Genomic DNA, 57671 nt, shown 5'->3' on the forward strand with positions numbered 1-57671 from the left:
CGCCAGGGAAAAGCAACTTCTGCTTTTGTAACTGAATGATCTGGCCTTCATAGTTCAGGAAGAACGAATGCCAGCGTTGGGCCAGCAAGCAGTAATAAAGACCTTTGCGATGCAACGAATCAATTATCCCGTCGTCAGCGCTAAATTTTATGGGCGGTGCGTACCAGGCTGAACCGGCGACATTATTCCAATCCGCATATTTGCCTCCGCTCTTGACCTCTTTGATGTTCCTGGCCCAGTTCAGGCACAGGAGTTCGACGTGACTGTTCGTTCCCACTGAACAAAGCCTGGTTCGGTAGGCCGCGTAGTCGGTGTGTGCCGGCTTTGGGTTGAGTTGGATATGAATGAGCAGGCAGTTGGTATGTATTTCGTCGATGTGCTCAGTGAAGTCAAAGGCGTCCGAGCAAATAATCGAGACGAGACTCATCGAGTTGATGCCACGATTGAAGGCGTATACCGTCTTGCCGAGGCACAATGAGGTTTGCTCTACATCCCGGTAGTCCCTGCATGCCACTGTCTTGAGTTGCGCGAGAAGGCACAGTACAGGCTGTCCGTCCTGGTTTTGGGCCCAGAAAATGTAGAGGAGCGGGTCGAGGTAACGCCGTTGCGCGGCCTGCCGCGCGTCAAGTGGTTCATGGTGAAATACGCATTCCCCTGCCGCGTTGTACTGTTGAGCCAACGACTGGAAATCAACCGGAGAGATGCTTTCACATCCAAGCACCCAGATGGCACCTTGTGGCGGTCGATAGTCTCCTGCCACGATTTCTTCTACGACTGACCAAGGGACGCAATATTCAGGTGCTACCGCCAGGTCAGAATGGCTTTTTGCCGCGGCGGAAAGAAATCCTCTGCATAAGGCGTGTCCAACGGCGGCGTCTGCGTGGCCGACCCGGACATCATTGGCTTCGACCATACCCGATGGTTGAAGCAAGATTGCCCTGTAGGGTTCTCGTGCTGGATTCAGGGCTTCCAGACTCATAAGCGTCAGAGGATGCGGCTGCTGACGTAGCACCTCTTCGACGTCTACGATGTTTATCGCCACACTGGCTCCTTTCCATGCTGAATGACCTACAACGCTCTCTTAGCGGTCCTGTGAAATACGCGCTTCAAGTCGTGATTATTTTTGCGAATCTAGTGTAACAAGTTGCGGCCTTGCATCGAATTGATGCAGAAGCCGAATATACGTGCGCAGTATGCACGGCTGCCGACGCAGCGGGCCAGTGAGATCGGGCAACCGCTACCGCATCAGTGGATGCCGGCCTGACTTAAGCAAGGTGAGTTGGGCGGACGCTTACCCAGCTCCAGCGCATCGGCGAAGACATCAGCGAAAAGTTGGATTACACGCCGGGCGTATTCCCCGTACGCTCACGCTGCAAGGATGAAGGTTCTGGAGAATAACTATGAGTCAGGAAAACGGCTATTCCAATTGGGAGTCGAGGATCCAGCAGGGTCTTGCTTTGTGCGATCAGATGCTGGCAAATGGAGAGGTAGGGTCAGCCCTCGCGCATCTCCGCGGTCTGGAGCTTGGAGGCGAGGTGGATACCAAGGTTGTAGCCATTCAAATGCTTCATCGTGCTGGTTTGGCCGAACAAGCGTATAGAGAGGTCAAGCGCCTGGTACTTCCGGCTGATCCCGAACCAGAGGCACTGCTACGGTTGGCCCATGTGTGTGCGGACGCTGGAGCTGACGCTGACGCTAAAAACTTCCTGGACAGAGTCGTCGATGATGCATTCCCATTGGACTCTCTCTACATTGCTTCCCGCGTCGCCGAACGAATTGGCGATGCGAATCTTCAGGGACATTTCGAGAAACGCATGATCGATGAACACCCCTCCTATAGCGGTGTCCGGAACTTGGTCTTGCAGCGGGCATTAGCCGACGGACGATTCGCCGAGGCAGCAACTGTGCTTCACCCCGATTTCATGAGTTCGCGCGAGCATCTTTACCATCTGCAGCTGCTTGCAGATTCTGATTCGCTTGATACTGAAGCAATGGTGATACTGGCTGAACGATCATCTGACAAGTTGGTGCCTTTGGCTATTCTTCGATACCTGCTTGCAAGACATGAGGTGGTGGCCGCGATCAATGTCGCTATCTTGCTCATGGGATCGAAGAAAGAAGAAGAAGTCAGAGAACTGTTGGCCGTTCTCGACGCATTTCTGCTGAGAAGGGGCTCAATTGACTTCTCCTTGGTTGAGAGCAAGGTTGCGGACATCATCAAGGAGATCGTTGGCTACTTGGCTGTCCGCCCGGAGCGGGGCTACGTTCGTCAGCGCCTGATAGAGCTGCTGTCGGTTGAGCGTAGTGGCGACATCGGTGTTCCACTCATCTTGACGGTTATCTCCGATCTTATTGATGAAGGAGGGCTCATCCTCGGACCAGACATGTATCCGGCGTCTAGTTCGCAGAAGGCGCTAATAGAGAGCAAAATCCCAGAAATCTGCCTTCAATGGTTCGTGGATCGCCAGCCATGCATCCCTGGCAAGACCAAGCTTCCACGTGAGTTGATCTCGATCAATCCAGACGTCTGTATGGCAACCATCTGTACGGTGATGAGTTCGGGGGCGATTGCAATTGAGTCACGCGAGGACGTAGACACCTTGAAGAACTGGCTTCTTCTTGGATGCGGTGTTGCGCCCCATACGTCTGCGCCTGATTTCTCTACTGTCTTGTTCCGAGTAGCGATGACGCGGCTAGGTAACGCCGGGTACGCGCAGCAGGCCAGAGACCTCTGCGAGGAGCAGCTTTCTCAATGTGGTGATTCACGATCCCGGGCCCAAGCCGCATGGTTCAGCATGGCCGATGTCTACAGCCGTCTTCAGGACCGTCGAACCAGCCTGGTTGCCTTTGCGTGTGCTATTGCGGGCCCCAATATTGGGCAGACACCGTTGACCAGCTTCAATGAAATCAACCTTTGGGTACGGCTGCTTAGGGAGTCTGGACGGCTTGACCATGCCTTGGACGCACTGGAAATATCTAATAAGGCCTTGCATGCCCGCGGAACCTTTGACAGGGATCGACACCAGCAGCTTCATATCAGATTGACTATCGAGCTTGAAAGACTTGTTCGCGATCTTCCGGGCCGAGCTGACGAGATCCCAAATCTGCTCCGTCGTGCCGCCGAAGCTGGTCAGGATGCACTTGATAGAGGTGAGGACGGCGTCCAAGCGATGTCGCTGCTTGGTCAGCTCATCAAGCTTTCCAAGACCTTCAACGTTGAGATCCCGGATAGCGCAACTCAAACGATGAAGGTACTCGCTGGCAATGCCTTCTCATCTAAGCCGTTCGTCCAATCGCTGATGGATAGCGAGGATCCTGTTGGCGCGCTTTGGACGCAGTACACATCTATAGAACCCGCAAAGTTCGCCAACGATGCAGCATATGACTCAATGCTGCTGACGGTCGCTGCCAGGATGGTGCTGACCCTTGAACGCAATAGCGTAGAGCCTGATGAGCTGTTTCTGCCGTTTGAGCTTCTGGCCGACAGAGGCGTCGCAGCTCCGGGATGGACGCGACACCCAAGGCCCCCGCACGCATTCGGGTCCCCTTCGGAGATTGTGGAGGTAGCCGAACATCTGCGTGGACATGGGATAGCCTTGGTGCTGGCCGCGTTCGACAACCTCGGTCAGCTAGTTTCCCTCAGGTATGAGGAAGGCCAGTTCACTCTTGTGGAAGAGCAGGAGTTCATCTACGAAAGCTTCAAGAGATGGTCTAGGTTGTACCCATATGACTACTGCAAGGATGTGGGAACGCAGAGTTGGGAAAAGGAGCACGTCATGCAACAATCCCTAGCCGAGTGCAAATGGCAGACACTCCCGTCGAGCGCAACCCTGGTCGTGATGGAGTCAGAGCTGCGTTCGATGCCGAGCAATCTGCTATGGACCAACAATGGCTTCTTCGGAGCCTCTCAACCTGTTGGTGCTGCACCGTCTATGGCTTGGCTCGCAGAGTCGTTCAGGCGCCGTCCTGCTGCCGTGCCGCGACTGTACGCCTGGATATCCAATGCAGGCGATCAGACACAGACCCTCAACGTGCTACTCGGTTATCTGCAAGGGGAGTTCGAGGAATACGGGGTGGTACTGGATACCAGCAACCAGCCGCCCGCAACACTTGCAGGCTCGGACTTGGTGTTTATAGCTGCCCATGGACAGGTCTCCCCTGAGGGCAACTACTTCCATACCTTGAATGATGAGGGGTCGCTGAAGGTCCCTGCTGATGTGGTCGCAACAGCTGTTCGCGACTCGCGTGTGGCGGTGCTGTTTGTCTGCAGCGGTGGCCGTTCGGACAAGGTGCCGGACGCTAACACCACGAGTGGCTTGGCTAAGGAGCTTCTTTCTAATGGGTGTTCGACGGTCATTGCCTCGCCTTGGCCGGTCGAAGCAATGGTCGCAGCCAGCTGGGCGCCAAAGTTCCTAAAGCACTGGAAGTCAGGCAAGACCGCCATTCAGGCCTGCCATGATGCCAACAAGGAAATTAGTGGTGATCCTTCTCGAACTTTGGCGATGAATCTTTACGGAGATCCCTGTCAGACCTGGTCGTAGCCCAGTGGCGCTAACGCTTTTTGGATTGTGCAGGCGAACGTTTGTAAGCGTACGGCGGACACCTACCCGATCCCAAGCATAAGGGTGATGGTGTCCACCTAAAAATACGTGGATACCATCACCCTTATGCTTGGGATCGGAGGGTGAGTTCGCCGGACGCTTACTATGGGTCTACCCGTGGCAGTTCTAGATGGCAAATAACAAAAGCCAATGCTGAGGGTCAGAGAGAGCGAAGCATTAATTTTTCCGGAAGGAGCGGAGCATTTGTAGGTTCTCAAATGGTAACAAGTCCCTTTCTCGCTCCCTACTCATTCCGAGATTCGCTCGCCTAGCCGCTTACGCGCGTACTCCCGCAGCGCAACCGAGCCTAAATCGTCGAGGACCGAGAACGGCAGCAGCTCTGATGTATCGAGTATCCGGCGCGCGGGGTGGCCGGGTTCAAGGAGGTCTAGAATTTGATCGGCGATTTTACGATCACGTGTTGCCATTGCGCTTGCGCCGACAAGGAGTAGGACTTGGCGACGGTTGACGCTAGCAACGCTGGTGAAAAGTTTCAGGGCGACGTCGGAGGTAGCGTGCGCGCCGACTAAATGGGCTGCGTGAGCGGCCAATATCGGCGGTAAATCAGTCAGAAAGGTTGGGGCTAGATGCTCGGTGACGCTCGGATCGAGGATTGCCGCATCAGCGAGCGCTACGAGAGCATCGAGGCGGATCCATCGTGACTCTCTGAGACTGACGAGGTTCGAGATCTTCTGCTGGATCTTGGAGCTGCACTTATTCGCTGCGACTATCAGAGCGATTTGGCTGAGGGCTCTGTCGCTGGTAGTACTGGCAAGATCAAGGAGCATTTCGCCGACGGGATCCACCAAAGATGCATAGTTTGCGAGAGCAATCACCGCCTCTTGGGCAATGGTGTAAGTATCCCGGACAGAAGTATGGTAATCGGCACTTGACCATTGGTCGTGCGTCAATCCTAGAAGTGTCTTCTGGTGATCGGGGTGCGGCCTCTCGCGGATGACCGAAACAACTGCACGCCGTACTCTTGCGCTGGGGTCGGATGACAAAGCCAAAAGAGATGCGGGCAGCGGATCTGACAAGGATGATGCAAGGTGGAGGAGCGCGGCGTGCCGGGCATCCGCCCGATTGTGCCGCAGCGAGCGCTCGACCAGCGCGATGTCGCCGATCTCAATCGCCACTTTAGTCGCCGCGAGAGCATCATCCTTACTCTTCGCGATTGCGAGCCAGAACTCGACGCCCGGCGCAGCATTGCCACCATTCGCAACGATCACTGGCACGACTAGGCCGAGCGTTTCCGAATCTAGTCCCAGGACGTTCTCGGTTAGAATCTTGAGCGCGTTAGGCCCCACACTTCCAGGGCCACTGTGGTCCGACGGGAAAGCACTGATGATTTCGACTAGCTCGACTGGAAGGTGGTCGGTGATCTGTTCCCGCGCTGCCGCTCGATCCTTGACATTGATCTGGTAGCTGGCGCGGTCGATATCGGCGAGCAACATAAGCTGCTTGCTAGGCTTAGCGGAAAGGCTGTTGATCTCGTTGACCAGAAGACCTGGCACTCTAGCTAATGCAGTCTGAGTGAGCGCCTTGCGTAGGTCGACTGCCATCACACCATCCGCAATCCTTCTCGCTAGCCTATGAACGACTTCAGGCAGCCAATTTTGCCCGAGAGCCTCCCAGACCTCGGGTTCGGCATCAAGCTCCTTCGCACACGTGACGATAGCGTCGAATTCGGCAGGCGAGGCATGAGTGTTGTTCAAGCGCAGATCTCGCGCCCAGGGGAAAACCAACTCAGCCATGCGGGGGTGCTCAGCAATAGCCTTCCAGGCTCCAATGGAGCGCAGATGCCGAATATAAACTTCGATGAATACGCCCGAGGTGTAGCCATCTTCCTCGTGGCTCCATTGCATCGCCTCTTCGACAGCAGCGTCGCGCTCACCATCCTCAATTGCACGCCACTCTTCCGCGTAGGATAGGTCATAGCCGCGCTTAATCGCGGCGAGGTGGTCGAGCGCGGAATCAACGATAATTTCGTAGCCGACCAGATCTCGGATCGCGCCCGTAGCGACCGCTTTTGCGTTCGTCTCGTAGCCGTTGCCGACCATATGTCGAGCCGCATCCAGATAGGCTGGGGTGAGATTGGGTGCGATACGGTCGAGGCGTGCGGCAAACTGATCCCCATAACTCCCTCGCTCGAACCCCAACTTTTCTCGGATGAAACGAGCGGCGACCACGGCGGAGCGCGGGTCTGCCGAAACCCCGGCGTACCAGTCGTCGTCAAACACTGGTGGTCTCCAGCTGTCGATGAAGAACGATGCGCCACGCTGAGTTCCTTTGAGCAGCCAATAGGCTACGCGGCTCGGTATCGACGCCGTAGAGCCGACTTCTGAAGCGAGCTCGAGTAGGTTGGGGAAATCCGAGGCTGGGTCGATCAGGCCTTCGTCGAGCCAGGCATCTATGGCGGCCTGGCTGGATTCGTCAATCTGGAAAGGGGCATCGATTTTACGTTGCGCGACGAAGTTGCGTGTCGCCTCAAAGACGCGAGCAGCGGTTTCCATGCCCCAGACGCGATTTTCAATGGGCAGACGTGTCAATGCCAAGATCAAGGTCTGGATCGCACCCTCGCTGCGCAGCCAGTGACAAGTTAGAAAGAGTTCGACCCCCTGTCGCACGCTCGGATGGGTGAAGGAAATCGTACGCAACGGCTGGCGCAGGTGTCGTGCCGCGACCATACGATCAATCAACTTGTCTAAGCCCTCGCCTAGATCGCGATCTAGCGGGCGCAAAGATCGTTGCAGAGGACTGAGTTGGCTCCTGTCGAACTGATTCCGGGCCGCTAGCAAAGCCCAAACGATAGCTGCGATTCCCGATGAGTCGCTGGCCTCCAGGGCTCTTACTACAACGCCGCCCACCGCGTCTCGATGAGCTTGCTCAAGTAATCGCCGGGAGAATGCGTGATCGCTCTCCTCAAGTTCTGGCCCCTGCGCCATCTGCTGAAAGTAAAGATCAATCTCGAAAGGGGTCTCGAGTTCGGCCAGTACAGCCTTGCGAAATGCGTAGGCCTTTGGCTGCAAAGCCGGCGGGAGCTGGTCCGTGCGACTGTCATATATTTCGCGAAGCTGGCCGCTGCGATATTGCGCGGCATCTAGTTCGACAGACCACTGACTCAGCACTTCCTGAGCTTTGCCCATGATGTCGCTACGCGATGTGATCACAAATTGATGGTTGGACGAGGCCTTGGCTAGCAAGCGAGGTAGCTGCTCGGTCCAGCTATCCGCGCCTTCTCGCAGTCGATACTGGCCCCACGGGTCCTCAATGTAAAAAAGCGTCGGTCCGCGATCAATGAGCTTCCTCGCACTGGTCGGAGTGTCGTCGGCGCCGAGCGTTACCACTTCCAGGCTTCCGTCGCGCTGTCGTGCGAGCTCGCATAATCTGAGCGCGGCCTGCGTTTTGCCTGTGCCCGACGGACCACGGATCACGATGGCTCCCTTGTCTGTCAGTTGCTCAACCATGTCGTGAAAGTTCGTTGGCGGGACGAAATGCTCTAGGCTAGCAAGGCTTGAAAGGAACCCATCATGTTCACGCACGATCGCCAAGAGATCCTCGCGGGTCCAAACTCCGGGGACCGCCCCACGGGTGCGCCGCTTTGCTTCAGAGCGCAGCTTGGCGAGAAGTCTATCTTGGTTCGGCCGAGGTACGTGTAGCAAGTCCGACATCAGTTCCCGTAGCACCGAAGTGAGGAGTTTTTCCGTAAGGCCGCCCCAGATCGCGACACGGCCTTCTGGCGACTTCTTGAGCGTATCTTTGAGAATGCTAGGAAATTCACCTTTGTCAGCCGCTTCTTCAAAACCTTGGACCAAGAGGCCTCGGGCGACACCTTTGACGCTGGCAGTGGTGACGAGCAGATAGCGCGTGTCAGGATCGTCAAGATGGTGAAGAGCCTCGCGACGGCCACCAGGCTTGTCGGAACCATGCTTCAGTAGCCTTATGAAATCGTCAATCGACCAAGGCTCGCCTGTATTGCGTTTGATCTGCACTACAAGCTTATAGCCGCCGGCGACCATTGCGCTTGGCTGCATTCGTCCCGGAACAGTGGGTTCGAGATCGACCTCGAGATCCTCCTCGTTAACGGGCTCAAGCACCAAGCGGGTGGCGGCCTTAGAGATCAGCAGCAGCTGAAAAGCGGCGAGGATCGAGACATCAAGTTGATAGTCGAAGCCGAGCTGTGCAGCGGCGGCGCCACGGATTGAAGCTGTCGCACTCATTAACCGTTTGTCCCCTTTCCGTTACGTCCAAAATATTCATCTCGACCCCAAGTAGTCTCGCTTGGCCATTCAGCTCTAAGGGTCTACGGACGACAATTTTCGCAGCTACCTCACGCAGAGGTATTGACACAAAATCACAGATGCCTATGCTAGACAAGTCGCGTAGGCCACAAGACACGGGATCTGAGCCGCACCCGCCCCATGATGCACTGGCCAGACAATCAGTGAATAAAGCACCGCCCCCTTGCGGCAGGGCCTGTGCTAACTATTGTCTAAAATTAGAGTGCAATCATGTCCCAATCATCCTCCCCTCGTATCCCTCGCTGGCTTCGTGAACAACGTGAGCAGCATAAGCAAAATCGCACCTTCAACTCGGACTACCTGATTCTGCCTGATGGTAATTCGGTCGGGGATCTCCGGCGTGCAGGCACGGACGTCGACGTCTACTGCCTAGGTCGCTTCGAGACCTCTCTGGATCACTTGATAGAGGACGCTCGACAGCGCTTCGAATTCATGACCGATGCCGCAGTCTATTTGTTTGGGGGCATCATTGCCGCCATCAAGCTTGGCGAACCCGGGGTCCTTCACAAAGATCGCCTGCAGATGGTAGAGCGCGACCTGCTCGCCTGCGCCCAACAAGATTACGTCGACGCCAAAATGCAGCTGGGTCTGCTCTATTGCTCAGCGGGTAAGTACTTCGGGCATACTGAAGAAGAGGGCCTGACCTGGATGTTAAGAGCCTTCAATAGCAAGCACTCCGATGCGCCGTCCGAGCTGGGTAACTACTACCTGCGTAAAGAGCGCTGGGACAAAGCGGCGTCCTTCCTGCGCAAGGGCGACAAGCGAAAATGTGCGATGTCAGCGTTCAGGCTGGCTCAGATGTACCATCAAGGTGCCGGGCCTATTGAGCAAAGCACCCAGAAGGCCTTCAAGCTCTACGGGCAAGCCTCCATGCGCGGGTATCCAGAAGCGACAGTCGAGATGGTCGAGCTGTTCTTGACCGATCCTCAGGCTTTTCCACTGCCTGCAACACCAGAGGAACTGCTCCACGAGGCAATCAAGGACGGTTTTCCTAAGGCCATGTTCTGGCTTGCGGACATGTTCGAGAACGGCCAACACGTTCAGCAGGATCTCAGCGAGGCTGTGAGGCTGTACAAGCAGGCCGCAGACCTGGGACTAGCGGCAGCCGAACTCAAGATGGGCAACATCCACGACGAGAGCCACCACGACGCATTCACCACGTATAAGGATGATGAGCAAGCAGTCCACTGGTACGAGCGGGCTGCAAAAAACCCAGAAAACGATGAGGTACGTAAGCGTGCCTTCCTCGCGCTAGGCGATATCGGAATGAGGGCAGAGCGGTACGAGCAGGCCCGTGGCTGTTTTCTGAACGCTGTTCATTTTGGGTCAGTGACAGGCCACCATCTCGCTGCACAGGCAGCTCATCTTCACAACGCTCAGCAACGCAGCAAAGGGGACAAATAACATGACCAGACTTATCGCTTGCCCCCACTGCGTAGACGGCTACACCAGCTGCCCTGTTTGCCAAGGAGGCCGGGCACTGGTCACCTGCCCAGACTGTGGCGGTGACGGCTGCTGGTACGATCCGGATGCCGAAAAACTGCGTGAATGCAACCGCTGCGAGGGAGAAGGCGCGGTTGACTCAGACGCCTGTGGCCACTGCGGCGGTCAAGGCTCGGTTCTCTGCATGCCTTGCCATGGAACAGGCTCGCTAACCGAGGACGATTGTCAGACCTGCGGCGGAACAGAGGAAGTTACCTGCCGGCTTTGTCATGGTTCCGGAGAAGGGGGCGATGAAAACGACAGTCTCTGTGGACGATGTGACGGCTCGGGCCTTGAGAGCTGCCCTGCCTGTACGTAAGGACGTCTGAGTAGGAAGAAGCCGGTGAGAGCAAACTCATCGGCTTTTTTAAATCCGCTTTCTTGCAAGCGTTAAAGGAGCTTCAGCACCTTCTCCAAGGCATTGAGCGTTCCAGGCATGAAGACAGCTCTACTCTTCTGGGCGAGCACATCGCCCAGCTCGCTCTACCGATGCCGGTAGCCGTCCCAGGCCCTCCAGCCGCCAAACGAAGCGTAACCCAGCACATTGTCGTGTACGCCTACGACGACCAGTACCGGGTAGCTCACGCGTGATCTGTCAGAAAACCAGGCTTGGTGGTTGTCGGTATCAACCTTCTGCTCGTTCCAAATGGCGGTGGAGGTCTCAACAGAATCGTTGTAGATGTCTGAGATCTCTTGGATGTGTCTCTACGCGGTGGTTGTACTCTGTGGACCAGGTCCTACAGCGGCTGTGGGAGCCCAAAACGGCTGACGCACAAGGGCGAAAAGCGCCAGCACGCAAGGGACGACTTTAGGGCTGTAACTCCTAGTGGCCAGCCACAAGAGGGTGAGGCTGGCAAAGGTTGCTGCCGAACCGCGCAAAGCCGCGTCGTTGCTGGCTGCGACAGTTTTAATTCTCCAGAGCATTGGGTGTCAGCACCAAAATCAGGTGGTGCGACAGTTTTGCGTTTCCTCCAAAGCAGGCTTGATGCCACGGAATCCCTGCATCCGCAGCGACAGTTTTAATTCTCTAAATTCAGAACCCCCGTTTATCGGGGGTTTTGTGTTTTTGTCGGTTTGTCCGGCAAGCAGGCCCATTAGCTGGCCTGGATCAATAGTCCAGGCGCGTGCTTGGCATAGTGTGATCAGTCCATGTTTCTTTTTCACGGACGAAAAGCTATGCAGACTCTGGAGCGAAAGCTAGATATCCAGCCCCTGTCGCGGGCGGACATGACCATCGAACTCAACGGCCAGGCAGTCGATGTCGCCGCCGGTGAAACCGTGCTCAGCGTGCTCAACGCCGTAGGCCTGCGCCAGGTGGCGCGCAACGACCATGACCAGCTGACCGGGGCCTTCTGCGGCATGGGCGTCTGCCATTGCTGCCTGGTGTCGATCAACGGTCGGCCCAAGCGCCGCGCCTGCCAGACCGTGGTGCAACCCGGCATGCGGGTCGAAACCGGGACCAACCGCTTTGCCGGGCAGGAGGCACCATGAGCCTGCGTCCAGTGATTGTCGGCGGTGGTTCGGCGGGTATGGCGGCGGCGATCGAGCTGGCCAAGCACGGTGTCTCCAGCCTGTTGTTCGATGAAGCCTCGCGCCCGGGTGGCGTGGTGTTTCGCGGACCGCTGCGCAGTGGCGTCGACCTGGGTTACCTGGGCGCCCGCTACAGCAAGGCGCTGAAGAAACTGCACAAGGATTTTGCCGCGTGCGCCGATCGCATCGACCTGCGCCTGAACAGCCGTGTGGTCGGTGGTGACGAGCAGCGTCTGATGGTGCTCGACGCCGAAGAAACCCTGCACGAAATCGATTATTCCCACCTGTTGCTGTCGGCCGGTTGCCACGAGCGCAACGTACCCTTTGCTGGCTGGACCTTGCCTGGCGTCATGCTGCTCGGCGGGCTGCAGCTGCAGATCAAGAGCGGCGTGGTCAAACCCCTGGGCAGTACGCTGATCGCCGGTACCGGGCCGTTGTTGCCGCTGGTGGCCTGCCAGCTGCACGCGGCCGGGGCGAAAGTCGCCGGCGTCTATGAAGCTTGCCCGTTCAGCAAGATCGCCCGCGAAAGCCTGGCACTGATGAACAAGCCGCAGCTGTTCCTCGATGGCCTGAGCATGCTCGGCTACATGAAGCTCAATGGCATCCCCATGTACTACGGCTGGGGCGTGGTTGAAGCCAAGGGCGAGGGCGAGCTGGCTGAAGTGACCGTGGCACCCTACGGCGACGACTGGCAACCGGACCTCTCCCGCGCCCAGCGCGAACCGGCGCAAACCCTGGCGGTGGGCTACGGGTTTATCCCGCGCACGCAGCTTAGCCAGCAACTGGGCCTGGACCACGGCTTCAACGAAGACGGCTACCTGCGCCCGGAAAGCAACGTCTGGCAGCAAAGCAGCCAGCCGCACATCCACCTGGCCGGCGACATGGGCGGTATCCGTGGCGGCGAAGCGGCGATGCTCACCGGGCGCATTGCCGCTGTTTCGATCCTGCTCCAGCAGGAAGTACTCAATGCTGAAGAGGCCATCGAGCTGCGCGAGAAATACCTTGGCCAGTTGGCGGCGATCAAGCGCTTTCGTGCTGGCGTAGAACGCTACACCCATCGCGGCACCAAGCAGATTGACCTGCCGCAGCCCGACACGGTGATCTGCCGCTGCGAACACGTGACCCGCAGCGACATCGACCGGGCCCTGGAGCAGGGCGTCGAAGACATGGCCGGGCTGAAGATGCGCACCCGGGTGAGCATGGGCGACTGCCAGGGGCGCATGTGCGTCGGCTACTGCAGCGATCGCCTGCGCGAAGCCACCGGGCGCGCCGACGTCGGCTGGCTGCGGCCGCGTTTCCCGATCGATCCGATTCCCTTCTCTGCATTCCAGCAACTCGGCACGGAAGCCTGAAGCATGAACAGAACCTATGATGTGGTCATCGCCGGTGGCGGTGTGATCGGTGCGTCCTGCGCCTACCAGCTGTCCAAACGCAAGAACCTGAAAATCGCCCTGATCGATGCCAAGCGCCCGGGCAACGCCACCCGTGCCTCGGCGGGCGGCCTGTGGGCCATCGGTGAGTCGGTGGGCCTGGGCTGCGGGGTGATCTTCTTTCGCATGATGTCGGCCAAGCACAAGCGCGAGGCCCATGGTGCGGCGGTGGCAGTGGATTCGAGCACGCCGCATATCCTGCCGCAGTCGTTCTTCGACTTTGCCTTGCAGTCCAACGCACTTTATCCACAGCTGCACCGCGAGCTGATCGACCGTCACGGCATGGACTTCAAGTTCGAGCGCACCGGCCTCAAGTATGTGATCTACGACGATGAAGACCGTCTGTACGCTGAGCACATTGTCGCGCAGATTCCGCACCTGGCCGACCAGGTGCGCTGGCTCGACCGCGAGGCCCTGCGCCAGGCGGAACCTGCGGTCAGCCATCAGGCCCATGGCGCCCTGGAGTTTCTCTGCGATCATCAGGTCAGCCCGTTCCGCCTGGCCGATGCCTATATGGAAGCGGCGCGCCAGAACGGTGTCGACCTGTTCCACAACACCAACATCACCGGTGTGCTGCATCAGGGCTCGCGGGTCAGCGGTGTGCAAACCGCAGAAGAGGGCACCTTTCACTGCGACACCCTGATCAACGCCGCTGGTGCCTGGGCCGCAGACTTGAGCGAATGGGCCACCGGCCTGCGGATTCCGGTCAAGCCGGTCAAAGGTCAGATCATCCTCACCGAGCGCATGCCCAAGCTGCTGCAAGGCTGCCTGACCACCAGCGACTGCTACATGGCGCAGAAGGACAACGGCGAGATTCTGATCGGCAGCACCACCGAGGACAAAGGCTTCGACGTCAGCAACACTTTCCCGGAGATCAACGGCCTGGTTCAGGGCGCGGTTCGCTGTGTGCCGGAGCTGGCGCAGATCAACCTCAAGCGCACCTGGGCCGGCTTACGCCCAGGCTCGCCGGACGAGTTGCCGATTCTGGGGCCGGTCACGGAAGTCAGCGGTTACCTGAATGCCTGTGGACACTTTCGCACCGGCATCCTCACCTCGGCCATCACCGGGGTGCTGATCGACAAGGTCCTGCATCAGGAAACCCTGCCACTGGACATCACCCCGTTCCTGGCCGAGCGTTTTGACTTGCTGGCTGTGGAAAACCAGCAGGCTGCCCTTGCCTGATTGTGGATAAACCGGCCTTCAGCCCTGGGGGCCGGTTTTCATCAGTTCCAGCAAACTCAGGCACTGCCTGACCTGCGGCGAGTTATCCCCAGCCCGGTAGCTGAGAATGATCGGCGACACTGCGGTCTTTTCAGGCAGCGGTGCATAAACAATGTCGGCGCGATGCTGGCTTTGCACGGACGCCGGTACCAATGTTATCCCCAGGCCAGCAGCAACCAGGCCCAGCGCAGTCTGCAGTTCGTTGGTCCATTGGATAACCTTGATATTCACTCCCTGGGCAGTGAACAGCGCCATGATGTGGTCGGCGTAGCTTGGTCGCGGGTTGGCCGGGTAAAGCACGAAGGGCTCATCCGCCAGGCGTTTGAGGTCCAGGGCCTGATCGAGCAAAGGGTGCCCGCAGGGCAGGGCAACCACCAACGCTTCCTCGCGTAGCAGCACCTGTTCGATGGCCGGATCCTTGATGTGGATGCGCCCGAAGCCGACATCGATGCGCCCGGCCTTGAGCGCCTCGACTTGCTGCAGGGTGATCATTTCCTGCAGGCCCAACTCCAGTTTCTCATTGCGCCGCAGTTGGCGGATCAACTCGGGCAGCAAGTCATAGAGCGTCGACGGCGCAAAGCCGATGCGCAGCCATTGGCGTTCACTGTTGGCGATGCGCCGGGTGCCTTCGGCGATCTGTTCGAGCTGGTCGAGCAGGGCGGCGCTTTGTTCGTGGAAAAACCGCCCGGCCTCGGTCAGGCGCAGCGGCCTGCCGCGCTCCAGCAGCTCTACTCCGAGGGTGTCTTCCAGCTGGCGGATCTGCCGGCTCAGGGGCGGCTGGGCGATGTGCAGCTGCTCGGCGGCACGGGTGAAGTTGAGGGTTTGCGCGAGTACCCGGAAGTAGCGCAGATGACGCAGTTCCATGATACCTCCAGGGTATGGTTGCCTACCCAACGGATATTGGACTGCCTGCTGGCGCTGGCGCAAGCTGCTGCCTTGTGGATAACCAGACCCTGTGGATATCGTCGAACCAGAATAACAATGAGGCCAGCCCATGAGCAGCCAACTGTTGAGCGAGCGCAGCCGTGTGTTCCAGCATGCCGACCCTTATGCGGTGTCCGACTACGTCAACCAGCACGTTGGCGGTCACAGCCTGCGCTTGCCGCGTACGGGTGACCTGCAGGCGAGCATCAACCATCGCAAGTTTGCCAGCATCGACCTGTGCCGCCTGAGCTATGGGGGCAGGGCGCGGATTACTTCACCGGCGCTGGGCAGCCTGTATCACCTGCAGATCTTGCTCAAAGGGCACTGCCGTTCAAGTTGTCGCGGCGACGAGCATCACTACGTGCCGGGCGAGTTGCTGTTGATCAATCCGGATGATCCGGTTGACCTCACCTACTCGGCCGACTGCGAGAAGTTCATCCTCAAGCTGCCGGCCAGCCTGCTCGAACAGGCTTGCCTGGAACAGCGCTGGCAATTGCCCGAAGGCGGTATCCGCTTCACCAGCGCGCGGCATGCCACTGGCGCGCTGGAGGGGTTTATCGGCCTGCTCGGGCTGGTGTGTGACGAAGCCGAATCCACCCAGTCGCTGGCGCAAGTGCAGGAGCATTACGGGCGCATTGTCGCCAGCAAGCTGCTGAGCCTGCTGGGCAACAACATCGATCGTTGCGAACCCGGGTTGCAGACTCACTCGTTCGAACAGTTGGCGGCCTATATCGATGCCAACCTGCACCAGGACATCGGTGTCAGTCAGCTGATGACGGTGGCGCGGGTCAGTGAACGCTCGTTGTACACGCTGTTTGAGCGTCATGCCGGTCTGTCCCCCAAGGGTTATGTGCGCCAGCGCAAGCTCGAGCGTATTCACGCGGCCCTGCAGGACCCTTCCAGCCCGGTGCGCAATGTCACCGAAATCGCCTTGGACTATGGCTTCCTGCACCTGGGGCGCTTCGCCGAAAGCTATCGCCAGCGCTTCGGCGAGCTGCCTTCGGTCACCTTCAAACGCCACCGCTGAACGCTCGTCAGCCCCTGCGCAATCTGGATAGCGATTCGCAGGAAACGGCTATTGGCGCCTCGCTGCTGCTCCTAACCTGACCCTGCGAACACTGCCCGGCCCTGTGCCTTGCAGCTATCGCCATTCGGGTTTCGATAACAACAACAAAAGAGACACGCCTCATGCGAGCGATCGATATCAATAGCCTGATCGATCAGGCGAAGTTCAATTCCTTTCACTGGCGTGTGCTGTTCTGGTGTGCGCTGATCATCATCTTCGACGGTTACGACCTGGTCATCTACGGCGTGGTGCTGCCGGCCTTGATGCAGGAGTGGGGCATGACCCCGTTGCAGGCCGGTGCCCTGGGCAGCTACGCGCTGTTCGGCATGATGTTCGGCGCCCTGGTGTTCGGCCCGCTGTCGGACCGAATCGGGCGCAAGAAAGCCATTACCCTCTGTGTGATCCTGTTCAGCGGCTTTACCGTGCTCAACGGCTTTGCCCGCAACCCCGCCGAGTTCGGTCTCTGTCGCTTTCTGGCTGGCCTTGGGATCGGCGGGGTGATGCCCAACGTGGTGGCGCTGATGAATGAATACGCGCCCAAGCGCATGCGCAGCACCCTGGTGGCGATCATGTTCAGTGGCTACTCGGTGGGCGGCATGCTCTCGGCCGGGTTGGGCATCGTCCTGTTGCCAGCCTTCGGTTGGCAGTCGGTGTTCTATGTGGCGATCATCCCCTTGCTGGTGCTGCCGCTGATCCTGCGCTACCTGCCCGAGTCCCTGGGTTTCCTGGTACGCCAGGGCCGCACCGAGCAGGCCAGCCAGTTGCTGCAGCGGGTTGAGCCGAGCTATCAGGCGCAAGCGGGCGATCGCCTGGAAGTGTTGACCGGCACTAACGCCGGTGGTTCGGTACCGCAGCTGTTTCGCGAAGGTCGGGCGCTGAGTACGTTGATGCTCTGGGTCGCGTTTTTCTGCTGCCTGTTGATGGTCTACGCACTCAATTCCTGGTTGCCCAAGCTGATGAACAACGCTGGCTACGGCCTGGGTTCGAGCCTGGCGTTTTTGCTGGTGCTGAACTTCGGCGCGATCTTTGGTGCGGTGGGCGGCGGCTGGATTGGTGACCGCTTCAAGCTCGACCGGGTGCTGGTGGTGTTCTTCGCCGTGGCGGCGTTGTCGATCAGCCTGCTCGGCTTCAAGAGCCCTGCACCCGTCTTGTACCTGCTGATTGCCATTGCGGGTGCGACCACCATCGGCACGCAGATTCTCGCCTATGCCTGTGTGGCTCAGTACTACCCCATGGGGATTCGTTCGACGGGTCTGGGTTGGGCCTCGGGTATTGGTCGCAGCGGGGCGATTGTCGGGCCGATCCTGGGTGGGATGCTGCTGGGGATCCAACTGCCGCTGGCGTTGAATTTCATGGCCTTTGCCCTGCCGGGTGCGGTCGCGGCGGTGGCGATGATGGTGTTTGCCGGGCGTGGTGCTGGCAGGGGCAGGGCGCCGTTGCCGTCAGCGGCATAGCCAAATAACCGCGTTGGCCCTATCGCTGGCAAAGCCAGCTCCCACAGTGGTCGGAGTGCATAGCGTTCTTGTGGGAGCTGGCCTTGCCAGCGATGCAGGCGCCGCAAATTTACAAGCCAAAACAACAATAACAAGAGCACCGCTACCATGAACAACTTCCCACACTGCGGGTTGCTGTCCTGCTGCGCCCTGAGTTTCTGTGCCAATGCCGCCGAGCCGGGTTTTATCAAGGACGCCAGCGCTACCCTGCAAGCGCGCAACTACTACTTCAGCCGCGACTTTTCCGGCATTGTCGGTGCCAACCAGCAATCAAAGGCTGAGGAATGGGGCCAGGGGTTCATCTTCACCTTCAAGTCCGGTTATACCCCGGGCCCCCTGGGCCTGGGCGTCGATGCCATTGGCCTGCTCGGCCTCAAGCTCGACAGCAGCCCGGATCGCACCGGCACCGGTTTGCTGCCGGTGCAGGACGATGGCCGCGCTGCCGATGAGTACAGCCGGGTCGGCGCCACGCTGAAAATGCGCTATTCGAAGACCGAGCTGAAAGTCGGCGAGCTGCAGACCAACCTGCCGATCCTGCAATACAACGACTCGCGCCTGCTGCCGCCAACCTACCAGGGCGTCAGCCTGAGCTCTGCCGAGATAGCCGGCTTGACCCTGCAGGCCGGTCACCTGAGTTCAACCAGCCTGCGCAACGAAGCCGGTGATGAAAAGATGATCGCCATGCTCGGCCACCTGCCCCAGCGCCAGGCCGACAGCGATGCCTTCAACTATGCCGGTGGCGACTACAGCTTCAACGCCAATCGCACCACTGCCAGCCTCTGGTATGGGCGCCTGGAAGATATCTACCAGCAAGGTTTTTTCGGTTTGAAGCACAGCCAACCGATGGGCGAGTGGACCCTCGGCGCCAACCTCGGTTACTTCACTGCCAGGGAGCAGGGGGATGCGCGCATTGGTGAGGTCGACAACCAGGCGTTTTATTCGCTGCTGTCGGCCAAGCGTGGCGGGCACACGTTCAGCGTCGGCTATCAGGCAATCTATGGTGACGATGCTTTCCCGCGGGTGTTCCCGAATATCTCGCCGCTGGGCAACGAAGTGCCAACCTATGAGTTCGCCTACACCGACGAGCGTTCCTGGCAGGTGCGTTATGACTATGACTTCGTCGCCATGGGCGTACCGGGTTTGACTGCCACCGTGCGTTACCTGAAGGGCAATAACGTCGACACCGGGCTGGGCTTCGAGGGCAAGGAACATGAGCGCGATTTTGACCTTGGCTATGCGGTGCAGAGCGGGTTGCTCAAAGGGCTGGGGATACGACTGCGCAATGCCATGGCGCGGTCCAATTACCGTTCGGACATTGATGAGAACCGGGTGATCCTGAGTTACACCTGGACGTTGTTGTAAGCCATCAGGGCCTCATCGCTGGCAAGCCAGCTCCCACAGGGGCTGCGGTGATCTCTGTGGGAGCTGGCTTGCCAGCGATGCTTTTGGAAACACACCGTCCATCCCCAGGTTGCTCGCCGGCCAGTGCTATCGCTTAGACTGGCCGCATAACTACAACGAGTGACCTGGTATGGCTGGTATGGCCGATATGGGTATGGAGAGTCCCCTGCTCAGCGAACGCAGCCGGGTGTTCGAGCGTGCAGACCCTCATGCGGTGTCGACCTACGTCAACCAGCATGTCGGCCCCCATTGCATTCGCCTGCCGCGCTACGGGCATCCCGAGGCGTACCTCAACCATCGTAAGTTCGCCAGCCTCGACCTGTGCCGAATCAGCTATGGCGGCGATGTGCGGGTGATGTCGCCAGCGCTGGAGAACGTTTTCCACCTGCAAATCCTGCTGCGCGGCCACTGCCTCTGGCGCCGTGGCCGTGAAGAGCGCCTGCTGACCCCCGGCGGGTTGCTGCTGATCAACCCTGACGAGCCGGTCGACCTGGCCTATTCCGCCGACTGCGAGAAATTCATCCTCAAACTGCCCACCCGCCTGCTCGAGTCGGTGTGTGACGAACAGCGCTGGCAGCGCCCCAGCGAAGGCGTGCGCTTTCTCGATCATCACTACCAGCTGCTGGCGCTGGAAGGCTTTGCCGGGCTGCTGGCGATGGTCTGCCAGGAGGCCGAAAGCAGCGAGCCGATGCTGCGGGTGCAGGAGCACTACAGCCAGATCGTCGCCAGCAAGCTGCTGACCCTGATGCACACCAACGTCAGCCGTGAAGCGCTGAGCAGCCAGGCGGCATCCTTCGAGCGGATCGCCGAGTACATCAACGCCAACCTCAAGCAGGACATCTGCAGCGAACAGTTGGCGCAGCAGGCGAGCATGAGCCTGCGCTCGCTGTATGCCTTGTTCGAGCGCAACGCTCGCACCACGCCCAAACTGTACATCCGCCAGCAGAAACTCGAGCGCATCCGCGCCAGCCTCGGCGACCCCGACTGCAAGGTGCGCAATATCACCGAACTGGCCATGGACTATGGCTTCGTCCACCTCGGGCGTTTCTCTGAACACTATAAGTCGCTGTTCGGCGAACTGCCCTCAGACACCCTCAAGCGTCGCCTCTGACACTTTGCAGAAAACGGATAAAGGTCTGCACAAAGCGGATATTTGCCGTGCCCCTCGCTCCCTAACCTGACATGGCCTGAACACAATAACAACGGAGGCCCCGGCCATGTCCCTGGGATTCGATTACCTTAATTCCCTGCTTGAAGAAGATCAGGAGAAGGGCGTCTTTCGCTGCAAGCGCGAGATGTTCACCGACCCCCGTCTGTTCGATCTGGAAATGAAACACATCTTCGAGGGCAACTGGCTGTACCTTGCCCACGAAAGCCAGATTCCCGAAAAGAACGACTTCCTCACCACCACCATGGGGCGCCAGCCGATCTTCATCGCGCGCAACAAGGATGGGGTACTCAATGCCTTCCTCAATGCCTGCAGCCACCGCGGTGCGATGCTGTGTCGGCACAAGAGCGGTAACCGCTCGTCCTACACCTGCCCCTTCCACGGCTGGACCTTCAACAATTCCGGCAAGCTGCTCAAGGTCAAGGATCCGGTCGACGCCGGCTACCCGGCGAGCTTCAACTGCGAAGGCTCCCACGACCTGACCAAGGTCGCCCGTTTCGAGTCCTATCGCGGTTTCCTGTTCGCCAGCCTCAATCCGGACGTGGTGCCGTTGGTGGAGCACCTGGGTGAGTCGGCGAAGATCATCGACATGATCGTCGATCAGTCGCCCGACGGCCTGGAAGTGCTGCGCGGCTCCTCGTCCTACATCTATGAAGGTAACTGGAAGCTGACCGCCGAGAACGGCGCCGATGGTTATCACGTCAGCGCCGTGCACTGGAACTACGCCGCCACCCAGAACCAGCGCAAGCAGCGCGAGGCCGGTGCTGAGGTGAAAACCATGAGTGCTGGCGGCTGGGCCAAGAGCGGCGGCGGCTTCTACGCCTTCGACAAGGGCCATCTGCTGCTCTGGACCCGCTGGACCAACCCCGAGGACCGGCCGCTGTTCGAGCGCCGTGACGAACTGGCTGCCGACTTCGGCCAGGCCCGCGCCAACTGGATGATCGAGAACTCGCGCAACCTGTGCCTGTACCCGAACGTGTACCTGATGGACCAGTTCAGCTCACAGATCCGCATCGCCCGGCCGATCGCCGTCGACAAGACCGAGATCACCATCTATTGCATCGCCCCCAAGGGAGAGAGCGACGAGGCGCGGGCCCAGCGCATTCGCCAGTACGAAGACTTCTTCAACGTCAGCGGCATGGCCACCCCGGATGACCTGGAAGAATTCCGTTCCTGCCAGATGGGCTACCAGGGCGGGCGCGGCTGGAACGACATGTCCCGTGGCGCCACCCACTGGGTCGAAGGCGCCGATGCCGCCGCCCAGGAAATCGACCTGCATCCGCAACTGAGCGGCGTGCGTACCGAAGACGAAGGCCTGTTCGTGCTGCAACACAAGTACTGGCAGGAAACCATGCTCAAGGCGCTTGCCGCCGACCAGCAACTGATCCCAGTGGAGGCCGTGCAATGAGCATTTCCTTCGAGCAAGTGCGCGACTTTCTCTTTGCCGAAGCACGCTACCTGGACGACAGCCAGTGGGACAACTGGCTGGAGTGCTACGCCGCCGACGTTACCTTCTGGATGCCGGCCTGGGACGATAACGACCAGCTCACCGAAGACCCGCAACGGGAAATCTCGCTGATCTGGTACGGCAACCGTGGCGGCCTGGAAGACCGGGTATTCCGGATCAAGACCGAACGCTCCAGCGCGACCATGCCCGACACCCGGACCTCGCACAACATCAGCAACATCGAGCTGCTGGAGCAGGGCGAAGGCCTGTGCAAGGTGCGCTTCAACTGGCACACCCTGAGTTTTCGCTACAAGACCGTCGACAGCCACTTCGGCACCAGCTTCTACACCCTCGATGTCCGCGGTGAACGGCCGCTGATCAAGGCCAAGAAGGTAGTGCTCAAGAACGACTACGTGCGTCAGGTCATCGACGTTTATCACATCTGAATCCTGCTTTGCTGCGAGGTGCGCCATGCACAAGATCGCCTTGAATTTCGAGGACGGGGTCACCCGTTTCATCGACGCTACCGCTGAAGAAACCGTGGCCGATGCCGCCTACCGCCAGGGCATCAATATTCCGCTGGACTGCCGCGATGGCGCCTGCGGTACCTGTAAGTGTTTTGCCGAAGCTGGCCGTTACGACCTTGGCCAGGAATACATCGAAGACGCCTTGAGCGAGGAAGAAGCCGCCCAGGGTTATGTGCTGACCTGCCAGATGCGCGCCGAGAGCGACTGCGTGGTGCGTGTGCCGGCTTCGTCGCAACTGTGCAAGACCGAGCAGGCCAGCTATCAGGCCAGCATCAGCGCCGTGCGCCAGCTGTCGGACAGCACCATTGCCCTGTCGATCAAGGGCGAGGCCCTGAGCCGCCTGGCCTTTTTGCCGGGGCAGTACGTCAACCTCGGCGTGCCCGGCAGCGAGCAGACCCGCGCCTATTCCTTCAGTTCGTTGCAGAAGGACGGCGAGGTCAGTTTCCTGATCCGCAACGTGCCGGGCGGCTTGATGAGCAGCTTCCTGACCGGCCTGGCCAAGGCCGGCGACAGTATGACCCTGGCTGGCCCCCTGGGCAGCTTCTACCTGCGCGAGATCCGTCGACCATTGCTGCTGCTGGCCGGTGGCACCGGGCTGGCGCCGTTCACCGCGATGCTCGAGAAGATCGCCGAAGAGGGCAGCGAGCATCCGCTGCACCTGATCTACGGCGTCACCAACGACTTCGACCTGGTCGAGCTGGACCGCCTGCAGGCCTTTGCCGCGCGCATTGCCAACTTCAGCTTCAGCGCCTGCGTGGCCAACCCCGAGAGCCAGCATCCGCTCAAGGGCTACGTCACCCAGCACATCGAGCCGCGCCACCTCAACGAAGGCGATGTCGACGTGTACCTGTGCGGCCCACCGCCGATGGTCGAGGCGGTCAGCCAGTACATCCGCGAACAGGGCATTACTCCGGCGAACTTCTACTACGAGAAATTCGCTGCCGCCGCTGCCTGAAGCCGTTTTATGGGGCCGGGCGCATCGTGCGGGTACGGTCGGTCCCTTTTTTATTCGAGGTTGTCATGAACAGATTCACCAACAAGGTTGCGCTGGTTACCGGCGCGGCGCAGGGGATCGGCCGCCGTCTGTGCGAGCGTCTGCTCGAAGAAGGCGCGACGCTGGTGGCCGTGGATCGCTCGGAACTGGTGCATGAACTGCAAGGCGAGGGCGTGCTGAGCCTGACCGCCGATCTTGAACAGCACAGCGAATGCAGCCGGGTAATGGCTGCGGCGGTGGAGCATTTCGGCCGCCTTGATGTGCTGGTCAACAACGTGGGCGGCACTCTCTGGGCCAAGCCGTTCGAGCACTACGAAGCGGCGCAGATCGAAGCGGAAGTGCGCCGCTCGCTGTTCCCCACCCTGTGGTGTTGCCATGCCGCGCTGCCATACATGCTCGAACAGGGCAGCGGGTCGATCGTCAACGTCTCCTCGATCGCGACTCGCAGCATCAATCGCGTGCCCTATGGCGCGGCCAAGGGGGGCGTCAATGCCCTGACCGCCTGCCTGGCCTTCGAAACCGCCGGGCGCGGTGTGCGGGTCAATGCCACGGCGCCGGGTGGCACCGAAGCGCCGCCACGGCGGGTGCCGCGCAACAGCGCGGAGCAGAGTGGCGAAGAGAAAATCTGGTACCAGCAGATCGTCGACCAGACCCTCGACAGCAGCCTGATGAAACGCTACGGCAACCTCGATGAACAGGTTGGCGCGATCCTCTTTCTCGCTAGCGACGAAGCCTCTTACATCACCGGCACGGTGCTGCCGGTCGGCGGCGGCGACCTCGGTTGAGCGCCCCTGGAGAACCTTGATGAGTCATCCCCTGATTGAACGCATCTCGACCCTGATCGTCGACCTGCCAACCATTCGCCCGCACAAGCTGGCGATGCACACCATGCAGCAGCAAACCCTGGTGATCATCCGCCTGCAGTGCAGCGACGGCATCGAAGGCCTCGGCGAAGCCACCACCATCGGCGGCCTGGCCTATGGCAACGAAAGCCCGGAAAGCATCAAGCAGAACATCGACAGCTACTTTGCGCCGCTGTTGGTCGGGCTGGATGCCAGCAACATCAACGCCGCCATGCAGCGCCTGGACAAGGTGATCAAGGGCAACACCTTCGCCCGCTCGGGGATCGAAAGCGCCTTGCTCGATGCCCAGGGCAAACGCCAAGGCCTGGCGGTCAGCGAGTTGCTCGGCGGGCGCGTGCGCGACAGCCTGGAAGTGGCCTGGACCCTGGCCAGCGGCGACACCGGGCGCGACATTGCCGAGGCCGAGCAGATGCTCGACCTGCGCCGCCACCGGATCTTCAAGCTGAAGATCGGTGCCAGTGAAGTGGCCCATGACCTGCGCCATGTCATCGCGATCAAGCGGGCCCTGGGTGAGCGCGCCAGTGTGCGCGTCGACGTCAACCAGTATTGGGACGAGTCCCAGGCGATCCGCGCCTGCCAGGTGCTGGGCGACAACGGCGTCGACCTGATCGAGCAACCGATCTCGCGCATCAACCGTGCCGGCCAGGTGCGCCTGAACCAACGCAGCCCGGCGCCGATCATGGCCGATGAGTCGATTGAAAGCGTCGAGGATGCCTTCAGTCTCGCGGCCGACGGCGCGGCCAGCATCTTCGCCCTGAAGATCGCCAAGAACGGTGGCCCGCGGGCCGTGCTGCGAACCGCGCAAATCGCCGAAGCCGCCGGTATCGCCCTGTACGGCGGGACCATGCTCGAAGGCTCGATCGGCACCCTGGCTGCCGCGCACGCCTTCGTCACCCTCAACCAGCTGACCTGGCACACCGAGCTGTTCGGCCCGCTGCTGCTGACGGAAGAGATCGTGGTCGAAGCGCCGCTGTACCGCGACTTCGCCCTGCACGTGCCACGCACCCCCGGCCTTGGCCTGACCCTGGACGAAGAGCGCCTGGCGTTCTTCAGCCGCAAGTAAGCAAGGAGAGACGCCATGTTGTTCCACGTGAAAATGACCGTGAAATTGCCCCTGGACATGGACCCGGCCAACGCCGCGCAGCTCAAGGCCGACGAGAAGGAACTGGCCCAGCGCCTGCAGCGCGAAGGCAGCTGGCGCCACCTGTGGCGCATCGCCGGGCACTACGCCAACTACAGCGTGTTCGACCTGCCCAGCGTCGAAGCGCTGCACGACACCCTGATGCAACTGCCGTTGTTCCCCTACATGGACATCGAGGTCGACGGCCTGTGCCGCCACCCGTCATCGATCCACAGCGACGACCGCTGAACACCGAGCGCCGATAACAACAATTCGAGGTAACCCGTCATGACCGTGAAGATTGCTCACACTGCCGATATCCAGACATTCTTCGAAGAAGTCAGTGGCCTGCACAACGACCAGGGCAACCCACGCCTGAAGCTGCTGACCCAGCGCATCGTCAACGATGTAGCGCGCCTCATCGAAGACCTGCAAGTGACCCCTGACGAGTTCTGGAAGGCGGTCGACTACCTCAACCGCCTCGGTTCGCGCCAGGAAGCCGGCCTGCTGGTGGCCGGGCTGGGCGTCGAGCACTATCTGGACCTGCAACTGGATGCTCAGGATGCCGAAGCCGGCATCAGTGGCGGCACCCCGCGGACCATCGAAGGCCCGTTGTATGTGGCGGGCGCACCACTGGCCGAAGGCGAAGTGCGTATGGACGATGGCCGTGACCCGGGCACGGTGATGTTCCTCCAGGGCCGCGTGCTGGATGAACAAGGTCAGCCGGTGGCGGGCGCCGTGGTCGACCTGTGGCATGCCAACACTCAGGGCACCTACTCGTATTTCGACAGCACGCAGTCCGAGTTCAACCTGCGCCGGCGCATCGTTACCGACGCCGAAGGCCGCTACCGTGCCCGCAGTATCGTGCCGTCGGGCTACGGTTGCCCTGCGGACGGGCCGACCCAGGAGTTGCTCACTCAGCTCGGTCGTCACGGCAATCGCCCAGCGCATATCCACTTCTTCATCTCGGCGCCTGGCTACCGGCACCTGACCACCCAGATCAACCTGGCGGGCGATGAGTACCTGTGGGATGACTTCGCTTATGCCACCCGTGACGGGTTGATTGGCGAGTTGCGCTTTGTCGAGGATGCGGCGGCGGCCGATGCCCGTGGGGTAGAAGGGCGCTTTGCCGAGATGGACTTTGACTTCCAGCTGTTGAGTGCGCCCAAGCCTGCCAGTGAACAGCGCAGCAAGCGGCCGCGGGCGTTGCAGGACGTTTGAGGCCGGGTTGAATCCATCGCTGGCCCCTTGGTGATCATCTTCCAGGCCGCCCACAGCACCCAGCTGTCGGCGGCCGAACTGTCTTCGTAGGGCTGGGCGATTTCCATCGGCAGTGGTCTGCTTGGGGTGATCCTCAGCCTGTGGCGACGGGCGCCACAGGTTGGCAGGGCAGGGGCGGCCGACTGATCAGATCTGCATGGCTTTGCCATCGACGTTCATCGCCGCCTGGCGCAGGGCCTCGGAGCGGGTCGGGTGCGGGTGGCAGGTGAGGGCGATGTCTTCGGCCGAGGCGCTGAACTCCATGGCCACGCAGTATTCGCCGATCATCTCGCTGACGCTCGGGCCGACCAGGTGCACACCCAGCACTTCATCGGTACGGGCGTCGGCCAGGACCTTGGCAAAGCCTTCGGTCTCGTGGTTGATCTTGGCCCGGCTGTTGGCGCTGAAAGGGAACTTGCCGACCTTGTATTCACGGCCCTCGGCCTTGAGCTGCTCTTCGGTCTTGCCGACGCTGGCCAGCTCCGGGCGGGTGTAGATGACCGCCGGGATCAGGTTGTAATTGACCTCGTGAGCCTTGCCGGCAATCTGCTCAATGCAGGAGATCGCTTCGTCCTCGGCCTTGTGCGCGAGCATCGCCCCGGAAGTGACATCGCCGATCACCCAGACCCCTGGCACGCCGGTGCGATGGTGCTGGTTGGCGAGCATGCCGCGCTTGTCGGTCTCAAGGCCGACGCTTTCCAGGCCCAAGCCCTGGGTGTAGGGGCGACGGCCAATGGCGACCAGCACGTAATCGGCTTCGAGGGTTTCGGCGCTGCCGCCAGCGGCAGGCTCCAGGCTCAGGTTCACCCCTTGCGCTGAAACCGTGGCCTGGGTGACTTTGCTGCCGAGCTTGAACTTCATGCCTTGCTTGGTCAGGGAGCGTTGCAGGGTTTTTGCCGCTTCTTCATCGGTGCCGGGGCAGATGCGATCAAGGTACTCGACCACGGTTACCTGGCTGCCCAACCGGCGCCACACCGAACCCAGCTCCAGGCCGATGACCCCGGCGCCGATGACCACCAGGTGCTTGGGCACTTCACCCAGGGCCAGGGCGCCAGTGGAGTCGATAATGCGCTGGTTGTCGATGGTCACGCCTGGCAGCGGCGTCGGCTCCGAGCCGGTAGCGATGACAATGTCCTTGGCCTGCAGCTCAGTGATGACACCCTGCTCATCGCTGACCGTGACCCGGCCGACGCCATCGAGCTTGCCCCAGCCCTTGATCCAGTCGACCTTGTTCTTGCGAAACAGGAACTCGATGCCTTTGGTCAGGCCGCTGACGCTTTCGTCCTTCTGTTTCATCATCTGCGCGAGGTTGAGGGTTGGTTTGACCTCGATGCCAAGGCTGGCGAACTCGCCGCCTACTGCCGCTTCATACAACTCAGAGGCATGCAGTAGCGCTTTGGACGGCATGCAGCCGACGTTCAGGCACGTGCCCCCCAGGGTTGAACGACCTTCGACGCACGCCACGCTCAAGCCAAGCTGGCCAGCACGAATAGCCGCGTTGTAGCCGCCAGGCCCGCCGCCAATGATCACTACATCATAGGTTTTCATTGTTGTACTCCAGGATGAAGAATCGACAATGGCGCCAAGACTAATCTGCACAACGGCTGATTGTATACAATTGATCGTGGGTACCCGCCGCGCCCGCAAGGTCTGGAACGGGCCCGGCAGGCTCAGACTATGGTCTGTATTAGCTGAAACTTGCTGTGAATGAACTACCCTTTTGGACAGACGTCCGATGAAAAAAGGAGGCTAATTTCATGCTTGCGCAACTTCCACCTGTTCTGCAAAGCCTGCGACTACCACTGCGACTGAAGCTCTGGGATGGTCATGCGTTCGATCTGGGGCCCAAGCCGCAAGTCACCATCCTGGTCAAGGATCCGCAGCTGATTACCCAACTGGCCCATCCGAGCCTGGATGAACTGGGCGCTGCATTTGTCGAAGGCAAGCTGGACCTGGAGGGCTCCATCGGTGAGGTGATTCGTGTCTGCGATGAACTGAGCGTAGCCTTGCTCAAGGATGAAGAAGACCCACAGCCGGTGCGCGCCGAGCATGACAAGGCTACCGATGCGGCGGCGATTTCCTACCACTATGACCTGTCCAACGCCTTCTACCAGTTGTGGCTGGATAGCGACATGGCGTACTCCTGCGCCTATTTCAAATCACCCACCAACACCCTGGAGCAAGCCCAGCAGAACAAGTTCGAGCACCTGTGCCGCAAGCTGCGCCTGCACAAGGGCGATTACCTGCTCGATGTCGGCTGTGGTTGGGGCGGGTTGGCACGTTATGCGGCCAGGGAGTTCGGTGCCAAGGTGTTCGGCATCACCCTGAGCAAGGAACAGCTCAAGCTGGGCCGTGAACGGGTCAAGGCCGATGGCCTGGAGGGGCAGGTGGAGCTGCAGATTCTCGATTACCGCGACCTGCCCCAGGACGGGCGCTTTGACAAGGTGGTCAGCGTTGGCATGTTCGAACACGTCGGCCATGCCAACCTGGCGTTGTACTGCCAGCGCCTGTTTGGCGCGGTGCGCGAAGGGGGCCTGGTGATGAACCACGGCATTACCGCCAAGCACACTGACGGGCGACCGGTCGGGCGGGGCGCGGGCAACTTCATTGAGCGCTACGTGTTCCCCCATGGCGAGCTACCGCACTTGTCGATGATCAGCGCACGGATCAGCGAGGCAGGCCTGGAAATCGTCGACGTCGAAAGCCTGCGCCTGCATTACGCGCGGACTTTGGAGCACTGGAGCAACCGCCTCGAAGCACAACTGGACAAGGCTAGCGCGCTGGTACCGGAGCGGGCCTTGCGCATCTGGCGCCTGTACCTGGCCGGCTGCTCCTATGCCTTTGCCAAGGGCTGGATCAACCTGCACCAGATACTGGCAGTGAAGCCTTTCGCCGATGGCAGCCACGATTTGCCGCTGACCCGCGAAGATTTCTACCGCTAAGACAGCTTACAGAATCGGCGAAATCAGCCGTGCGATACGCATCCCCAGTTGTTGCAGGCGGTGCGTGTCGCGAGTGTCTTCGGCGGTGATCTCCCGGGCGCGATCAAAGTCATCGGTGAGCATGGTTTCGACCTGATCGGCAAATTCGCGGTCGACGGTCAGCAGCATGATCTCAAAGTTGAGCCGAAACGAACGGTTGTCGAGGTTGGCGCTGCCGATGGCACTGATCTCGTTATCGATCAGCACCACCTTCTGATGCAGGAAACCTGGTTCAAAACGAAACATCCGCACCCCGGCGCGCACCGCCTCGAAGGCGAACAGGCTGGAGGCGGCGTAGACGATGCGGTGGTCCGGGCGTGAGGGAATCAGGATGCGCACGTCGACGCCGCGCAGCACCGCCAGGCGCAGGGCGGCGAACACCGCTTCGTCGGGGATGAAGTAGGGGCTGGTGATCCACAGCCGCTCACGCGCCGAATGGATAGCCTCGACGAAGAACAGCGAACAGGTTTCCTGTGGGTCGGCCGGGCCGCTGGCGAGCACTTGGCAGAGCACGCCGTCTTCCGGGTAGGTCTCCGGCAGGATCAGTGGCGGTAATGTCCGTGACGCCCAGAACCAGTCTTCAGCGAACGACTCCTGCAGGCAGGCCAACACCGGCCCACTGACCTGCACGTGGGTATCGCGCCAGGGCGACAGCTTGGGGTTAGCGCCCAGGTACTCATCGCCAACGTTATGTCCGCCAACAAACCCCAGCAGGCCATCGACCACGACGATCTTGCGGTGGTTACGGAAGTTGACCTGGAAGCGGTTGAACCAGCCGCGACGGGTCGCGAAGGCGCGGATGTTCACGCCACCCTCGCGCAGTGTGTGGTTGTAGGCCGAGGGTAGGGCATGGCTGCCGACGCTGTCATAGAGCACGTAGACCTTCACGCCTTCGGCGGCTTTTTTCAATAGCAGGGCCTGCAACTGCCGCCCCAGATCATCGTCGTGAATGATGAAAAACTGCACCAGCACTGTGTCGCGAGCACCGGCGATGGCGCGAAAGATCGCATCGAAAGTGGCCTTGCCGTCGACCAGCAAGCGCACCTGATTATTGGCCAGGCAGGGCATGCGCCCGAGCCTGGGCATCGCCCGCAGCGCGCCATAGGACTCCGAGTTGCGTGCGGCCAGCGCTTCCTCGACCCACGGTCGCCAGTTCAGGTCCGCCATGGCCACGTGCATTTCCCGGTTGGCCTGGCGCCGGGCCTCGATGTAGGCATCGAAGGTACGGCTGCCGAACACCAGGTAGGGGATGAGGGTGAAGTAGGGAATGAACAGCAGCGACATTGCCCAGGCAATCGCCCCCTGAGCGGTGCGCACTGTGAACACCGCATGCAACGCGGCGATACCGCCGAGCAGGTGAATCACACCAATGAGATAACCGAAGAAGTAGGGGCTGTGGTAATCCATACGCATCCTGCTGTCCGAAGGCTCTGCCCCTAACAGAGCATGTTCCAGGCCGCCGTTGCAACCGAAAGCACAAAATGACGTCTAAGCTGTGTTCCAGCTTGGGGCTGGAGTTTTGAGGAGTCATTACATGAAGAGTCGTCTGCCAATGCTGGCACTGGTGCTGGGCCTGGCGAGCCCGTTGGTGCATGCGCAGATGTTGCAACCTGGCCTGTGGGAGCTGACCACCAGCAACATGCAGGTCGATGGCAAGCCACTGCCGGACATGGGCTTCATGCTCGGCCAGCTGAAGAATCTGCCGCCAGAGCAACGGGCGATGATCGAGGGCGGCCTGGCCAAGCAAGGGATCAGTGTGGCGGGTCAGGGGGTGCGCTCCTGCCTGACCCCCGAGCAAGTGAAAAGCAACGACATCCCGCTGCAAGATCCCAAGTCTGGTTGCACTCAAAAAATCACCGAGCGCAACGGCAATGTCTGGAAATTCACCTTCAGTTGCCCGAAAGCTCAGGGCAATGGCGAAGCCACGTTTCTCAACAATCGCGAGTTCCTGACCAAGGTCAACGGTACCTTCAACGCTTCCGGTGTGCAGCAGCAAGGCAGCATGAATACCCGTGCGGTGTGGCTGGGCAATGATTGCGGTACGGTCAAGCCGCGAACCTGAAGCGCCTCACCAGTGCCATTGGCTGTGGGCGACTGCGTCGTGGGCATGCAGGCTTTCGGCATGTTCCACGCGCAGGTTGAAGCCTCCGAGCCAGGGTAGCGTTTTCAACGCCACATGAAGCCGTCGGGCGGCATCTTCGCAGAACATCAGATTCTGACCGTTGGCCAACGCAAAAGCCTGTTCATCAGCACGCTTTACCGCAGTTTGTACCGCGGTACCCAAGGCTTTTTCAGCGTGGTCGATCAGCGCTTCTATCGGCAGCTCATTAATGCCTTGGCGCAATCGAGCCTGCAGCTTCGCTACGCTGCGTTGGCTGTGAGGTGTGGCGACGATGCCCTGGGCACTTCCGAGCCAACTCAAGACAGCCTCATGGCTCAAGGTGCGATTGCCAAAGTCGGTGAGAAATTGCTGCTGAATCAACTGCCGGGCCAAGGCAGCGGAACAGGGGCAGGTGGAGGAATACTCCACATCGACAAATAGTTCCACGTGGAACACTCCGTCTTTTAGCTGCGCATTCAGGGTAACCGGATAGGCTTTCCAGCCCGCCAACGGGCTGATCAAGGCAGGGCGTTTGAGCATCAGTTCGAAACGAAGGGTCAAGAAGGCGCTGGCGGAAAGGCCGATGTGGCTGTCGAGAAAGCACTCCAGCACCGCGTTCAGCAACACAGGACTCAAGGCCTGGTGTTCCAGTGCCTCCAGCGCCAGGTACAAGCGCGACATGTGAATGCCCCGGGACGCGCCATCATCAAGGCTGACACCTGCGTCGGCACTTGCTCGCAGAATCTGCCCGTTGATCTGCAGCGGCAGGGCAATGCCACACATGCCTACCCAATCCAAGGGCAACTGGCTGTTGGTGGCTTGGGCAGCGATGTCAGGAAGGGTGAAAGCGCTCATCAGTGGTTCACTTTTCAAGGAAGACTATTGGCAGCCGCTCAGGCGATTGCAGCGCAGATTGAAACGCTGCCCGGTGGAACTCGACACGCTGTTCAAGGTGGTCCAGCCCACACGCCGGCTGTAACCGACCCAGGTTTCACCGTTGCTCGCCACGCCTGTGTAAAAGGTCAATTGGCCATAGCGGCTGTTGGTTTGCGCCCATAGCCTGCGACCTTGCATTTCAAAGCCCCGCAGGTAGGTCGTGTTGCCTTGGGTTTGCACGCTGTAGTAATTGCCTTGGGCATCGCTGCAGGCAAGCAGGGTTGCGCTGCGGGTACAGAGCGCCAGGCCGTTGCTCAAGGGCGTGGTGTTGGCGCTGGCGAACTCGCACTGCAGCAACACGGCGAAGGCAAACAAGCAACGCGATTTCATCTTTCAGGTCGGCCTTTGGTCATGTTCTGGGCGAAGTAGGTTGGCGAGATTGTATTGTTATAATATAACATTGCGCAATGCATCGTTCGAATGCTCTCTCCTGATGAGGATCGCCCCCATGCCCGACCGTCTTCCCGTAACCGTGCTCTCCGGCTTTTTGGGTGCCGGCAAAAGCACGCTGCTCAATCACGTGTTGAAAAACCGCGACAACCTACGGGTCGCGGTGATCGTCAACGACATGAGTGAAATCAACATCGATGCCAGTGAGGTCCAGCGCAACGTCAGCCTTAACCGTGCCGAAGAGAAGCTGGTGGAGATGAGCAACGGTTGCATCTGCTGCACCCTGCGTGAAGACCTGCTCGAAGAGGTCGCCCGCCTGGCCCGGGAGGGGCGTTTCGATTACCTGTTGATCGAGTCCACCGGCATCTCCGAGCCGCTGCCAGTCGCCGAGACCTTTACCTTTCGCGACGAGCAAGGCCGCAGCCTGGCCGACCAGGCGCGCCTTGATACCATGGTCACCGTGGTCGATGGCTTGAACTTCCTGCGTGACTATCAGGCCGCCGAAAGCCTGGCCAGCCGCGGCGAAACCCTCGGTGATGAAGACGAGCGTTCGATCAGTGACCTGCTGATCGAGCAGGTGGAGTTCGCCGATGTAATCCTGCTGAGCAAGATCGACCTGATCAGCAGTGCCGAGCGCGAAGAGCTCAGCGCCATCCTGCGCAGCCTCAACGCCCAGGCGCAGATTGTGCCGATGGTCATGGGCCAGGTGGCGTTGCCACAGATCCTCAATACTGGCCTGTTCGACTTCGAGCGCGCAGCCCAGGCGCCCGGCTGGCTGCAGGAACTGCGCGGGGAGCATGTGCCGGAAACCGAGGAATACGGAATTGCCGCCACCACCTGGCAAGCCCGCCGGCCGCTGCATCCGCAGCGCTTTTTCGACTTTATCCACACGCCGTGGAACAACGGTCGGCTGCTGCGCTCCAAAGGCTTTTTTTGGCTGGCCAGCAAGCACCAGGACGCCGGTAGCTGGTCGCAGGCCGGCGGCATGATGCGCCATGGCTTTGCCGGACGCTGGTGGCGCTTCGTTCCACGCGAGCACTGGCCGCAAGATGAGCAGAGCACTGCGGCGATCCTCAAGAACTGGAGCGCCGAATGCGGTGATTGCCGTCAGGAGCTGGTGTTTATTGGCCAGAACATCGACTTCGCGCGGCTGGATGCCGAGCTCTCGGCCTGCCTGCTCGACGATGCAGAAATGGCGGCGGGTGTGCACAGCTGGCAGCAATTGCCCGACCCGTTTGGCCCCTGGTTCGACGAGGAAGCGGCGTAATGCGCCAGGCGTTCGGCGAAACGCCCCAGGTGCTCACCGAGGCGTTGCAGGACGGGGTAAACCTTGCGGTTTGGCAGCGGCGCCTGCCGGTGCAGATCGAGGACTTTGCCCGGTTGCTGTTGTCGTTGAACCAGCCACTGGGTGAAAGCCGGGTAATCGAACTGGATGACCAGCATCAGTTGCCGGACCTCAACGGCTTGCTGGGTGGCTATGCCGACCTCGAGGGCCAGAGGGCGTTTCTCATTGACGTTGCCTGGCTGGTGAGTGCCTACGCTTGCCTGCTCGACGCCCGGCGTGTCGGTCTGCGGTTACAGGTGCTGAGCAGCGCCATGTGCCCGCGGTTTCATGTCGACCATGTACCCCTGCGTTTGCTGAGCACCTATGCCGGCCCAGGCAGTGAATGGCTGGAAGAAGGTGCAATCGACCGATCGCAGCTTGCCCGGGAGCAGCCCGATGCCAGTGCGGTCCGCCAGTTGGGCAGCGGTGAGGTGGCCTTGCTCAAGGGCGAGAAGTGGCTCGGCAACCAGGGTGGCGGGCTGGTCCATCGCTCGCCGGCGCTGTTGAATGGCGAACGTCGCCTGATTCTCAGCCTTGACTGGATGGCCTGAAATAGCGGCATAGTGGCGAAAATTTCAGGCACTCTCCGTCCCATGTTGCAGAACATTCCTACCCACGTGATTGCCGGCCCGCTCGGTGCCGGCAAGACCAGCCTGATTCGTCAACTGCTGGCGCAGCGGCCCGCCGATGAGCGCTGGGCGGTACTGATCAACGAGTTTGGCCAGATCGGCCTGGATATGGCGCTGCTGGCCAGCGACGATGACGGTATTGCCTTGGGTGAAGTGGCCGGTGGTTGCCTGTGCTGCGTCAACGGCATGCCGTTTCAGGTTGGCCTGGGTCGCTTGCTGCGCAAGGCCAGGCCACAGCGGGTATTCATCGAACCGTCCGGGTTGGGTCATCCGCTGCAGTTGCTTGAGCAACTGCGTTTGCCGCCTTGGCAAGGCGTGTTGGCGGTACAACCGGCGGTGCTGGTGCTGGATGCCGAGCAATTGGCTGCAGGTATTGCTCTGCCTGAAGCCCAGCAATCGACCCTGGCCAGCGCTGGATTGCTGGTGCTGAACAAGTCCGCCGGGTTGGATGCACAACAGCGCTTGTGGATAACTTCTCAGCTACCTGCTGCTCGCCTGTACTGGACCGATCATGGGCAATTGCCCTGGTCCGAAGTGCCTGTGGAAAGCTCTGCAGCGCCACTTCCCGCCGCTGTGGATAAGCTCGCGGCAGTCAATATTCCCGGGGTCGTCAGCAGCCTGTGGACAAATCCACAGGAGCCTATTTGCAGTATTCGGCAGGCCGCAGAAGGTTGGAGCATAGGTTGGCGCTGGCACCCGGGTCAGGTGTTCGATCGCCCCCGTCTGGAGCGCTTTCTGCAGGGGCTGGACTGGCGTCGGGCCAAGGCAGTTATCCACAGTCTGGATGGCTGGCAGTCGATCAACGCTTTGGCAGGGCAGCCTACATTGCAGTGGAGCAACAGTGAATGGCGCCGCGACTCGCGGCTGGAGCTGATCTTCGCCGAGCCGCAGGCCCCTGAACCATTGCAGCAAGCCATGCTGGCCTGCCGCGTCTAGTTGCGCCAGCGGTTGTGGTCCTGGCGCCACTGGTTCATCTCGACGACGTTGTCGTGATGTTGTGGTGTCTTGATCTCGAACGGGTAGGGGGCCAGTTCGATTTGCATGGTGTGCGCGCCAAACTGGGTGACGGTACCGGGGTGGCGCTGTTCGCCGGTCACGGTGAATTCGAAGTTGTACACCCGGGCCAGGCGCTTGCGGCCGTTGGCGTCGCGCACAAAACCGATGCGCTTGAGCGCGACATTGCCATCAAGCAGCTCCAGATCGAGTTTGGCGCAGTGCTGCTTGACCCGCTCCAGAGCCTTTTCACGCAAGCCGTGGTTATGCCACAACCAGGCGCCCGCCGTGGCCAGCAGCATCAGCACGAAGAGATTTCCCAGGGTCAACATTTACATATGCTCCAACGAGGTATGCCCAGCTTAACTGCCTCCCCGGTCTGTCGTACAGGTGGCATTTAGCGCCATACTGCGTGCCTTGTTTTTCATTCCTACGCTTTCGGAAGACCTGCATGAAACGTACACCGCATCTGCTCGCCATCCAGTCCCACGTGGTTTTCGGCCATGCCGGCAACAGCGCTGCGGTGTTTCCCATGCAGCGGGTCGGGGTGAAGGTCTGGCCGCTCAATACCGTGCAGTTCTCCAACCATACTCAGTATGGTCAGTGGACCGGAGAAGTGCTTGCTCCAGCGCAAATTCCTGCGCTGGTTGAGGGGATTGCGACGATCGGTGAGTTGGGCAACTGCGACGCGGTGCTGTCCGGCTACCTGGGCAGTGCCGAGCAGGGGCGGGCGATCCTCAGCGGTGTGGCCCGGATCAAGGCCGCCAACCCGCGCGCCTTGTACCTGTGCGACCCGGTGATGGGCCATCCGGAGAAGGGCTGTATCGTCCCGGCCGAGGTCAGCGAGTTCCTGGTGGAAGAAGCACTGACCACCGCCGACGTGCTGTGCCCGAATCAGCTGGAGCTGGATAGCTTCTGCGGGCGCCGGGCCGAGTCGCTGCAAGACTGTGTCAGCATGGCCCGCAGCCTGTTGGTGCGAGGCCCGAAAGCTATCCTGGTAAAGCACCTGGCCTATCCCGGGCGCAGTGTCGAAGACTTTGAAATGCTGCTGGTTACCGCCGACGGTAGCTGGCTTATCCGCCGCCCGTTGCTGGCATTTGCGCGCCAGCCAGTGGGCGTGGGTGACCTGACGTCGGGCTTGTTCCTGGCGCGTTTGCTGCTGGGCGATGACTGGGTCACGGCGTTTGAATTCACCGCCGCCGCAGTGCACGAAGTGCTGCTGGAAACCCAGGCCTGCGCCAGCTACGAGCTGGAACTGGTGCGTGCCCAGGACCGCATCGTGCACCCACGGCTGCGCTTTGCAGCGCAGCCCCTGGCCATTTAAAGGGCATCGCCCTTGAGTTCCTGGTAGCGCTTTTCCAGCTCCTGACGGATCAGCCGGCGCTGTTTGCCCTGCAGGAAACGGCGCTTTTCTTCGCTGGTTTCAGGCTGGCGGGGCGGCACCGCCACCGGCTTGCGGTCATCGTCGACGGCGACCATGGTGAAGAAACAGCTGTTGCTGTGGCGCACCGAGCGTTCGCGAATGTTTTCGGTGACGACTTTGATGCCGACTTCCATCGAGGTGTTGCCGGTGTAGTTGACCGAGGCGAGGAAAGTCACCAGCTCGCCGACATGCACCGGTTCGCGAAAGACCACCTGGTCGACCGACAGGGTCACCACATAACGGCCGGCGTAACGGCTGGCGCAGGCATAGGCTACTTCATCGAGGTATTTGAGCAGGGTGCCGCCGTGGACGTTGCCAGAAAAGTTGGCCATGTCCGGGGTCATCAGGACGGTCATCGACAGCTGGGCGTTTCCAGGTTCCATAGTGTGCTCACGGTAAGGTTGCGCTGAGGCGGGGTGGCGATTGCTATTCACGCTTCTTTCCCCCAATACGATTCCCATCTAGTAAGACGGGACGCTGACAGCGGCCTTGCCGTCACGCTGTTTGTGCCATTTACGGCGATGCTTTGGTCGATCTGTTTCTTCATATTGCACCGGCTTCTAGCGACAAGCGGCGGTGTTAACCTGAGGAAGCCCATGCAAGGTGGGCTTCCTACATTTAAAACGCTATGTATCCGTAACTCAATCAGACAATGCTTCGGGTGGGTTGCGGCTTGTCTCTGGATACCAGGTAAGGAGTCCCACGCCGTGCATGCCATCAGCTTTATTCAGGATTTGGCAGTGATCATGCTGGTTGCCGGGGTGGTCACTATCCTGTTTCACCGTTTCAAGCAGCCCGTGGTGCTTGGCTACATCGTTGCCGGCTTTATCATCGGCCCGCACACCCCGCCGTTCGGCCTGATTCATGACGAAGACACGATCAAGACCCTGGCAGAGCTCGGGGTGATCTTCCTGATGTTTTGCCTGGGGCTGGAGTTCAGCCTGCGCAAACTGTTCAAGGTCGGGGCCACAGCGTTCATCGCAGCGTTCCTGGAAATCGTGCTGATGATCTGGATCGGCTTCGAGATCGGCCGCTGGTTCGGCTGGAGCACCATGGACTCCCTGTTCCTCGGTGCGATCCTGGCGATCTCCTCGACCACCATCATCGTCAAGGCGCTCAACGACCTGAAGATGAAGAACGAGCGCTTTGCCCAGCTGATCTTCGGTGTGCTGATCGTCGAAGACATCCTTGGCATCGGCATCATCGCGTTGCTCTCGGGCATCGCCGTCAGTGGCACTGTGAGCTCCGGCGAGGTGTTTTCCACCGTTGGCAAGCTGTCGCTGTTCATGATCGTTGCGCTGGTCATCGGCATCCTCCTGGTGCCGCGCCTGTTGGCGTACGTGGCCCGTTTCGAAAGCAATGAGATGTTGCTGATCACCGTCCTGGGCCTGTGTTTCGGGTTCTGCCTGCTGGTGGTCAAGCTTGAGTACAGCATGGTCCTGGGTGCCTTCCTGATCGGTGCGATCATGGCGGAATCACGGCAATTGCTGAAGATCGAGCGCCTGATCGAGCCGGTTCGCGACCTGTTCAGTGCCATCTTCTTCGTTGCCATCGGCATGATGATCGACCCGTCGATCCTGCTCGAGTACGCCTGGCCGATCGTGGTCATCACCATTGCCGTGGTGCTGGGCAAGATGCTTTCCTGCGGCATGGGCGCCTTTATCGCCGGTAACGACGGACGCACCTCGCTGCGGGTAGGGATGGGGCTGTCACAGATTGGCGAGTTCTCTTTCATCATCGCCGCGCTGGGCATCACCCTGCAGGTCACCAGCGACTTCCTCTATCCGGTGGCGGTAGCGGTATCGGCCATCACCACGCTGCTCACGCCCTACCTGATTCGCGCTGCCGACCCGTTGTCGCTGAAGCTGGCCAAGGTCGTGCCGGGGCGTCTGGCGCGGGTGTTGTCGCTGTATGGCGAGTGGCTGCGCAGCATTCAACCCCATGGCGAAGGGGCGATGCTGGCCTCGATGATCCGGCGGATTCTGCTGCAAGTGGGGGTGAACCTGGCGCTGGTGGTGGCGATCTTCTTCAGCGGTGGTTATTTCGCCGCCCGCATTGGTGACTACCTGAGCGAGTGGGTCAGCGATATTGGCCAGCAGAAGGCCTTGATCTGGGGCGCGGCGCTGATGCTGTCGCTGCCGTTCCTGATCGCGGCGTACCGCAAGCTCAAGGCACTGTCGATGTTGCTGGCGGAGATGGGGGTCAAGCCGGAGATGGCCGGGCGGCATACCCAGCGGGTGCGACGGGTGATCGCCGAGGTGATTCCGCTGCTGTCGCTGCTGGTGATTTTCCTGCTGCTAGCGGCGTTGTCGGCCAGTATCCTGCCGACCAGCGAGCTGCTGTTGCTGATCGTGGTGGTCGCGGCGGTGGTGGTGGCAGTGCTGTGGCGCTGGTTCATCCGTGTGCACACACGCATGCAGATCGCTTTGCTGGAAACCCTGGAAAACAACCAGGAGAACCACCACTAAGAGGCGCTTCCTGCGCGGGGCGGTTCGAATGTCCGAGGGGATGGAGCGGTAGCGAAGCGCCACGCGCAGGAAGGCGTGGCGATTCTACGAACATTAATAGCCAAGAGCCATTACTTTGTGTGGTTATTTCTCATTCAGCTTTCCAGCCAGACGTCTCGGGCCCAGTGCCAGACCGACTCCCAGCTGTCTTCGGTAACGATCTCTTCTTCACCGGACCACAGCACCACGGTGCCATCTTCTTCGACGCAGTAGTAGTCGTCGCCGTCCTGGCAGATCGGGATCAGGTCGCGCGGCACGCCGGCATCCCAGGCATTGGCCGCCACGTCCGGCAAGTAGGTATGCGACTGCGGGTCGGTGACAGTGACCGGCTCGAGGCTACCGTAGACCACGTCGCTGACTGTCAGCAGGAACTCCTTGAACACGAACGGAATGTTGATAAACAACTCTTCTTCGATTTCGACCAGCTGGTCTTCGTCCGGCAACTCCAGCGGCACCGGTACCGGTTCATTGGCTTCTCGGAGCTGTTCGATGACTTCTTCCACGGTTCTATCCTCTAACCTTTACGACACGCTGCGCGTTATACCCTAGTAGCCCGCTGCGCTAAAAGCAAAACCCCGGGACAAGCCCGGGGTTTTTTTGTGCAATGCCTCAATATCAGCCGTTCTGGCGGATCCCGGCAACCAGCCAAGGCTGGTTTTCGCCTTGGGCGCGTTCCATGTTCCAGCTTTCGCTGAACGGTTCGCCCTGGTCAAAGCGCGAGGTTTTCGACACGCCGCTGAAGGTCAGGGTGGCGATGGTCTTGTCGGCGCGGTCGTCGACACCTTCGAGCTGCACGTTCAGGTCGTCAATGTAGGTGGACTGGAAGCCATCACCCAGATCAGCGCGCTCCTGCTTGAGGAACTGCAGCATCTGAGGGGTGACGAATTCGGCGATCTTGTCCATTTCATTGGCATCCCAGTGCTGCTGCAGCGACTGGAAGTGGTTGCGGGCAGCGGCCAGGAAGCTCTGTTCGTTGAACCAGGCCGGTGCATTGATCACCGGGCGGGCAGCGGCGGCAGGCGCAGCGGAACCACCGAAGATCGACGGCTGGGCTGGCTGCTGGTGCACTTCGCGCTGGAATGGCGCGTGGCCGGCGGCGGCCATTTGCGGCTGCTGCTTGCGGCGACGGGCGGCGATGAAGCGGAACACCAGGAAGGCGATCAGCGCCATGATCAGGATGTCGAAGATCTGCATGCCCTGGAAGCCGTCGCCCATGAACATGGAGGCCAGCAGGCCACCGGCGGCGAGGCCGGCCAGAGGGCCAAGCCAGCGCGAAGCACCACTGGCGGCGGCAGGTGCGCGACCTGGCGCGGTTGGCGAGGCAGCCGGAGTCGTCGGGGCCGCCTGACGGGTCTGGTGGGTTGGCGCGGCGCCCGAGCTCTTGCCGCCGCCGAAGCGTTTGGCGTTGGCGTCGAGACTCATCGTCAGGCCGATGCACAGCGCCAAAGCGATGCTAAGAAAACGTTGCATAGAAGGGTATTCCCGTTTTGTGGATTGCACGCGCGTCATGGTGCACAGGTTGTAGGACACATGACCAGCGCCATAATGTTTCCAGCTTTTGCCTGAATTGTCTGTATACGCTGTAGGAGCGGGCTTGCCCCGCGATTTGCGGTTTGCAAGTCACATTGCATCGCGGGGCAAGCCCGCTCCTACAGGGCCTCAAGCTTGGCGTAGCCAAGCATCAGCCACTTGCTGCCTTCGGCGAAGTTGACCTGGACCCGGGCCTGGGCGCCGGAACCCTCGAAGTTGAGGATCACCCCTTCGCCGAACACCGCATGTTGCACACGCTGACCCAGGTTGAAGGCGGTCTGCGGAATGTTGGCGTTGGCAAACAGGCTGCTCGAGTTCTGCTGCTGGCCGGAGCTGAACGGGCGGCTGACGCTGTTGGACAGGCGCACTTCCTGAACCAGGCCTGCCGGAATTTCGCGTACGAAGCGCGAGACCTTGTTGTAGGTCTCGCTGCCATACAGCCGGCGAGTCTCGGCATAGGTCATCACCAGTTGCTGCATGGCGCGGGTGATGCCGACGTAGGCCAGGCGGCGCTCCTCTTCAAGGCGGCCGGGTTCTTCCAGGCTCATCTTGTGCGGGAACAGGCCTTCTTCCATGCCGACCAGGAATACGTGAGGGAATTCCAGGCCCTTGGCACTGTGCAGGGTCATCAGCTGGATGCTGTCTTCGTGCTCGTCGGCCTGGGCGTCGCCGGCTTCCAGCGAGGCGTGGCCGAGGAAGGCCGCCAATGGCGACAGTTCGGCGTCTTCTTCGCTGTTTTCGAAGTTGCGCGCGGCGCTGACCAGTTCCTCAAGGTTCTCTACCCGGGCCTGGCCTTTTTCGCCTTTTTCTTCCTGGTGATAGACGATCAGCCCGGACTGCTCGATGACCGTCTGGGTCATCAGGTGCAGGGGCATTTCCATGACCTTGGCGGCGAGGTTCTCGATCATTTCCATGAACGCGCCCAGGGCGCTGGCAGCGCGGCCCTTGAGCGCCTTGTTGGCGATCAGCAGGCTCATCGACTCCCACATCGAGACCTGGGCGTGGCGGGCGTGTTCGCGAATCGCTTCGACGGTCTTCTCACCGATGCCGCGCGGCGGCACGTTGATCACCCGCTCAAGGGCGGCGTCGTTGCCGCGGCCTTCGAGCAGGCGCAGGTAGGCCATGGCGTTCTTGATCTCGGCACGCTCGAAGAAGCGCTGGCCGCCATAGATGCGGTAAGGAATGCGTTCGCGCAGCAGTGCTTCTTCAAGCACCCGCGACTGGGCGTTGGAGCGATACAGGATGGCAATATCGCTGCGGGCCAGGCCGGTCTTGAGCGCGCTTTCGATGCTCTCGACCACGTAGCGGGCTTCGTCGTGCTCGTTGAAGGCGGCGTACAGGCTCAGCGGTTCGCCATCGCCACCGTCGGTCCACAGCTCTTTGCCCAGGCGCCCGCTGTTGTTGGCGATCAGGGCGTTGGCCGCCTTGAGGATACCGGCGGTGGAGCGGTAGTTCTGCTCCAGGCGGATCAGCTCGGCGTCAGGGAAGTCGGCAGTGTACTGATGGATGTTCTCGATCTTGGCGCCACGCCAGCCATAAATCGACTGGTCGTCGTCGCCGACCACCATCAGGCTGTCACCGCCCTTGGCCAGCAGCCGCAGCCAGGCGTACTGCACGGCGTTGGTATCCTGGAATTCGTCGACCAGCACATGACGGAAGCGCCGCTGGTAGTGCTCGAGCAGGCCAGGGTGGTCACGCCACAGGTCCAGGGCGCGCAGCAGCAGCTCGGAGAAGTCGATGACGCCGGCGCGCTGGCAGGCGGTCTCGTAGGCTTCATAGATGCTGCGCATGGTGCCCAGGAACAGGTCGCCACTGGCCTGGATGTGTTGCGGGCGCAGGCCTTCGTCTTTCTGCCCGTTGATGAACCATTGTGCCTGGCGCGCTGGCCAGCGTTGTTCATCCAGGCCCAGCTCGCGGATCACCCGCTTGACCAGGCGCTGCTGGTCGTCGCTGTCGAGGATCTGGAAGTTCTGGTTCAGCCCCGCCTCTTGCCAGTGCGCGCGCAACAGGCGGTGCGCCAGGCCGTGGAAGGTGCCTACCCACATGCCGGCCGGGTTGATGCCCATCAGCTGTTCGATACGCTGGCGCATCTCGGCAGCGGCCTTGTTGGTGAAGGTCACCGACAGGATCGAGTGCGGCGAGGCCTGCACGACCTGGATCAACCAGGCGATGCGGTGCACCAGCACACGGGTCTTGCCGGAGCCGGCACCGGCCAGGACCAACTGACGACCGACCGGCGCAGCTACAGCCTGGCGTTGGGCGTCGTTGAGAGAGTTCAACAGGAGAGAGAGATCATCGCGCATCCGGCCATTTTAGGGGCGCAGACGACCCTTGGGCAAATATACAGTAGAAAAACTTGCCGCTGACGACTGGCTGGTCATCGGCTGCAGCCCAAGGCCTGCGTGCTTGAGCGCCTGCCGTCGGGAAACGCAATGAAATAATTATGATCCAGAGCAGTTTGGCCCGAGAGCTTGCTTGTGTATGCTCCGTGCACGTTTAAGGCTAACCATTACAAGAACACTGCCTATGACTCTTGGTTCCGACTCCATGAGCGCCCCTTCCGAAGCGCGCCGGAGTATTCGCAAGCACTTCGCAACCCAACTGGCCGTCGAGCGCACCCGCCTGCTGTATCAGGGCTCATTGCTGCCGACCCTGTTCATGCTGCTCAATGGTCTGGTCTGTGCCTGGTTGCTGTGGAGCCCGGCGCGCTACCTATTGGTCAGTATATGGATTGTCTGGCTGACGGCGTTGGTGGCCTTGCGGGTGATCCAGGTCGCCGCCTTCGATGCCGCCATGCCCGCTCGACAGGCCCAGCCAAGCTGGTGGCGAATGTTCCTGTTCGGTTCGGCCTTCAGTGGCCTGACCCTGGCCAGCGCGGCGATCGCCCTGGTGCCGGTGGATAACTTCGTCCAGCAGGCCTGGGTATTCGGCCTGCTGGGGGCGGCAACGCTATCGGCCAGCGTCGCCTATGCCGTCAGCCTGCCGGCCTTCCTTAGTTTTACCTTGCCGTGCCTGCTGCCGCCGATTGCCTTCCTGTTCTGCAATGGCGATGAGCAGCAGCGTGGCTGGGGCTGGCTTGGCCTGATTTTATTGCTCGCCTTGTCAGTGGTGGCCTGGCAGGTCAACCGGCTGATCGAGCGTGGGCTGTTGCGGCGCTTTCAGAATCAGGAGCTGATCGAGCACCTGCAAACGGCACAAAGCCGCAGCGAACGACTTAACCAGGCATTGGCCGAGGAGGTCGAGCAGCGTCGGCTGATCGAGGAGCAACTGCGCGAGGCGCAAGTAGGCCTGGAGTCGCGCGTCGCCCAGCGCAGCCAGGAGCTGGATGCTGCCAACCAGGCCCTGAGCAAGAGCGAACAGCGTCTGGCCCTGGCCCTGGAGGCCAGCGAACTGGGGCTGTGGGACTGGAACCTGGAAACCGACGAGATCCACCATACCCAGTTGCGCGAGTTGTTTGGCCTGGAGCCTGACCAGGTTCAGGAAATGCTCGCGCACCTCAAGCCACGCCTGCATCCCGATGACGTGCCGCTGCTCAAGCGCACCCTGGTCGAACACCTCAAGGGCCGCAGCGAGGATTACCGCATCGACTACCGGGTGCGTCACCGCCAGGGCCACTGGTGCTGGATCGAGGACCGAGGCCGGGCAGTGGAGCGCAGTGCCAGCGGGCGGGTGCTGCGCATGCTTGGCACCCGCCGGGATATCAGTGCGCAAAAAGCCCAGGAAGAACAGCAGCGCATGGCCGCCACCGTATTTGAGGCGGCCAGCGAAGGCATCGTGATTCTCGACCCTGATTATGTGTTGCTGGCGGTCAATCAGGCCTTCTGCCGGGTTACCGGCTACAACCGCGAAGAATTGCTTCAGGGCCGGTTACTGGAACTGCCCTGCAGTCGCGACGCCCGTCGCCACTCTCAGGCCATTGAGCTGGCACTGGAGCAGCAGGGCAACTGGCAGGGGGAACTGGTCGAGGCGCGCAAGAACGGCGAGCTTTATCCACAGTGGCTGCAGCTCAATGGCGTGCGCGATGCACGGGGCAATCTGACCAGCATCGTCGGCTTCTTTACCGACCTGTCGGCGCGCCGCGAGTCCGAGGAGCGCCTGCGGTACCTGGCGCACTACGACGAGCTGACGGGCCTGGCCAACCGCGCCCTGTTCCGCCTGCGCCTGCATGAGGCCGGCGAGCGCCTGCGCCAGAGCGGGCGCGGCCTGGCCTTGCTGCACATCGACCTGGACCGCTTCAAGCTGCTCAATGACAGCCTTGGCCACGAAGTTGCCGACCAGTTGCTCAAGCAAATGGCCCAGCGCATCAGCAATGCCATGCCCGAGGCCGATACGGTGGCGCGCCTGTCCGGCGACGAGTTTGCCGTGCTGTTCGATGCCTACAGCAACCTGTCGAGCCTGGTGCGTGTGGCCAGCCGTTTGCTGGACAAGCTGCGCGTACCGCTGCGGGTCGATGGCCACGAGCTGGTGATCAGCGCCTCGGTAGGCATCAGCCTGCTGGCCGATACCTCGCGGGATGTCACGGTACTGGTCAGCCAGGCCAACACCGCCATGCAGCACGCCAAGCACCTGGGCGGCGACAACTTCCAGTTCTACACCGAGAGCCTGCAGGCCAGTACCCTGCAGCGCCTGCAACTGGAAAACCACCTGCGCAAGGCCATCGAGGAGCGTCAGCTACAGGTCTACTACCAGCCCAAGCTGTGCCTGGCCACTGGCCGTCTGCATGCTGCCGAGGCGCTGGTGCGCTGGCAGCATCCGCAGTGGGGCATGGTACCGCCGTCGGACTTTATCGGCCTGGCCGAAGAAACCGGCCTGATTGCGCCGATGGGCGAATTCGTTCTGCGCCAGGCCTGTTGGCAGGCCTGCGAGTGGCAGCGCATGGGGCTTGCGCCGATCCGTGTATCGGTGAACCTGTCGGTCTATCAGTTGCGCCACGGCAAGCTGGTCAGCCTGGTGCGCCAGGTGCTCGATGAAAGTGGCCTGGCGCCGCATCTGCTGGAGCTGGAACTGACCGAGAGCCAGTTGCTCGATAGCGTTGAACACATCATCGCCACCTTCCGCCAGTTGCACGAACTGGGAGTGAAGCTGGCCATCGATGACTTTGGCACGGGCTACTCATCGCTCAGCTACCTCAAGCGCTTCCCGGTGGATTACGTAAAGATCGATCAGGCCTTTATCCGCGGCCTGAGCGAAGGCAGTGAAGATGCCGCGATCACCCGGGCAATCATCGCCATGGCCCAGAGCCTCGACCTTCAGGTGGTCGCGGAGGGCGTCGAGACCCATGAACAGCTGGAGTTTTTGCGCAAGCAAGGCTGCAATGAAGTGCAGGGTTACCTGATCAGCCGGCCGGTACCGGCGCAGGAGCTGGCCGAGCTACTGGCCAGTCACTACAGCTTCTAGAGGTGCCAGGCGCGGCCCTGGTGCGCCAGCAGGCTGTGGGCCTGATCCGGGCCGTTGGAGCCGGCGTGGTAGGGGCGCGGCGCCTGGAAGTGCTCCTGCCAGCCGGTGAGGATCGGGTCGACCCAGGCCCAGGCAGCCTCGACTTCGTCACGGCGCATGAACAGCGTCGAATCGCCTTCGAGCACATCCAGCAACAGGCGCTCATAGGCGTCCCAGCGACGGGTCTGGCCGAAGACCTGGGCCAGGTTGAGGTTCAGTTCCACCGGCTCCAGGCGCATGCCCTTGCCGGGGGTCTTGGTCATCATCTGCAGGCTGATACGCTCATCGGGTTGTAGCTGGATCAGCAACTGGTTGGCCTGGTCGCCCTCAAACAGGCGGTGCGGCACGGGTTTGAACTGGATGACGATCTGCGACGAGCGCTTGGCCAGGCGCTTGCCGGTGCGCAAATAGAACGGTACGCCGGCCCAGCGCCAGTTATTGATATGCGCTTCTACGGCGACGAACGTCTCGGTATCGCTGTCGTTGTCGACGTCTTTCTCGAAATAGTAGGCCGGTACTTCCTGGCCGCCGATCTTGCCGGCGCTGTATTGGCCGCGCACGGTCTTGTCTTGTACATCCTGGCCGGTGATCGGTTGCAGGGCCTTGAGAATCTTTACTTTTTCGTCACGCACCGCCTCGGCCTCGAACTGCGCTGGCGGTTCCATGGCCACCAGGCAGAGCAGTTGCAACAGGTGGTTTTGCAGCATGTCGCGGGTGGCGCCGGCACGGTCGTAGTAGGCGCCGCGATTTTCTACGCCGAGGGTTTCGCAGACGCTGATCTGCACATGATCGACCTGGTTGTTGCGCCATACCGGTTCGAGCAGGGCATTGGCAAAGCGCAGGGCCATGAGGTTCTGCACCGTCTCCTTGCCCAGGTAGTGGTCGATGCGAAACACCTGCGATTCAGCGAAAACGGCGCCAAAGGCCTGGTTGATTGCCGTGGCCGATTCCAGCGAGTGGCCAATGGGCTTTTCCAGCACGATACGCGCGTCGTGATCGGCCAGGCCTGCGACTTTCAGGTGGTTGGCTATCGGCACGAACAGATTGGGTGCGGTGGCCAGGTAGTAGATCCGGGTCAGGCCGCCCGCTTCACCGAGAAAGCGCGCCAGGCGGACGAAATCGGCGCTTTGCGAGGCGTCCATGGGGAAGTAGTCCAGCCGTGCAGAGAAGCGCGCCCAGACATCTTCATCGAAGTCGGCGCGGGCAATCTGCGCCCGGCAGCGGCGTTCGGCGAGCTTGAGGAATTCATTGCGCGGCAGATTGCTGCGGGCCAGGGCAATGATGCGTACGGCCGGGTGCAGGCGAGCCTCGCGATACAGGTGGTAGAGCGCCGGAAGCAGTTTGTGCAGGGCCAGGTCACCGGTGCCGCCGAACACCATGATGTCGCAAGGGATAGTCAATACCACCACTCTCCTAGTTCGTTTAGCTGGGCGGGTCGCCGGTCATGTAGTATAACTACAAGAAAGCTACAACCCGGTCAGTCGATCATAACCGAGTCCTGCCCTTGAATCTGTTGCAACACATCGCCCAGTCGCGCCATCTGCTACGCAAATCGGAACTCAAGGTTGCCGATCACGTGCTGCTTGATCCAGCGGCCGTCATGCATAGCTCCATGGCCGACCTTGCCCACAGCGTTGGTATCAGCGAGCCGACTATCGTGCGCTTTTGCCGTGCGATCGGTTGTTCCGGCTTTCAGGACCTCAAGCTCAAGCTGGCCCAGAGCCTGGCGGCGGGGGCGAGTTTCGGCCAGTTCGCGATTCATGAGGACGACTCGGTTGCCGACTACAGCCTGAAGATCTTCGACACCACCTTGCATACGCTGATGGAGGTGCGCGAGCACCTCGACCCGCAGGCCTTGCAACGTGCGGTTACGGCCATGGCCCAGGCCCAGCGCGTCGAGTTCTATGGTTTTGGTGCCTCGGGTGCGGTGGCGGCCGATGCCCAGCACAAGTTCTTCCGCCTGTTGCTGACGGCGGCGGCTTACTCCGACCCGCACATGCAGGCGATGTCGGCGGTTACCCTCAAGCCTGGCGATGTGGCGATCTGCATCTCCCAGTCGGGGCGCTCCAAGGACCTGCTGATCACCGCCAACCTGGTGCGCGAAAGCGGCGCCACGCTGATCACCCTGTGCCCGAGCCAGACGCCGCTTGCCGAGCTGTCGACCGTCAACCTGGCCATCGACGTGCACGAAGACACCGAGATCTACACCCCCCTGACCTCGCGTATCGCCCACCTGGTGGTGATCGACGTGCTGGCCATGGGCGTTGCCATGGCCCGCGGGCCGAGCCTGGTCAACCACCTCAAGAGCGTCAAGCGCAGCTTACGCAGCCTGCGTTTGTCGCCCAAGTCGATCAAGGCTATGGACGACTGAGGCCTGTAGGAGCGGGCAAGCCCGCTCCTACAGGTTCATTGATTTGTCATTGGCTCGCCGCCAAATCGTAATGCCACGTCGTCAGGCTGAAGCTCCCGCACTCGAAAAGGGAGATATGCAATGGCTCGTGAATTCGATGGCTCGTACCAACCCAACGCCAAATCCCGCAAGCAGCAGGAAAAAGATCAGCGTCGCATGGAGTTTCGCCGCGCGATCGAAAGCTACTCCGAGCAGCGCCGCCTGCTGCAGGAAATCACCGACTACGCCGACCTGCAGACCCTCAGCGTGTGGCAGGTATCGGCGGCAGAATCCCCGAGAAACGCTCAACAAGCCCGCTGATCTGCGCACGTTCGCTACGAATGAACGCTAAAAAGGCCAGGGCCACCGGCGACTGCCGCTTGGCCTTGGACTGCACTACGCACCAACTGCGGTACAGTGGCAGCTCTTCGACCGGCAGCTCGCGCAGCACGCCAGTGGCCAGTTCCAGGTTCAGCGCGTGGCGGGTCAGCAGGGCAATGCCCAGGCCTGCGATCACGCATTCGCGCTGGGCATCGGCCGAGGCCACCTCCAGCGTCTGGGTGAAGTGCACACGCTTTTCCTTGAAGTACTCTTCGCAAGCCTTGCGCGTCCCCGAGCCCTGTTCGCGCACCAGCAGGGTGTGCGGCTCAAGGTCCTGCAGGCGCAGGCTGTCGAGCTTGCACAGTGGGTGATCGGGCGGCGCCACGGCTACAATTGGATTGTTCAGGAATGGCAGGAACTCCAGGCCCATGTCCTGAGGCACCATGGACATGATGATCAGGTCATCGCGGTTGTCCGAGAGGCGACGGATGGCCTGGGCCCGGTTCACTACCGTGAGGGTAAGATTGACCTCAGGGTGCAAGCGCTTGAAGGCGGCGAACAGGTGCGGGACGAAGTATTTGGCACTGGACTCGACCGCCAGCTTCAGTTGCCCTTGCAGCGAGCCCTGCATGTCCGAGAGCTGCATGTCGAGGCTCTCCAGGCGCCCGAAGATGTCGCGGCTGGCGCGCTGCAATGCCTCGGCGGCGTCGGTCAGGTAGAGCTTTTTGCCGACGTACTCGAACAGCGGCTGGCCGACCAGTTCTTCGAGTTGGCGGATCTGTAGACTAACGGCGGGTTGCGTCAGGTTCATCTCCTCGGCGGCCCGGCTATAGGAACGCAAATCACAGACCTCATTGAAGATCTGAAGTTGACGCAATGTCATACGCATCAATGACTTACGCATTTCTCTCAAGCCCCGGCAAAACCTTGTAACAGCACTATAAGCTTTTGCTTATGCACACCCTAATAAATATTGATTTTTGTTTATCCAGAGACAGCGCTAGGGTAAAGATGCGACTGGCCAGCGACGATTGGTCACGCGCCGACCGGCGACGCCGGCTCGATTGTTCTAGCGGCCTTGGGAATACTCCAGTGATAAAAAAGATCCTGATCGCCAACCGCGGTGAAATTGCTGTTCGAATCGTGCGTGCCTGCGCCGAGATGGGCATCCGTTCCGTGGCGATCTACTCAGACGCCGACCGCCATGCCTTGCACGTCAAACGTGCCGATGAGGCCCACAGCATTGGTGCCGAGCCCCTGGCCGGCTACCTGAACCCGCGCAAGCTGGTGAACCTGGCCGTGGAAACCGGTTGTGATGCGTTGCATCCCGGTTATGGTTTTCTGTCTGAGAACGCTGAACTTGCGGACATCTGCGCCGAACGTGGGATCAAATTCATCGGCCCTTCGGCTGAAGTCATTCGCCGCATGGGTGACAAGACCGAAGCTCGCCGCAGCATGATCAAGGCCGGTGTACCGGTCACCCCGGGCACCGAGGGCAACGTCGCCGACATCCATGAAGCGCTGCTCGAAGGCGATCGCATCGGTTATCCGGTGATGCTCAAGGCCACTTCCGGTGGTGGCGGCCGCGGTATTCGTCGCTGCAACAGCCGTGAAGAGCTGGAGCAAGCGTTCCCGCGGGTGATCTCCGAGGCAACCAAGGCTTTCGGTTCGGCGGAAGTGTTCCTGGAAAAATGCATCGTCAATCCCAAGCACATCGAGGCGCAGATCCTTGGTGACAGCTTCGGCAACGTCGTGCACCTGTTCGAGCGCGACTGCTCGATCCAGCGGCGCAACCAGAAGCTCATCGAAATCGCTCCGAGCCCGCAACTGACCCCCGAGCAGCGCGCCTACATCGGTGACCTGTCGGTGCGCGCGGCCAAGGCCGTGGGTTACGAGAACGCCGGTACCGTGGAGTTCCTGCTCGCCGATGGCGAGGTGTACTTCATGGAGATGAATACCCGGGTGCAGGTGGAGCACACTATCACCGAAGAAATCACCGGCATCGACATCGTCCGCGAGCAGATCCGCATCGCTTCCGGCCTGCCGCTGTCGGTCAAACAGGAAGACATCCAGCACCGCGGCTTTGCTTTGCAGTTCCGGATCAATGCCGAAGACCCGAAAAACAACTTCCTGCCCAGCTTCGGCAAGATCACCCGTTACTACGCACCCGGCGGCCCGGGCGTGCGTACCGACACGGCGATCTACACCGGCTACACCATTCCACCGTTCTATGACTCCATGTGCCTGAAACTGGTGGTCTGGGCGCTGACCTGGGAAGAAGCCATGGACCGCGGCCTGCGGGCCCTGGACGACATGCGCGTGCAAGGGGTGAAGACCACCGCCGCCTATTACCAGGAAATCCTGCGCAACCCGGAATTTCGCAGCGGTCAGTTCAATACCAGCTTCGTTGAAAGCCATCCGGAACTGACCAACTACTCGATCAAGCGCAAACCCGAAGAGCTGGCCCTGGCCATCGCTGCCGCCATCGCCGCCCACGCAGGCCTATGAATGCAGCCGCAAGCTGCAAGCGGCAAGCTGCAAGTAGAAGCGGATCGGCTTTTTCTTGCGGCTTGTAGCTTAAAGCTTGCCGCTATGAGGAGATAAGAATGTCCAAGAAGATCTTTGTTACCGACACAATCCTGCGCGACGCCCACCAGTCCCTGCTGGCCACCCGCATGCGTACCGAAGACATGCTGCCGATCTGCGACAAGCTCGACAAAGTCGGCTACTGGTCGCTGGAAGTCTGGGGTGGGGCGACTTTCGATGCCTGCGTGCGCTTCCTCAAGGAAGACCCGTGGGAGCGCCTGCGCAAGCTGCGCGCAGCATTGCCCAACACCCGCCTGCAGATGCTTCTGCGTGGGCAGAACCTGCTGGGCTACCGCCACTACAGCGACGACGTGGTCAAAGCCTTCGTCGCCAAGGCGGCGGTTAACGGCATCGACGTGTTCCGCATCTTCGACGCCATGAACGACGTGCGTAACCTGCGTGTCGCCATCGAAGCGGTCAAGGCCGCCGGCAAACATGCCCAGGGCACCATCGCCTACACCACCAGCCCCGTGCACACCATCGAAGCCTTCGTCGCCCAGGCCAAGCAGATGGAAGCCATGGGTTGCGACTCGGTGGCAATCAAGGACATGGCCGGCCTGCTGACCCCGTACGCCACCGGCGAGCTGGTCAAGGCACTGAAGGCCGAGCAGTCGCTGCCGGTGTTCGTCCACTCCCACGACACCGCCGGCCTGGCTGCCATGTGCCAGCTCAAAGCTATCGAGAACGGCGCCGATCATATCGACACCGCCATCTCCAGCTTTGCCTGGGGCACCAGCCACCCGGGCACCGAGTCGATGGTCGCGGCCCTCAAGGGCAGCGAATTCGACACTGGCCTGAGCCTGGAGCTGTTGCAGGAAATCGGCCTGTACTTCTATGCCGTGCGCAAGAAATACCACCAGTTCGAAAGCGAGTTCACCGCTGTCGATACCCGCGTGCAAGTCAATCAGGTACCGGGCGGGATGATTTCCAACCTGGCCAACCAGCTCAAGGAGCAGGGCGCGCTCAACCGCATGAACGAAGTGCTGGCGGAGATCCCGCGGGTGCGTGAAGACCTCGGCTTCCCGCCGTTGGTGACCCCGACCTCGCAGATCGTCGGCACCCAGGCGTTCTTCAACGTACTTGCTGGCGAGCGCTACAAGACCATCACCAACGAGGTGAAGCTGTACCTGCAAGGCGGTTACGGCAAGGCCCCGGGTGTGGTCGACGAACAACTGCGGCGCCAGGCCATCGGTAGCGAAGAAGTCATCGATGTGCGTCCGGCTGACCTGCTCAAGCCAGAAATGACCAAGCTGCGCAATGACATTGGCGCCCTGGCCAAGTCGGAAGAAGACGTACTGACCTACGCCATGTTCCCGGACATCGGGCGCAAGTTCCTCGAAGAGCGTGAGGCCGGCACCCTGACTCCTGAAGTGTTGCTGCCGATTCCGGAAGCCGGTGCCGTGGCTTCGGCCGGCGGCGAAGGCGTACCGACCGAGTTCGTCATTGACGTGCACGGTGAAACCTACCGGGTGGATATCACCGGTGTTGGCGTCAAGGCCGAAGGCAAGCGCCACTTCTACCTGTCCATCGACGGCATGCCGGAAGAAGTGGTGTTCGAGCCGCTCAACGAGTTCGTCGGCGGTGGCAGCAGCAAGCGCAAACAGGCCAGTGCGCCGGGCCATGTCAGTACCACCATGCCGGGCAACATCGTTGATGTGCTGGTCAAGGAAGGCGACATGGTCAAGGCCGGCCAGCCAGTGCTGATTACCGAGGCAATGAAGATGGAGACCGAAGTGCAGGCGGCAATTGCCGGCAAGGTCACCGCCATTCACGTGGCCAAGGGCGACCGGGTCAACCCGGGCGAGATCCTGATCGAGATCGAGGGCTGATGTTCAGGCCCTCATCTACAAGCGGTTAACCTCTGGGGGGCGTATGCTCCCCTTTTTTTTTTGCACGCACCTACCGACACGCTTGCAGTGTTCGCACCTGCCCTTCAGGGCGTTGGTTATCTTCCGCCAACCAGCGCTCAAACCCCGCCGCAATCGCCGGCCATTCATCATCGGTAATCGAGAACCACGCTGTGTCGCGGTTACGGTCCTTGATCACCATATGCTTGCGAAACACCCCTTCGAAGGTGAAGCCAAAGCGCAGTGCAGCGCGCTTGGAGCGGGCGTTGTCGTTGTTGCACTTCCATTCCAGGCGGCGGTTGCCCAGCGCGAACGCCAGCTTGCCGAGCAGGTAGATGGCTTCGGTACCCTTGGGCGTGCGTTGCATGGCAGCGCCGAAGGCGATGTGGCCAATTTCGATGCGGCCCTGTTCGGGCACGATCGACATCAAGCTGAGGATGCCCTGGGTCTGGCCGCTGGCCAGGTCAATGACGCTGTAGAACAGCGGGTCGCTGCTGGCGGCGTTGATGTCGAGCCAGTGATCGAAATCCTCGCGTTCGCTGAACGGACCGTAAGCCAGGTAATCCCACAGTTTGTTATCGGCCTGGGGGCCCTGGAACACTTCCCAGAGGTCTTCGGTGTCGCGCTTGGGGTCGAGTTTTTCCAGGCGTACGAAGCGCCCGGTCAATGTCGAAGGTTGCGGGCGCTTGGCCGGATGCCAGTGCAATGGGCTGTTCATGGGTGGCTCCTCTGGCTTACAGCGGTTTGCGGAACTGAATGAAGCCGGGCCGCTCGGCGACTTGCTCGTACAGGCTGATAGCCGTGGCATTGGTTTCGTGGGTCAGCCAGTGCACCTTGGCGCAACCTGCCGACTTTGCCGTAGCGTAGACATATTCGATCAATTGGCGGCCGATACCCAGGCCACGCTGCTCACTTTGCACGTACAGGTCTTGCAGGTAGCAGGAATTCTCGATGCTCCAGTTGGAGCGGTGATAGATCCAGTGGACCATGCCTAGCGCCTTGCCGTCGACCCAGGCCAGCGCGGCATTGGTTGGCTCGCTGGGGTCGAGCATGCGCTCCCAGGCCACGGCGCTGACTTCGTCGGCGATGCGTGTTTGGTAAAAGCGCTGATAAGCCTGCCACAGTGGCAGCCAGGCACTGTGATCGGCGGCAGTGACGGGGCGGATGGTTACGCTAGCCATAGGCATGCTCCTTCAAGGTTGGCCCATCAGGGCGGCCAGTTGGTTGTCCAGGGGATCGGTACTGTTGGCCAGGCCTTTGCGCACGCCTTCGATATCGATGGCCGAACGGTTCTGGCTAAGTTTGCGTGTGCCTTGCAGGCGCTCGATGGGCAGGGCGAAGCCGACGATCGCCTTGAGCATGCCGGCCATGTAGTCGGCCGGTGCTTCTTCCACCGACCAGGGCTTGGCCTGGCTTTGTTCATGCTGATCACTCAGGCGCCTGACGATAGCCAGCAGGCGCTCGGCGTCGTGATACACCTCGGCCTTGCCCCAGGCGTGCACCGTCACGTAGTTCCAGGTCGGTACCGTGCGCGGGTCGTCGATCTTGCTGGGGTAGTAACCCGCGCTGACATACGCATCCGGCCCGGCAAACACCACCAGCACCTCGGCGCCGTTGGCCAGCTCCTGCCATTGCTTGTTGGCCCGGGCGAAGTGGCCGTACAGGGTGCCGTTGCTGCCCTGGCTGCGATCCAGTAACAGGGGGAGGTGGCTGGCCTGCAGACCCTGCTCGCCGTGGGTGACCAGCACGGCGAGGCGCGTTTGTTCGATCTGCTGATGCAGGCGGTCGAGATCGGTTTCCTTGTGGCTCGAAGGTGTGAACATATGAATTGTCCTTGGCGAATGGCTCAATCCTAGGCAGGCTATTGGACTAAGGTAAGAGCCATTTCAAGCTAATTTCATAGGTCCAATGTCATGAGCGAGCGTCCTTTCACTTTGCCGTTCGACCCGACGGGCATCGTCCTGGATCGCCGTCAGGGCCTTAGCCGCCAGCTCTACCATGCCCTGCGCCTGCGGGTGCTGGACGGTCGCTTGAGCAGCGGCACGCGCTTGCCGGCGACCCGCGACATGGCGCAGGTGCTAGCGCTGTCGCGCAACAGCGTAGTGCGCGCCTATGACCAGCTGTATGCCGAGGGCTATATCGAAAGCCGGGTGGGCGATGGCACCTATGTCAGCCACCTGCCAAAACTATCCACAAAAGTATCCACAGGGTTATCCCTGGGTTTTTCCACAGGGTTATCCACAAAAACAGCGGAAAATACTGAGGATTCATCCAGTAAAGTTATCCACAGTGGTCCAATGCACCGTCTGGAAAACAACCATCTACCGGCGCCTAAAAGCGGTCCGCCGCGGGCTTTTCGTGTCGGTTTGCCGGCGTTCGACCTGTTCCCGTTCGACGTCTGGGCCAAGCTTCAGGCGGGTTTCTGGCGTAATCCCGATCCTGCTGCGCTGGGTTATGGCGACCCGGCTGGCGAGCCGCAACTTCGCGAGCTGATCGCGACCTATTTACGTCGATCTCGTGGGCTTTCGTGTGCGGCTGAACAAATTGTGATCACCAGTGGCGCGCAGCAGGCCATTAGTCTTTGTGCACAGCTGTTGCTGGAGCCTGGCGAAGTAGTGGCTGTGGAAAACCCCGGCTACCGCGCCGCTGGCAACGCCTTCGCATTGACCGGGGCAACGGTACAAGGAGTGGCGGTGGACCACGAAGGGCTCGACTGCGCGGCGCTCAATGCCGTGGAGCATTGCCGCCTCAGCTACGTGACGCCGTCTCACCAGTACCCGACCGGCGTCACCATGAGCTTGGCCCGGCGCCTGGAATTGCTGGCCTGGGCCGAGCGCAAGGACGGCTGGATCATTGAAGACGACTACGATGGCGAGTACCGCTACAGCGGCGACCCGCTGGCGCCTTTGGCGGCACTGGATCGTAGCGGGCGGGTGTTGTATGTCGGCACCTTCGGCAAAATCGCCTTTCCGGCGCTACGCCTGGGCTACCTGGTGCTGCCAAAGCAGCTGGTACAAGCCTTTTCCCGCTGTCGGGCGCTGGCCGTGCGGCACTCGGAGGTGGGTACTCAGGCGGTGATGGCGCAGTTCATGGCCCAGGGGCATTTTCAGCGGCATATCCGGCGCATGCGCAGGGCCGCACTGAGTCGACGCAATGCGTTAAAGGCTGGGTGGCCCATGGACGTTCCCGGCGTTGGCGCCATGCCGGACGTCGCGGCAGGATTGCACGTGAAAGTCGATATCGACAGCTATGCCCGCGAGCAGGAGTTGATCGCCCGTGCTGAAGCGGTAGGCGTTGAGCTCAATGCCCTGAGCGATTACTGGCTGCCGGATTCGACGGTCCCTATGGATGAGCGCGCGGGGCTGGTACTGGGCTTCGCCGCCGTGGGCGAAGCCGCTATTGCCGATGCCCTGGCCCGCTTGCGGCGGGCCTGGCGTCAGTGACGATCAG

At 60.7% G+C, this 57671-nt stretch carries 47 protein-coding genes (2 of these 47 running past the window's edge); 29 read left to right on the plus strand and 18 right to left on the minus strand.

Going from position 1 to position 57671, the window contains the following annotated elements:
• Window positions 1-1042, minus strand: partial view of a hypothetical protein gene (locus UW3_RS0112135; RefSeq protein WP_237716748.1) — the 5' portion only. Its footprint begins 779 nt before the window's first position; the window shows 1042 of its 1821 coding nt (coding positions 1-1042); the start codon lies at window positions 1040-1042; its stop codon lies off the left edge, out of view.
• Between the two features lie 358 nt (window positions 1043-1400).
• Between UW3_RS0112135 and UW3_RS0112140 the strand changes: the two genes are divergently transcribed.
• A complete protein-coding gene (locus tag UW3_RS0112140; RefSeq protein WP_010222753.1) occupies window positions 1401-4541 on the plus strand; it encodes a CHAT domain-containing protein in 3141 nt (1046 codons plus the stop codon).
• Window positions 4542-4849: 308 nt separating this feature from the next.
• Here the strand turns inward: UW3_RS0112140 and UW3_RS0112145 are convergent, their stop codons facing one another.
• Entirely contained in the window at window positions 4850-8821 is a 3972-nt protein-coding gene (locus UW3_RS0112145) for an nSTAND3 domain-containing NTPase (RefSeq protein ID WP_010222754.1), read from the minus strand.
• A gap of 291 nt (window positions 8822-9112) precedes the next feature.
• Here UW3_RS0112145 and UW3_RS0112150 point away from each other — a divergent pair, with 291 nt between their 5' ends.
• The 4 genes from UW3_RS0112150 (at window position 9113) to hcnC (ending at window position 14526) form a co-directional block, all read left to right on the plus strand.
• Window positions 9113-10306: a tetratricopeptide repeat protein gene (locus UW3_RS0112150; protein WP_010222755.1), complete on the plus strand. Its 1194-nt coding sequence runs from the start codon at window positions 9113-9115 to the stop codon at window positions 10304-10306.
• A 1254-nt stretch (window positions 10307-11560) separates the two neighbouring features.
• Window positions 11561-11875 carry a cyanide-forming glycine dehydrogenase subunit HcnA gene (hcnA, locus tag UW3_RS0112155; protein WP_010222756.1) on the plus strand — a complete coding sequence of 105 codons (315 nt, stop codon included), beginning with the start codon at window positions 11561-11563 and terminating at the stop codon, window positions 11873-11875.
• Window positions 11872-13266: a cyanide-forming glycine dehydrogenase subunit HcnB gene (hcnB, locus tag UW3_RS0112160; protein ID WP_010222757.1), complete on the plus strand. Its 1395-nt coding sequence runs from the start codon at window positions 11872-11874 to the stop codon at window positions 13264-13266. Before hcnA ends, hcnB begins: the two co-directional genes overlap by 4 nt.
• A gap of 3 nt (window positions 13267-13269) precedes the next feature.
• Window positions 13270-14526: a cyanide-forming glycine dehydrogenase subunit HcnC gene (hcnC, locus tag UW3_RS0112165; RefSeq protein ID WP_010222758.1), complete on the plus strand. Its 1257-nt coding sequence runs from the start codon at window positions 13270-13272 to the stop codon at window positions 14524-14526.
• A gap of 18 nt (window positions 14527-14544) precedes the next feature.
• Here the strand turns inward: hcnC and UW3_RS0112170 are convergent, their stop codons facing one another.
• On the minus strand, window positions 14545-15429 hold the full coding sequence (locus tag UW3_RS0112170) for a LysR family transcriptional regulator (RefSeq protein ID WP_010222759.1): 885 nt from the start codon (window positions 15427-15429) through the stop codon (window positions 14545-14547).
• Between the two features lie 130 nt (window positions 15430-15559).
• Between UW3_RS0112170 and UW3_RS0112175 the strand changes: the two genes are divergently transcribed.
• The 11 genes from UW3_RS0112175 to catA all read left to right on the plus strand — a co-directional run bounded on the left by UW3_RS0112175 (window position 15560) and on the right by catA (window position 26789).
• A complete protein-coding gene (locus UW3_RS0112175; RefSeq protein ID WP_010222760.1) occupies window positions 15560-16516 on the plus strand; it encodes an AraC family transcriptional regulator in 957 nt (318 codons plus the stop codon).
• Between the two features lie 161 nt (window positions 16517-16677).
• The gene (locus UW3_RS0112180) at window positions 16678-18009 is read left to right on the plus strand and encodes an MFS transporter (protein ID WP_010222761.1); all 1332 of its coding nucleotides are present in this window, start codon (window positions 16678-16680) and stop codon (window positions 18007-18009) included.
• 147 nt (window positions 18010-18156) lie between these two features.
• Window positions 18157-19410 carry an OprD family porin gene (locus UW3_RS0112185; protein ID WP_010222762.1) on the plus strand — a complete coding sequence of 418 codons (1254 nt, stop codon included), beginning with the start codon at window positions 18157-18159 and terminating at the stop codon, window positions 19408-19410.
• Window positions 19411-19603: 193 nt separating this feature from the next.
• Window positions 19604-20560, plus strand: coding sequence for an AraC family transcriptional regulator (locus tag UW3_RS0112190; RefSeq protein WP_010222763.1), 957 nt, complete (start codon window positions 19604-19606; stop codon window positions 20558-20560).
• Window positions 20561-20666: 106 nt separating this feature from the next.
• Window positions 20667-22025 (plus strand): benzoate 1,2-dioxygenase large subunit, encoded by a 1359-nt coding sequence (gene benA / locus UW3_RS0112195; protein WP_010222764.1) that lies wholly within the window; start codon window positions 20667-20669, stop codon window positions 22023-22025.
• The gene (gene benB, locus UW3_RS0112200; RefSeq protein ID WP_010222765.1) at window positions 22022-22510 is read left to right on the plus strand and encodes a benzoate 1,2-dioxygenase small subunit; all 489 of its coding nucleotides are present in this window, start codon (window positions 22022-22024) and stop codon (window positions 22508-22510) included. Before benA ends, benB begins: the two co-directional genes overlap by 4 nt.
• A gap of 25 nt (window positions 22511-22535) precedes the next feature.
• Window positions 22536-23546, plus strand: coding sequence for a benzoate 1,2-dioxygenase electron transfer component BenC (gene benC / locus UW3_RS0112205; protein ID WP_010222766.1), 1011 nt, complete (start codon window positions 22536-22538; stop codon window positions 23544-23546).
• Window positions 23547-23611: 65 nt separating this feature from the next.
• Entirely contained in the window at window positions 23612-24370 is a 759-nt protein-coding gene (locus UW3_RS0112210; protein WP_010222767.1) for a 1,6-dihydroxycyclohexa-2,4-diene-1-carboxylate dehydrogenase, read from the plus strand.
• 19 nt (window positions 24371-24389) lie between these two features.
• Complete coding sequence (locus UW3_RS0112215) at window positions 24390-25511, plus strand: muconate cycloisomerase family protein (protein ID WP_010222768.1); 1122 nt, start codon at window positions 24390-24392, stop codon at window positions 25509-25511.
• Window positions 25512-25526: 15 nt separating this feature from the next.
• A complete protein-coding gene (catC, locus tag UW3_RS0112220; protein WP_010222769.1) occupies window positions 25527-25817 on the plus strand; it encodes a muconolactone Delta-isomerase in 291 nt (96 codons plus the stop codon).
• Window positions 25818-25856: 39 nt separating this feature from the next.
• Entirely contained in the window at window positions 25857-26789 is a 933-nt protein-coding gene (gene catA / locus UW3_RS0112225) for a catechol 1,2-dioxygenase (RefSeq protein ID WP_010222770.1), read from the plus strand.
• A 186-nt stretch (window positions 26790-26975) separates the two neighbouring features.
• Here catA and lpdA read toward each other — a convergent pair whose 3' ends face one another.
• The gene (gene lpdA / locus UW3_RS0112230) at window positions 26976-28376 is read right to left on the minus strand and encodes a dihydrolipoyl dehydrogenase (RefSeq protein WP_010222771.1); all 1401 of its coding nucleotides are present in this window, start codon (window positions 28374-28376) and stop codon (window positions 26976-26978) included.
• A gap of 209 nt (window positions 28377-28585) precedes the next feature.
• Between lpdA and cfaB the strand changes: the two genes are divergently transcribed.
• Window positions 28586-29770 (plus strand): C17 cyclopropane fatty acid synthase CfaB, encoded by a 1185-nt coding sequence (gene cfaB / locus UW3_RS0112235; RefSeq protein WP_010222772.1) that lies wholly within the window; start codon window positions 28586-28588, stop codon window positions 29768-29770.
• A gap of 6 nt (window positions 29771-29776) precedes the next feature.
• Here cfaB and cls read toward each other — a convergent pair whose 3' ends face one another.
• Entirely contained in the window at window positions 29777-31216 is a 1440-nt protein-coding gene (gene cls, locus UW3_RS0112240) for a cardiolipin synthase (RefSeq protein WP_010222773.1), read from the minus strand.
• Window positions 31217-31343: 127 nt separating this feature from the next.
• On the opposite strand from cls, the gene UW3_RS0112245 reads away from it, so the two are divergent.
• Complete coding sequence (locus UW3_RS0112245; RefSeq protein ID WP_010222774.1) at window positions 31344-31871, plus strand: DUF3617 domain-containing protein; 528 nt, start codon at window positions 31344-31346, stop codon at window positions 31869-31871.
• Window positions 31872-31877: 6 nt separating this feature from the next.
• On the opposite strand, the gene folE2 is transcribed toward UW3_RS0112245, so the two are convergent.
• A complete protein-coding gene (gene folE2, locus UW3_RS0112250) occupies window positions 31878-32765 on the minus strand; it encodes a GTP cyclohydrolase FolE2 (protein ID WP_010222775.1) in 888 nt (295 codons plus the stop codon).
• Between the two features lie 24 nt (window positions 32766-32789).
• Complete coding sequence (locus UW3_RS0112255) at window positions 32790-33176, minus strand: hypothetical protein (RefSeq protein ID WP_010222776.1); 387 nt, start codon at window positions 33174-33176, stop codon at window positions 32790-32792.
• A gap of 118 nt (window positions 33177-33294) precedes the next feature.
• On the opposite strand from UW3_RS0112255, the gene zigA reads away from it, so the two are divergent.
• Genes zigA through UW3_RS0112270 form a run of 3 tightly spaced genes read left to right on the plus strand, consistent with a single transcriptional unit; the run spans window position 33295 to window position 36125 of the window.
• Window positions 33295-34503, plus strand: a complete 1209-nt coding sequence (gene zigA / locus UW3_RS0112260) for a zinc metallochaperone GTPase ZigA (RefSeq protein ID WP_010222777.1) — start codon at window positions 33295-33297, stop codon at window positions 34501-34503.
• Window positions 34503-35111 carry a DUF1826 domain-containing protein gene (locus tag UW3_RS0112265; protein WP_010222778.1) on the plus strand — a complete coding sequence of 203 codons (609 nt, stop codon included), beginning with the start codon at window positions 34503-34505 and terminating at the stop codon, window positions 35109-35111. Before zigA ends, UW3_RS0112265 begins: the two co-directional genes overlap by 1 nt.
• A gap of 42 nt (window positions 35112-35153) precedes the next feature.
• A complete protein-coding gene (locus UW3_RS0112270) occupies window positions 35154-36125 on the plus strand; it encodes a CobW family GTP-binding protein (RefSeq protein WP_010222779.1) in 972 nt (323 codons plus the stop codon).
• Here UW3_RS0112270 and UW3_RS0112275 read toward each other — a convergent pair.
• Window positions 36122-36514: a DUF3301 domain-containing protein gene (locus UW3_RS0112275; protein WP_010222780.1), complete on the minus strand. Its 393-nt coding sequence runs from the start codon at window positions 36512-36514 to the stop codon at window positions 36122-36124. The genes UW3_RS0112270 and UW3_RS0112275 overlap by 4 nt on opposite strands.
• A gap of 119 nt (window positions 36515-36633) precedes the next feature.
• Here UW3_RS0112275 and pdxY point away from each other — a divergent pair, with 119 nt between their 5' ends.
• Complete coding sequence (gene pdxY / locus UW3_RS0112280) at window positions 36634-37506, plus strand: pyridoxal kinase PdxY (protein ID WP_010222781.1); 873 nt, start codon at window positions 36634-36636, stop codon at window positions 37504-37506.
• On the opposite strand, the gene UW3_RS0112285 is transcribed toward pdxY, so the two are convergent.
• Entirely contained in the window at window positions 37503-37988 is a 486-nt protein-coding gene (locus UW3_RS0112285) for an acyl-CoA thioesterase (protein ID WP_010222782.1), read from the minus strand. The genes pdxY and UW3_RS0112285 overlap by 4 nt on opposite strands.
• A gap of 324 nt (window positions 37989-38312) precedes the next feature.
• Here UW3_RS0112285 and UW3_RS0112290 point away from each other — a divergent pair, with 324 nt between their 5' ends.
• Entirely contained in the window at window positions 38313-40073 is a 1761-nt protein-coding gene (locus UW3_RS0112290) for a cation:proton antiporter (protein WP_010222783.1), read from the plus strand.
• 134 nt (window positions 40074-40207) lie between these two features.
• On the opposite strand, the gene UW3_RS0112295 is transcribed toward UW3_RS0112290, so the two are convergent.
• The 3 genes from UW3_RS0112295 to uvrD all read right to left on the minus strand — a co-directional run bounded on the left by UW3_RS0112295 (window position 40208) and on the right by uvrD (window position 43945).
• Window positions 40208-40615, minus strand: a complete 408-nt coding sequence (locus UW3_RS0112295; RefSeq protein ID WP_010222784.1) for an SMI1/KNR4 family protein — start codon at window positions 40613-40615, stop codon at window positions 40208-40210.
• A gap of 112 nt (window positions 40616-40727) precedes the next feature.
• Entirely contained in the window at window positions 40728-41582 is an 855-nt protein-coding gene (locus UW3_RS0112300) for a TIM44-like domain-containing protein (protein WP_010222785.1), read from the minus strand.
• Between the two features lie 179 nt (window positions 41583-41761).
• Window positions 41762-43945 (minus strand): DNA helicase II, encoded by a 2184-nt coding sequence (gene uvrD, locus UW3_RS0112305; protein ID WP_010222786.1) that lies wholly within the window; start codon window positions 43943-43945, stop codon window positions 41762-41764.
• Between the two features lie 223 nt (window positions 43946-44168).
• Between uvrD and UW3_RS0112310 the strand changes: the two genes are divergently transcribed.
• Window positions 44169-47039 carry an EAL domain-containing protein gene (locus UW3_RS0112310; RefSeq protein WP_010222787.1) on the plus strand — a complete coding sequence of 957 codons (2871 nt, stop codon included), beginning with the start codon at window positions 44169-44171 and terminating at the stop codon, window positions 47037-47039.
• Here the strand turns inward: UW3_RS0112310 and zwf are convergent.
• Window positions 47036-48478, minus strand: coding sequence for a glucose-6-phosphate dehydrogenase (gene zwf, locus UW3_RS0112315; protein ID WP_010222788.1), 1443 nt, complete (start codon window positions 48476-48478; stop codon window positions 47036-47038). The genes UW3_RS0112310 and zwf overlap by 4 nt on opposite strands.
• A 104-nt stretch (window positions 48479-48582) precedes the next feature.
• Here zwf and hexR point away from each other — a divergent pair, with 104 nt between their 5' ends.
• The gene (hexR, locus tag UW3_RS0112320; protein ID WP_010222789.1) at window positions 48583-49449 is read left to right on the plus strand and encodes a transcriptional regulator HexR; all 867 of its coding nucleotides are present in this window, start codon (window positions 48583-48585) and stop codon (window positions 49447-49449) included.
• Window positions 49450-49569: 120 nt separating this feature from the next.
• A complete protein-coding gene (locus tag UW3_RS0112325) occupies window positions 49570-49788 on the plus strand; it encodes a PA3496 family putative envelope integrity protein (protein WP_026001293.1) in 219 nt (72 codons plus the stop codon).
• Here the strand turns inward: UW3_RS0112325 and UW3_RS0112330 are convergent.
• Complete coding sequence (locus UW3_RS0112330) at window positions 49730-50677, minus strand: LysR family transcriptional regulator (protein ID WP_162471128.1); 948 nt, start codon at window positions 50675-50677, stop codon at window positions 49730-49732. The genes UW3_RS0112325 and UW3_RS0112330 overlap by 59 nt on opposite strands.
• Before the next feature lie 203 nt (window positions 50678-50880).
• Here UW3_RS0112330 and UW3_RS0112335 point away from each other — a divergent pair, with 203 nt between their 5' ends.
• Window positions 50881-52296 (plus strand): acetyl-CoA carboxylase biotin carboxylase subunit, encoded by a 1416-nt coding sequence (locus tag UW3_RS0112335; protein WP_010222792.1) that lies wholly within the window; start codon window positions 50881-50883, stop codon window positions 52294-52296.
• A gap of 98 nt (window positions 52297-52394) precedes the next feature.
• Window positions 52395-54203 carry a sodium-extruding oxaloacetate decarboxylase subunit alpha gene (gene oadA, locus UW3_RS0112340; RefSeq protein ID WP_010222793.1) on the plus strand — a complete coding sequence of 603 codons (1809 nt, stop codon included), beginning with the start codon at window positions 52395-52397 and terminating at the stop codon, window positions 54201-54203.
• 70 nt (window positions 54204-54273) lie between these two features.
• Here oadA and UW3_RS0112345 read toward each other — a convergent pair whose 3' ends face one another.
• Genes UW3_RS0112345 through UW3_RS0112355 form a run of 3 tightly spaced genes read right to left on the minus strand, consistent with a single transcriptional unit; the run spans window position 54274 to window position 56044 of the window.
• Window positions 54274-54939, minus strand: coding sequence for a GNAT family N-acetyltransferase (locus UW3_RS0112345; protein ID WP_010222794.1), 666 nt, complete (start codon window positions 54937-54939; stop codon window positions 54274-54276).
• A 16-nt stretch (window positions 54940-54955) separates the two neighbouring features.
• The gene (locus UW3_RS0112350; RefSeq protein WP_010222795.1) at window positions 54956-55402 is read right to left on the minus strand and encodes a GNAT family N-acetyltransferase; all 447 of its coding nucleotides are present in this window, start codon (window positions 55400-55402) and stop codon (window positions 54956-54958) included.
• Between the two features lie 12 nt (window positions 55403-55414).
• The gene (locus tag UW3_RS0112355) at window positions 55415-56044 is read right to left on the minus strand and encodes an FMN-binding negative transcriptional regulator (protein WP_010222796.1); all 630 of its coding nucleotides are present in this window, start codon (window positions 56042-56044) and stop codon (window positions 55415-55417) included.
• A gap of 90 nt (window positions 56045-56134) precedes the next feature.
• Between UW3_RS0112355 and pdxR the strand changes: the two genes are divergently transcribed.
• Window positions 56135-57664 (plus strand): MocR-like pyridoxine biosynthesis transcription factor PdxR, encoded by a 1530-nt coding sequence (pdxR, locus tag UW3_RS0112360; RefSeq protein WP_010222797.1) that lies wholly within the window; start codon window positions 56135-56137, stop codon window positions 57662-57664.
• A gap of 3 nt (window positions 57665-57667) precedes the next feature.
• Here pdxR and UW3_RS0112365 read toward each other — a convergent pair whose 3' ends face one another.
• Window positions 57668-57671, minus strand: the 3' portion of a protein-coding gene (locus UW3_RS0112365; RefSeq protein WP_010222798.1) for a polyamine ABC transporter substrate-binding protein. It continues 1097 nt past the right edge of the window; only the last 4 of its 1101 coding nucleotides appear in the window; its start codon lies off the right edge, out of view; it ends in the stop codon at window positions 57668-57670.

Origin of the sequence: Pseudomonas donghuensis (assembly GCF_000259195.1) — a bacterium.
Lineage (GTDB): Bacteria > Pseudomonadota > Gammaproteobacteria > Pseudomonadales > Pseudomonadaceae > Aquipseudomonas > Aquipseudomonas donghuensis.

Coding starts and splice junctions, on each gene's coding strand:
- UW3_RS0112215 (WP_010222768.1), top strand. CDS start 24,390: ATGAGTCATCCCCTGATTGAACGCATCTCGACCCTGATCGTCGACCTG.
- UW3_RS0112210 (WP_010222767.1), top strand. CDS start 23,612: ATGAACAGATTCACCAACAAGGTTGCGCTGGTTACCGGCGCGGCGCAG.
- uvrD (WP_010222786.1), bottom strand. CDS start 43,945: ATGCGCGATGATCTCTCTCTCCTGTTGAACTCTCTCAACGACGCCCAA.
- cfaB (WP_010222772.1), top strand. CDS start 28,586: ATGCTTGCGCAACTTCCACCTGTTCTGCAAAGCCTGCGACTACCACTG.
- UW3_RS0112300 (WP_010222785.1), bottom strand. CDS start 41,582: ATGCAACGTTTTCTTAGCATCGCTTTGGCGCTGTGCATCGGCCTGACG.
- folE2 (WP_010222775.1), bottom strand. CDS start 32,765: ATGAGCGCTTTCACCCTTCCTGACATCGCTGCCCAAGCCACCAACAGC.
- UW3_RS0112150 (WP_010222755.1), top strand. CDS start 9,113: ATGTCCCAATCATCCTCCCCTCGTATCCCTCGCTGGCTTCGTGAACAA.
- UW3_RS0112140 (WP_010222753.1), top strand. CDS start 1,401: ATGAGTCAGGAAAACGGCTATTCCAATTGGGAGTCGAGGATCCAGCAG.
- catA (WP_010222770.1), top strand. CDS start 25,857: ATGACCGTGAAGATTGCTCACACTGCCGATATCCAGACATTCTTCGAA.
- cls (WP_010222773.1), bottom strand. CDS start 31,216: ATGGATTACCACAGCCCCTACTTCTTCGGTTATCTCATTGGTGTGATT.
- oadA (WP_010222793.1), top strand. CDS start 52,395: ATGTCCAAGAAGATCTTTGTTACCGACACAATCCTGCGCGACGCCCAC.
- UW3_RS0112325 (WP_026001293.1), top strand. CDS start 49,570: ATGGCTCGTGAATTCGATGGCTCGTACCAACCCAACGCCAAATCCCGC.
- benC (WP_010222766.1), top strand. CDS start 22,536: ATGCACAAGATCGCCTTGAATTTCGAGGACGGGGTCACCCGTTTCATC.
- UW3_RS0112265 (WP_010222778.1), top strand. CDS start 34,503: ATGCGCCAGGCGTTCGGCGAAACGCCCCAGGTGCTCACCGAGGCGTTG.
- zigA (WP_010222777.1), top strand. CDS start 33,295: ATGCCCGACCGTCTTCCCGTAACCGTGCTCTCCGGCTTTTTGGGTGCC.
- benB (WP_010222765.1), top strand. CDS start 22,022: ATGAGCATTTCCTTCGAGCAAGTGCGCGACTTTCTCTTTGCCGAAGCA.
- UW3_RS0112345 (WP_010222794.1), bottom strand. CDS start 54,939: ATGAACAGCCCATTGCACTGGCATCCGGCCAAGCGCCCGCAACCTTCG.
- UW3_RS0112185 (WP_010222762.1), top strand. CDS start 18,157: ATGAACAACTTCCCACACTGCGGGTTGCTGTCCTGCTGCGCCCTGAGT.
- UW3_RS0112245 (WP_010222774.1), top strand. CDS start 31,344: ATGAAGAGTCGTCTGCCAATGCTGGCACTGGTGCTGGGCCTGGCGAGC.
- UW3_RS0112170 (WP_010222759.1), bottom strand. CDS start 15,429: ATGGAACTGCGTCATCTGCGCTACTTCCGGGTACTCGCGCAAACCCTC.
- pdxR (WP_010222797.1), top strand. CDS start 56,135: ATGAGCGAGCGTCCTTTCACTTTGCCGTTCGACCCGACGGGCATCGTC.
- lpdA (WP_010222771.1), bottom strand. CDS start 28,376: ATGAAAACCTATGATGTAGTGATCATTGGCGGCGGGCCTGGCGGCTAC.
- pdxY (WP_010222781.1), top strand. CDS start 36,634: ATGAAACGTACACCGCATCTGCTCGCCATCCAGTCCCACGTGGTTTTC.
- UW3_RS0112180 (WP_010222761.1), top strand. CDS start 16,678: ATGCGAGCGATCGATATCAATAGCCTGATCGATCAGGCGAAGTTCAAT.
- catC (WP_010222769.1), top strand. CDS start 25,527: ATGTTGTTCCACGTGAAAATGACCGTGAAATTGCCCCTGGACATGGAC.
- UW3_RS0112330 (WP_162471128.1), bottom strand. CDS start 50,677: ATGCGTATGACATTGCGTCAACTTCAGATCTTCAATGAGGTCTGTGAT.
- UW3_RS0112285 (WP_010222782.1), bottom strand. CDS start 37,988: ATGGAACCTGGAAACGCCCAGCTGTCGATGACCGTCCTGATGACCCCG.
- UW3_RS0112175 (WP_010222760.1), top strand. CDS start 15,560: ATGAGCAGCCAACTGTTGAGCGAGCGCAGCCGTGTGTTCCAGCATGCC.
- UW3_RS0112190 (WP_010222763.1), top strand. CDS start 19,604: ATGGAGAGTCCCCTGCTCAGCGAACGCAGCCGGGTGTTCGAGCGTGCA.
- hcnB (WP_010222757.1), top strand. CDS start 11,872: ATGAGCCTGCGTCCAGTGATTGTCGGCGGTGGTTCGGCGGGTATGGCG.
- UW3_RS0112270 (WP_010222779.1), top strand. CDS start 35,154: ATGTTGCAGAACATTCCTACCCACGTGATTGCCGGCCCGCTCGGTGCC.
- UW3_RS0112275 (WP_010222780.1), bottom strand. CDS start 36,514: ATGTTGACCCTGGGAAATCTCTTCGTGCTGATGCTGCTGGCCACGGCG.
- hcnC (WP_010222758.1), top strand. CDS start 13,270: ATGAACAGAACCTATGATGTGGTCATCGCCGGTGGCGGTGTGATCGGT.
- UW3_RS0112255 (WP_010222776.1), bottom strand. CDS start 33,176: ATGAAATCGCGTTGCTTGTTTGCCTTCGCCGTGTTGCTGCAGTGCGAG.
- UW3_RS0112350 (WP_010222795.1), bottom strand. CDS start 55,402: ATGGCTAGCGTAACCATCCGCCCCGTCACTGCCGCCGATCACAGTGCC.
- UW3_RS0112310 (WP_010222787.1), top strand. CDS start 44,169: ATGACTCTTGGTTCCGACTCCATGAGCGCCCCTTCCGAAGCGCGCCGG.
- UW3_RS0112145 (WP_010222754.1), bottom strand. CDS start 8,821: ATGAGTGCGACAGCTTCAATCCGTGGCGCCGCCGCTGCACAGCTCGGC.
- UW3_RS0112355 (WP_010222796.1), bottom strand. CDS start 56,044: ATGTTCACACCTTCGAGCCACAAGGAAACCGATCTCGACCGCCTGCAT.
- hcnA (WP_010222756.1), top strand. CDS start 11,561: ATGCAGACTCTGGAGCGAAAGCTAGATATCCAGCCCCTGTCGCGGGCG.
- benA (WP_010222764.1), top strand. CDS start 20,667: ATGTCCCTGGGATTCGATTACCTTAATTCCCTGCTTGAAGAAGATCAG.